53 protein-coding genes and 5 tRNA genes (1 of these 58 cut by a window edge) are annotated in these 57,671 nt (G+C 48.5%); 16 read left to right on the top strand and 42 right to left on the bottom strand.

What is annotated here, in order from left to right; translation table 11 throughout:
• Positions 1-58: 58 nt before the first annotated feature.
• Positions 59-1,354, bottom strand: coding sequence for a tyrosine--tRNA ligase (gene tyrS, locus HH196_RS07605; RefSeq protein ID WP_169451542.1), 1,296 nt, complete (start codon positions 1,352-1,354; stop codon positions 59-61).
• 292 nt (positions 1,355-1,646) lie between these two features.
• On the opposite strand from tyrS, the gene HH196_RS07610 reads away from it, so the two are divergent.
• Both HH196_RS07610 and HH196_RS07615 read left to right on the top strand, forming a co-directional pair.
• Positions 1,647-2,975 carry an OapA family protein gene (locus tag HH196_RS07610; RefSeq protein WP_169451543.1) on the top strand — a complete coding sequence of 443 codons (1,329 nt, stop codon included), beginning with the start codon at positions 1,647-1,649 and terminating at the stop codon, positions 2,973-2,975.
• On the top strand, positions 2,975-4,072 hold the full coding sequence (locus tag HH196_RS07615; RefSeq protein ID WP_169451544.1) for an anhydro-N-acetylmuramic acid kinase: 1,098 nt from the start codon (positions 2,975-2,977) through the stop codon (positions 4,070-4,072). The genes HH196_RS07610 and HH196_RS07615 overlap by 1 nt, the downstream gene beginning before the upstream one ends.
• 48 nt (positions 4,073-4,120) lie before the next feature.
• Here HH196_RS07615 and HH196_RS07620 read toward each other — a convergent pair whose 3' ends face one another.
• From HH196_RS07620 to argC, 3 genes are all read right to left on the bottom strand, one after another.
• Positions 4,121-5,182, bottom strand: coding sequence for a tartrate dehydrogenase (locus HH196_RS07620; RefSeq protein ID WP_169451545.1), 1,062 nt, complete (start codon positions 5,180-5,182; stop codon positions 4,121-4,123).
• A gap of 101 nt (positions 5,183-5,283) precedes the next feature.
• Complete coding sequence (gene erpA, locus HH196_RS07625) at positions 5,284-5,604, bottom strand: iron-sulfur cluster insertion protein ErpA (protein WP_169452347.1); 321 nt, start codon at positions 5,602-5,604, stop codon at positions 5,284-5,286.
• 108 nt (positions 5,605-5,712) lie between these two features.
• Positions 5,713-6,747 carry an N-acetyl-gamma-glutamyl-phosphate reductase gene (gene argC / locus HH196_RS07630; protein WP_169451546.1) on the bottom strand — a complete coding sequence of 345 codons (1,035 nt, stop codon included), beginning with the start codon at positions 6,745-6,747 and terminating at the stop codon, positions 5,713-5,715.
• 173 nt (positions 6,748-6,920) lie between these two features.
• Here argC and hemL point away from each other — a divergent pair, with 173 nt between their 5' ends.
• Entirely contained in the window at positions 6,921-8,207 is a 1,287-nt protein-coding gene (gene hemL / locus HH196_RS07635; RefSeq protein WP_169451547.1) for a glutamate-1-semialdehyde 2,1-aminomutase, read from the top strand.
• A 1-nt stretch (position 8,208) separates the two neighbouring features.
• Positions 8,209-8,793, top strand: a complete 585-nt coding sequence (locus HH196_RS07640) for a hypothetical protein (protein ID WP_169451548.1) — start codon at positions 8,209-8,211, stop codon at positions 8,791-8,793.
• Between the two features lie 414 nt (positions 8,794-9,207).
• On the opposite strand, the gene HH196_RS07645 is transcribed toward HH196_RS07640, so the two are convergent.
• Both HH196_RS07645 and mrcB read right to left on the bottom strand, forming a co-directional pair.
• Entirely contained in the window at positions 9,208-9,807 is a 600-nt protein-coding gene (locus HH196_RS07645; RefSeq protein WP_169451549.1) for a tetratricopeptide repeat protein, read from the bottom strand.
• 45 nt (positions 9,808-9,852) lie between these two features.
• The gene (gene mrcB / locus HH196_RS07650; RefSeq protein ID WP_169451550.1) at positions 9,853-12,189 is read right to left on the bottom strand and encodes a penicillin-binding protein 1B; all 2,337 of its coding nucleotides are present in this window, start codon (positions 12,187-12,189) and stop codon (positions 9,853-9,855) included.
• A gap of 47 nt (positions 12,190-12,236) precedes the next feature.
• Here mrcB and HH196_RS07655 point away from each other — a divergent pair, with 47 nt between their 5' ends.
• Complete coding sequence (locus HH196_RS07655; protein WP_169451551.1) at positions 12,237-13,781, top strand: bifunctional aminoglycoside phosphotransferase/ATP-binding protein; 1,545 nt, start codon at positions 12,237-12,239, stop codon at positions 13,779-13,781.
• Here HH196_RS07655 and HH196_RS07660 read toward each other — a convergent pair.
• Together HH196_RS07660 and HH196_RS07665 are read right to left on the bottom strand one after the other, a co-directional pair.
• A complete protein-coding gene (locus HH196_RS07660; protein ID WP_169451552.1) occupies positions 13,745-14,503 on the bottom strand; it encodes an ATP-binding cassette domain-containing protein in 759 nt (252 codons plus the stop codon). The genes HH196_RS07655 and HH196_RS07660 overlap by 37 nt on opposite strands.
• Positions 14,496-15,488 (bottom strand): iron ABC transporter permease, encoded by a 993-nt coding sequence (locus HH196_RS07665; protein WP_169451553.1) that lies wholly within the window; start codon positions 15,486-15,488, stop codon positions 14,496-14,498. The genes HH196_RS07660 and HH196_RS07665 overlap by 8 nt, the downstream gene beginning before the upstream one ends.
• Positions 15,489-15,553: 65 nt before the next feature.
• Between HH196_RS07665 and HH196_RS07670 the strand changes: the two genes are divergently transcribed.
• Positions 15,554-15,892, top strand: a complete 339-nt coding sequence (locus HH196_RS07670; RefSeq protein WP_169451554.1) for a Rieske (2Fe-2S) protein — start codon at positions 15,554-15,556, stop codon at positions 15,890-15,892.
• Here HH196_RS07670 and HH196_RS07675 read toward each other — a convergent pair.
• On the bottom strand, positions 15,889-17,052 hold the full coding sequence (locus HH196_RS07675; protein ID WP_169451555.1) for an aminotransferase class I/II-fold pyridoxal phosphate-dependent enzyme: 1,164 nt from the start codon (positions 17,050-17,052) through the stop codon (positions 15,889-15,891). The genes HH196_RS07670 and HH196_RS07675 overlap by 4 nt on opposite strands.
• A 224-nt stretch (positions 17,053-17,276) precedes the next feature.
• Here HH196_RS07675 and dksA point away from each other — a divergent pair, with 224 nt between their 5' ends.
• The 6 genes from dksA (at position 17,277) to panC (ending at position 22,621) form a co-directional block, all read left to right on the top strand.
• Positions 17,277-17,708 (top strand): RNA polymerase-binding protein DksA, encoded by a 432-nt coding sequence (gene dksA, locus HH196_RS07680; RefSeq protein ID WP_169451556.1) that lies wholly within the window; start codon positions 17,277-17,279, stop codon positions 17,706-17,708.
• Positions 17,709-17,781: 73 nt separating this feature from the next.
• The gene (gene gluQRS / locus HH196_RS07685; protein ID WP_169451557.1) at positions 17,782-18,654 is read left to right on the top strand and encodes a tRNA glutamyl-Q(34) synthetase GluQRS; all 873 of its coding nucleotides are present in this window, start codon (positions 17,782-17,784) and stop codon (positions 18,652-18,654) included.
• 354 nt (positions 18,655-19,008) lie between these two features.
• Positions 19,009-20,448: a polynucleotide adenylyltransferase PcnB gene (gene pcnB / locus HH196_RS07690; protein WP_169451558.1), complete on the top strand. Its 1,440-nt coding sequence runs from the start codon at positions 19,009-19,011 to the stop codon at positions 20,446-20,448.
• Positions 20,448-20,927, top strand: coding sequence for a 2-amino-4-hydroxy-6-hydroxymethyldihydropteridine diphosphokinase (folK, locus tag HH196_RS07695; RefSeq protein ID WP_169451559.1), 480 nt, complete (start codon positions 20,448-20,450; stop codon positions 20,925-20,927). The genes pcnB and folK overlap by 1 nt, the downstream gene beginning before the upstream one ends.
• A gap of 47 nt (positions 20,928-20,974) precedes the next feature.
• Positions 20,975-21,769: a 3-methyl-2-oxobutanoate hydroxymethyltransferase gene (panB, locus tag HH196_RS07700; RefSeq protein WP_169451560.1), complete on the top strand. Its 795-nt coding sequence runs from the start codon at positions 20,975-20,977 to the stop codon at positions 21,767-21,769.
• 3 nt (positions 21,770-21,772) lie between these two features.
• Complete coding sequence (panC, locus tag HH196_RS07705) at positions 21,773-22,621, top strand: pantoate--beta-alanine ligase (RefSeq protein ID WP_169451561.1); 849 nt, start codon at positions 21,773-21,775, stop codon at positions 22,619-22,621.
• Between the two features lie 70 nt (positions 22,622-22,691).
• Here the strand turns inward: panC and HH196_RS07710 are convergent, their stop codons facing one another.
• Positions 22,692-23,525, bottom strand: coding sequence for a 6-carboxytetrahydropterin synthase (locus HH196_RS07710; protein WP_169451562.1), 834 nt, complete (start codon positions 23,523-23,525; stop codon positions 22,692-22,694).
• 162 nt (positions 23,526-23,687) lie between these two features.
• Between HH196_RS07710 and rsuA the strand changes: the two genes are divergently transcribed.
• From rsuA to HH196_RS07725, 3 genes are all read left to right on the top strand, one after another.
• Positions 23,688-24,386 (top strand): 16S rRNA pseudouridine(516) synthase RsuA, encoded by a 699-nt coding sequence (rsuA, locus tag HH196_RS07715; protein WP_169451563.1) that lies wholly within the window; start codon positions 23,688-23,690, stop codon positions 24,384-24,386.
• A complete protein-coding gene (locus tag HH196_RS07720) occupies positions 24,379-25,413 on the top strand; it encodes a methyltransferase (RefSeq protein WP_169451564.1) in 1,035 nt (344 codons plus the stop codon). The genes rsuA and HH196_RS07720 overlap by 8 nt, the downstream gene beginning before the upstream one ends.
• 99 nt (positions 25,414-25,512) lie before the next feature.
• Positions 25,513-26,100 (top strand): YciC family protein, encoded by a 588-nt coding sequence (locus tag HH196_RS07725; RefSeq protein ID WP_169451565.1) that lies wholly within the window; start codon positions 25,513-25,515, stop codon positions 26,098-26,100.
• A gap of 128 nt (positions 26,101-26,228) precedes the next feature.
• On the opposite strand, the gene fusA is transcribed toward HH196_RS07725, so the two are convergent.
• The 25 genes from fusA to HH196_RS07850 form a co-directional block, all read right to left on the bottom strand.
• Positions 26,229-28,319, bottom strand: a complete 2,091-nt coding sequence (gene fusA / locus HH196_RS07730; RefSeq protein ID WP_169451566.1) for an elongation factor G — start codon at positions 28,317-28,319, stop codon at positions 26,229-26,231.
• Positions 28,320-28,429: 110 nt separating this feature from the next.
• Positions 28,430-28,900 (bottom strand): 30S ribosomal protein S7, encoded by a 471-nt coding sequence (rpsG, locus tag HH196_RS07735; protein WP_169451567.1) that lies wholly within the window; start codon positions 28,898-28,900, stop codon positions 28,430-28,432.
• A 148-nt stretch (positions 28,901-29,048) separates the two neighbouring features.
• Positions 29,049-29,423 (bottom strand): 30S ribosomal protein S12, encoded by a 375-nt coding sequence (rpsL, locus tag HH196_RS07740; protein ID WP_169451568.1) that lies wholly within the window; start codon positions 29,421-29,423, stop codon positions 29,049-29,051.
• A 109-nt stretch (positions 29,424-29,532) separates the two neighbouring features.
• Positions 29,533-33,759, bottom strand: a complete 4,227-nt coding sequence (rpoC, locus tag HH196_RS07745; RefSeq protein ID WP_169451569.1) for a DNA-directed RNA polymerase subunit beta' — start codon at positions 33,757-33,759, stop codon at positions 29,533-29,535.
• A gap of 67 nt (positions 33,760-33,826) precedes the next feature.
• Positions 33,827-37,927 (bottom strand): DNA-directed RNA polymerase subunit beta, encoded by a 4,101-nt coding sequence (gene rpoB, locus HH196_RS07750; RefSeq protein ID WP_169451570.1) that lies wholly within the window; start codon positions 37,925-37,927, stop codon positions 33,827-33,829.
• A gap of 176 nt (positions 37,928-38,103) precedes the next feature.
• The gene (rplL, locus tag HH196_RS07755) at positions 38,104-38,478 is read right to left on the bottom strand and encodes a 50S ribosomal protein L7/L12 (protein WP_169451571.1); all 375 of its coding nucleotides are present in this window, start codon (positions 38,476-38,478) and stop codon (positions 38,104-38,106) included.
• A 44-nt stretch (positions 38,479-38,522) separates the two neighbouring features.
• Positions 38,523-39,017, bottom strand: a complete 495-nt coding sequence (gene rplJ, locus HH196_RS07760; RefSeq protein WP_169451572.1) for a 50S ribosomal protein L10 — start codon at positions 39,015-39,017, stop codon at positions 38,523-38,525.
• 226 nt (positions 39,018-39,243) lie between these two features.
• Positions 39,244-39,939 (bottom strand): 50S ribosomal protein L1, encoded by a 696-nt coding sequence (rplA, locus tag HH196_RS07765; protein ID WP_169451573.1) that lies wholly within the window; start codon positions 39,937-39,939, stop codon positions 39,244-39,246.
• Positions 39,939-40,373, bottom strand: a complete 435-nt coding sequence (gene rplK, locus HH196_RS07770) for a 50S ribosomal protein L11 (protein ID WP_169451574.1) — start codon at positions 40,371-40,373, stop codon at positions 39,939-39,941. The genes rplA and rplK overlap by 1 nt, the downstream gene beginning before the upstream one ends.
• Before the next feature lie 98 nt (positions 40,374-40,471).
• On the bottom strand, positions 40,472-41,014 hold the full coding sequence (gene nusG, locus HH196_RS07775; protein WP_169451575.1) for a transcription termination/antitermination protein NusG: 543 nt from the start codon (positions 41,012-41,014) through the stop codon (positions 40,472-40,474).
• Between the two features lie 9 nt (positions 41,015-41,023).
• Entirely contained in the window at positions 41,024-41,392 is a 369-nt protein-coding gene (secE, locus tag HH196_RS07780; protein ID WP_169451576.1) for a preprotein translocase subunit SecE, read from the bottom strand.
• Between the two features lie 63 nt (positions 41,393-41,455).
• Positions 41,456-41,531: transfer RNA gene (locus HH196_RS07785), tRNA-Trp, on the bottom strand.
• A 163-nt stretch (positions 41,532-41,694) separates the two neighbouring features.
• Positions 41,695-41,769: transfer RNA gene (locus tag HH196_RS07790), tRNA-Thr, on the bottom strand.
• Positions 41,770-41,781: 12 nt separating this feature from the next.
• A tRNA-Gly gene (locus HH196_RS07795) sits at positions 41,782-41,856 on the bottom strand.
• Between the two features lie 20 nt (positions 41,857-41,876).
• A tRNA-Tyr gene (locus HH196_RS07800) sits at positions 41,877-41,960 on the bottom strand.
• A gap of 17 nt (positions 41,961-41,977) precedes the next feature.
• Positions 41,978-42,053 (bottom strand) — tRNA-Thr (locus tag HH196_RS07805).
• Positions 42,054-42,076: 23 nt separating this feature from the next.
• On the bottom strand, positions 42,077-42,721 hold the full coding sequence (locus HH196_RS07810) for a hypothetical protein (protein ID WP_169451577.1): 645 nt from the start codon (positions 42,719-42,721) through the stop codon (positions 42,077-42,079).
• Positions 42,722-43,444 (bottom strand): type III pantothenate kinase, encoded by a 723-nt coding sequence (locus HH196_RS07815; RefSeq protein ID WP_169451578.1) that lies wholly within the window; start codon positions 43,442-43,444, stop codon positions 42,722-42,724. It abuts the gene before it with no gap.
• Positions 43,434-44,399 (bottom strand): bifunctional biotin--[acetyl-CoA-carboxylase] ligase/biotin operon repressor BirA, encoded by a 966-nt coding sequence (gene birA, locus HH196_RS07820; protein WP_169451579.1) that lies wholly within the window; start codon positions 44,397-44,399, stop codon positions 43,434-43,436. The genes HH196_RS07815 and birA overlap by 11 nt, the downstream gene beginning before the upstream one ends.
• 10 nt (positions 44,400-44,409) lie before the next feature.
• A complete protein-coding gene (locus HH196_RS07825; RefSeq protein WP_169451580.1) occupies positions 44,410-44,916 on the bottom strand; it encodes a dihydrofolate reductase in 507 nt (168 codons plus the stop codon).
• 33 nt (positions 44,917-44,949) lie between these two features.
• Entirely contained in the window at positions 44,950-45,801 is an 852-nt protein-coding gene (locus HH196_RS07830) for a thymidylate synthase (RefSeq protein WP_169451581.1), read from the bottom strand.
• Positions 45,802-45,818: 17 nt separating this feature from the next.
• Positions 45,819-46,595, bottom strand: a complete 777-nt coding sequence (gene lgt / locus HH196_RS07835) for a prolipoprotein diacylglyceryl transferase (protein ID WP_169452348.1) — start codon at positions 46,593-46,595, stop codon at positions 45,819-45,821.
• Positions 46,595-47,401, bottom strand: a complete 807-nt coding sequence (locus HH196_RS07840) for a sulfite exporter TauE/SafE family protein (protein WP_169451582.1) — start codon at positions 47,399-47,401, stop codon at positions 46,595-46,597. Before HH196_RS07840 ends, lgt begins: the two co-directional genes overlap by 1 nt.
• A 3-nt stretch (positions 47,402-47,404) precedes the next feature.
• Complete coding sequence (gene ptsP, locus HH196_RS07845) at positions 47,405-49,699, bottom strand: phosphoenolpyruvate--protein phosphotransferase (RefSeq protein ID WP_169452349.1); 2,295 nt, start codon at positions 49,697-49,699, stop codon at positions 47,405-47,407.
• Positions 49,700-49,733: 34 nt separating this feature from the next.
• Positions 49,734-50,219 carry an RNA pyrophosphohydrolase gene (locus HH196_RS07850; protein ID WP_169451583.1) on the bottom strand — a complete coding sequence of 162 codons (486 nt, stop codon included), beginning with the start codon at positions 50,217-50,219 and terminating at the stop codon, positions 49,734-49,736.
• Between the two features lie 148 nt (positions 50,220-50,367).
• On the opposite strand from HH196_RS07850, the gene HH196_RS07855 reads away from it, so the two are divergent.
• Entirely contained in the window at positions 50,368-51,027 is a 660-nt protein-coding gene (locus tag HH196_RS07855) for an HAD family phosphatase (protein ID WP_169451584.1), read from the top strand.
• Here the strand turns inward: HH196_RS07855 and HH196_RS07860 are convergent.
• The 7 genes from HH196_RS07860 to pepP form a co-directional block, all read right to left on the bottom strand.
• Positions 51,024-51,440, bottom strand: coding sequence for a CBS domain-containing protein (locus HH196_RS07860; protein WP_211160766.1), 417 nt, complete (start codon positions 51,438-51,440; stop codon positions 51,024-51,026). The genes HH196_RS07855 and HH196_RS07860 overlap by 4 nt on opposite strands.
• 114 nt (positions 51,441-51,554) lie before the next feature.
• Positions 51,555-52,751, bottom strand: a complete 1,197-nt coding sequence (locus HH196_RS07865; protein WP_169451585.1) for a class I SAM-dependent rRNA methyltransferase — start codon at positions 52,749-52,751, stop codon at positions 51,555-51,557.
• An 81-nt stretch (positions 52,752-52,832) separates the two neighbouring features.
• A complete protein-coding gene (gene gcvH, locus HH196_RS07870; RefSeq protein ID WP_169451586.1) occupies positions 52,833-53,222 on the bottom strand; it encodes a glycine cleavage system protein GcvH in 390 nt (129 codons plus the stop codon).
• A gap of 20 nt (positions 53,223-53,242) precedes the next feature.
• The gene (gene gcvT, locus HH196_RS07875; RefSeq protein WP_169451587.1) at positions 53,243-54,346 is read right to left on the bottom strand and encodes a glycine cleavage system aminomethyltransferase GcvT; all 1,104 of its coding nucleotides are present in this window, start codon (positions 54,344-54,346) and stop codon (positions 53,243-53,245) included.
• Between the two features lie 109 nt (positions 54,347-54,455).
• A complete protein-coding gene (locus HH196_RS07880; RefSeq protein ID WP_169451588.1) occupies positions 54,456-55,730 on the bottom strand; it encodes a UbiH/UbiF/VisC/COQ6 family ubiquinone biosynthesis hydroxylase in 1,275 nt (424 codons plus the stop codon).
• Positions 55,723-56,994 carry a 2-octaprenyl-6-methoxyphenyl hydroxylase gene (gene ubiH, locus HH196_RS07885; RefSeq protein WP_169451589.1) on the bottom strand — a complete coding sequence of 424 codons (1,272 nt, stop codon included), beginning with the start codon at positions 56,992-56,994 and terminating at the stop codon, positions 55,723-55,725. Before ubiH ends, HH196_RS07880 begins: the two co-directional genes overlap by 8 nt.
• Positions 56,987-57,671, bottom strand: the 3' portion of a protein-coding gene (gene pepP, locus HH196_RS07890) for a Xaa-Pro aminopeptidase (protein ID WP_169451590.1). The gene runs 629 nt beyond the window's last position; only the last 685 of its 1,314 coding nucleotides appear in the window; the start codon falls outside the window, past its right edge; the stop codon is at positions 56,987-56,989. Before pepP ends, ubiH begins: the two co-directional genes overlap by 8 nt.

A 57,671-nucleotide genomic window follows, 5' to 3' on the forward strand; every position in this document is an offset into this window, starting at 1 on the left:
AAAGAGCCGTTTTTGCTCACTTTGTGATCAAAAACGGCTCATAAAATGGGAAACAATATTAACGGTAGAAAAGATGATGTTTCTTCTTACCAACTTTAACTAAGAAGAACTTACCGTATAGGCCTTTATCAGTAGCGAAGATGTCGTTGCCAGCCATATTATCATCTAGACCACATTCACGTTCGTTCACAATAACCGCATTACGCTGAAGCGCATCTTTTATCTGCTTACCAGATGGAGCCATCTCGGCATCTACTAGCAGAGTGGTTAATGGTGTTGCAGAAAGATCCGCTGGAACTTCAGACGAAGGCAATCCATCTAGCTTCAATTGCTCAAGATCATTTTCACTTAGCGATGAGATATCACCAGAGAATAGTGACTCAGTAATGCGCTGTGCTGCTTGGAGAGCTTCCTCGCCATGAATAAGGCGCGTCATCTCTTCTGCAAGAATACGTTGTGCCTGTGGACGACCCTGTGCCGCTTTATCTTCTGCTTCGATTTCGTCGATTCGTGCCACATTAATAAAGGTGAAGTAGCGAAGGAACTTATATACATCTGCATCAGCGGTTGCCAACCAGAACTGATAGAAGGCATAAGGCGATGTCTTGGTTGCATCCAACCAAATCGTACCCGACTCGGTTTTACCAAACTTAGTACCATCAGACTTAGTCACCAACGGCAACGTGATGCCAAATACCTGGTTACCATTCATACGACGTGACAGATCGATACCACCCGTAATGTTACCCCATTGATCTGAACCGCCGATCTGTAGAGTACAACCGTGCGATTTATTCAACTGCTGGAAGTCATATGACTGCAGAATCATGTAAGTGAACTCTGTAAACGAGATACCAGAACCTTCACGATCGATTCGCTGCTTAACAGACTCTTTTGCAATCATCTGATTAACAGAGAAGTGCTTACCTACATCGCGAAGGAAGGTTAAAACATCAACACCGCGAGTCCAATCAAGGTTGTTTACTACTTCAGCACTATTAGATGCATCGTTGAAATCGATAAAACGGCTAACCTGGGCCTTAAGCTTTTCTACCCAACCAGCAACTGTTGAGTCGTCGTTCAATTTGCGCTCTTGCGCTTTGAAGCTTGGATCGCCGATAAGACCTGTTGCACCACCCACAAGTGCAAGCGGTTTATGTCCGTATTGCTGAAATCTACGGAGAGTTAGAAGCGGCACCAAAGAGCCAATGTGTAGACTGTCCGCGGTAGGGTCAAATCCACAATAGAGCGTCACTGAGTTATTCTCAAGGTGCTTAACCAGCTCCTCTTCACTACTCATTTGCGAAATCAAACCACGCGCCTGAAGCTCTGCTATTAAGTTCTTTTCTGCCATTTCTCAAATCCGATCAGTCAATTGACTCTATTAAAGGAGGCGAATTCTACAGTCTGCCCCAGCGTTAGACAAACCAGGTTTTGCATCCAATTTTAGCGACTAATTGAAGAATCCTAGCAAAATAACCCCTAATTACGGTTATTTTTTAGAAAGTATCGGAATATTCCGGGAACTTTTATACAATTGAGTGTCTAAGAAGATGTATACGTTCTTTTAGGACGGGCTTTTACACGAGTTAATTACCGAATAGGTTTTAGGATTGGCCAAACATATTTTTAAAAAAGCTAAGCGCATGCCCAAGGCTCACCTTGCTGTAGCTGGGACTTTGTCTTTTTTGGCCGTCATATTAAGCATACTTCCTTCAAGTGATGTTGAAGCGACTCGACAATTTCAAGAAGCATCCTCAACTACTATTGATCTACCTCCAATTTCAGCTAACGACAACAGTACGGCACAAACTGAGTCAGGTTCACCAGTAACATCAGCTGAACCCGTTGTACCTGAAGTAGTATGGCAAGAATTTACTGTTAAAAGCGGCGACTCGCTTAGCACAATTTTTAACCGAGCAGGACTCACCTCTAAAGATGTTCATGAAGTTGCACAGGCGGATAAGAAGAGTCGTGTGTTTCGTTCATTAAGAGTTGGTCAGAAGATCCAACTTGATATTGATGAGCTTGGTCTTAACCAAATGCGCATCATTGTTAACAAATTAGAAGCCTATGAATTCAGCCGCAATGGTGACGGCTACAGAGCTGAAAAGGTGATACGCACTCCCGATGTTAAACAGCGCTTCGTCAGCGGCGAGATCACCAACTCTCTATTCTTGGCTGCGAAAAAAGCGGGACTATCTGATCAAACCACAATGGAACTAGCCGACATCTTTGGCTGGGACATAGATTTCGCACTCGATATCCGCGCTGGCGACCAATTCCGCGTGCTATTTGAAGAGAAGTTTCTTGATGGCAAGAAAATTGGATACGGCGACATTCTTGCGGCCGAGTTCACTAATAATGGTGACACTTTTGCTGCAGTTCGTTACGAGGATTCAGACGGCGTGGTGAACTACTTCACTCCTGACGGTCACAGCATGCGCAAAGCTTTTCTGAGATCACCGGTGGACTTCCGCCGAATTAGCTCTGGGTTCCAGAAAGAGCGCTACCACCCTGTGCTTGGTGTTAAGCGCCCACACCGCGGCACTGACTATGCAGCGGCGACCGGCACTCCAATTAAAGCAGCTGGTGATGGCAAGGTTATTTGGCTTGGCACCAAGGGTGGTTACGGTAAAACGATCATCCTGCAACATGGTAACAACATCACAACGCTTTACGGCCACATGAGCAAGTACAACTCTAAACTCAAAAATGGCGCACGAGTAAAACAGGGTCAGACTATCGGCTACGTTGGTAAAACTGGTACAGCAACAGGTCCACACTTGCATTATGAATTTCGTGTAGCAGGTGTTCACAAGAATCCTCTAACGGTCAAACTACCCACTGCCGAGCCAATCGCCAAAAAAGAGCGCAGCAACTTTAGCAAAATCTCTAACGCTCTAGTGGCCTCTCTTCAGCAGAAAGCGATTGAGCAAATTGCAGGCGACTTCAACTCAGAAAACGAAGGCTAATGAGCAATCTCTACCTTGGCCTAATGTCTGGTACCAGTCTGGATGGCCTCGATATCGCACTTTGTCAGTTCGAACCCACATTCAAACTTATTGCGACTAGTGGATATGAGATTGACCTATCACTTCGTGATCGTATTACAGCCTTCTCTGGCGTTAATTCCATAGTGATTGATGAGCTTATGCAGCTTGAGCGCGACCTAGGACTGTTTGCTGCAGATTGTGTAAACAAGTTTCTAAACGAGCATCAGATCGACAGAAGCACTATCAGTGTTATCGGATATCACGGCCAAACTATCAGACATCGACCTGATCTCCTTTGCACAAAGCAGATTGGGGATCCATCCATTCTCGCTGAAATGTGCGGCATTGATGTTGTAGCTGACTTCAGACGTCGTGACATGGCAGCCGGAGGACAGGGCGCCCCCCTAGTACCCGCATTCCACCACTATTTAACTCAAAACCTTGAGAGACCTTTCGCCTTGCTCAACCTTGGCGGAATCGCCAACCTCTCAATTTTTGAAAGCTGCGGCGAGGTAAAAGGGTTTGATACTGGCCCTGCCAATACTCTGTTAGACCAGTGGCACGAGAAACACCGTAATGGCCGATATGACCCTGATGGTGCTTGGGCCGCAAGCGGTGTGATCAATCACTCCTTGTTGGAGCAGATGTTAAGCGAGCCCTATTTTGGACTCCGAGCCCCGAAAAGCACCGGACGCGAACTATTCAATTTAGAATGGCTAACACAACAACTCATTCACCATCAAAACCTTAATGCTGCCGACATACAGGCTACCTTGCTTGAACTAACAGCGACATCAGTTGCAAATGGACTCATGGTTGAGTCTGGCGAAACAGTCAAACAACTCATTGTAAGCGGGGGTGGTGCCAAAAACAGCCAACTAATGGCCCGACTAAAGGCACACCTTCCTTACACAGAAGTTATTGCTAGTGATGAACTAGGGTGGCCTTCGCAAGCTATGGAAGCTTCGGCATTTGCTTGGCTTGCATTTAGGTTTAGTGAACGACTAAGCGGAAATTTACCGGCAGTAACAGGAGCTAGGGGCGAGCGCATTCTGGGCGCACTCTACCCTCACTAAAACGTTTTTAGTTAGCTGCTTTTGACAGGTCAAGTTACAGGCCTAGGATTAGATCGCCTCTGAAATCGCATCTCCAACCTGAAGAGTGGTAGCCTTACCACCCATATCTGGCGTACGAGGACCTGTCTCCAACACCATCTCAATTGTGCGCATTAGATGATCAGCCGCTTCGTTTTCACCCAGATGATCTAACATCATGACACCACTCCAGATCATACCCACTGGATTGGCGATACCGAGACCGTAGATATCGGGAGCCGAACCATGGACTGGCTCAAAAAGCGAGGGGAAGTTTCGCTCAGGATTGATATTTGCAGAGGGTGCAATACCAATAGTGCCGGTACATGCAGGACCTAAGTCAGAAAGGATATCGCCAAACAAGTTAGATGCGACTACCACATCAAAACGCTGCGGATTCATGACAAACTGTGCCGTCAGAATATCGATATGGTATTTGTCGGTGGTTACCTCAGGATAGGCTTTAGCCATCTCTTCAACACGCTGGTCCCACCAAGGCATCGATATCGCAATGCCATTTGATTTGGTTGCAGAGGTGACATGTTTGCGTTCACGCGTCATCGCCAGGTCGAAAGCGTACTTCAAAATACGATCCGTTCCCTTCCGGGTGAAGACACTCTCCTGTAATACCGTCTCGTGATCCGTGCCCTCGGCAATAATGCCACCCACAGCAGAATACTCACCTTCAGAGTTCTCACGAACCACATAAAAATCGATATCACCCACCTTACGGTTAGCCAAAGGCGATGGAACACCCGGCATCAATTTTACCGGTCGTAGGCAGACATACTGATCAAATTGGCGACGGAACTGGATGAGAGAGTCCCATAGAGAGATGTGATCAGGCACTGTCGCAGGCCAGCCAACAGCACCAAAATAGATCGCATCAAAGTCACCTAGAATCTCTTTCCAGTTATCAGGCATCATCTTGCCATGCTCTAGATAGTAGTCACAGGATGCGAAATCAAAGTGCTGCCACTGCAGTTCAAAGTTAAATCTTTTCGCCACCACATCAAGAGATTTTATACCCTCCGGCATCACCTCTTTACCGATGCCATCACCTGCTAACACTGCAATACGATAACTTTTCATAGAGACTCCTAATTTCTAGGCCATAATTTAGAACAACAAACCACAAACAAAAAAGCGCGATACCGTTACCCACAATATCGCGCTTCTCATCAAACAGAATATCAGATAGAAAAAGAGGAACCACAGCCACAGGTTGTCGTGGCATTCGGGTTATTTATCGAGAATTTCGAACCCTGCAGACCTTCACTGTAATCTACCTCTGAACCCACTAGGTACTGAAAGCTCATTGGGTCTACCACCATCGTTACGCCATCATTCACAATGACCGTATCATCATCAGCAACTGCTTCATCAAAGGTGAAGCCGTAAGAAAAACCTGCACAACCACCGCCAGTAATAAAGACGCGTAGCTTAAGGTTTTCGTTCTGCTCCTCCTCAATTAACGAACGCACTTTGTTCGCAGCTGAGTCGGTAAAGATCATTGATGCATCAGAAGACACGCAACAACTCCTAGTAAGTGAATGAATGGTCGAATTCTCACAAACCCGAGCAATTTAGTCAAGAATTACTCTATCTGACATAGAGCCAGATTACGGCATCAATGCGACACTTTTCAGACCGGCATTCTCTTCGAGGCCGAACATAATGTTCATAACCTGAATCGCCTGTCCTGATGCACCTTTCACCAGGTTATCGATTACAGACAATACAACAACAGTATCGTCATTCTGTGGACGGTGAACACTGATACGACAGAAGTTAGACCCTTTGACACTGCGAGTTTCAGGGTGCGAACCTGCAGGCATCACATCAACAAAAGGCTCATTTGCAAAACGTTTTTCAAATAGCTCCTGCAGGCCTGAGTCGACTGGATCTTTAAGCGTTGCGTAAAGCGTTGCGTGAATGCCGCGAATCATCGGAGTTAGATGTGGCACAAAAGTTAAGCCAACCGGCTTGCCCGCAGCACGAGTCAAACCCTGACGAATCTCTGGAAGATGACGATGCCCTGGCACACCATAAGCCTTAAAGCTTTCACTTGATTCACAAAGCAGACTGCCGACACTCGCACCACGACCAGCACCTGAAACACCCGACTTACAGTCAGCAATTAGGCGACGCGTATCAACAAGCCCCGCTTCCAAAAGTGGCAAAAAGCCCAACTGAGTTGCCGTTGGGTAACAGCCTGCACATGCAATTAACTGCGCATCTTTAATTTCAGCACGGTTAACCTCTGGCAAACCGTACACAGCCTTCTCAACCAGATCTGGGCAGGTGTGCTCAAGCTTGTACCACTTCTCCCAAAGCGGAACATCTTTGATACGGAAATCAGCGCCTAGGTCGATAATTCGCACACCGCGCTCAACAAGAGCAGGCGCCATCGACATCGCAACACCATGAGGCGTAGCAAAGAAGACCACGTCACACTGAGCGAGGCGATCTACATCCGGCACTGTAAACTCAAGATCGTAGTGGCCACGAAGATTTGGGAACATGTCAGCAACGGGCATACCCTCTTCTGAACGTGAGGTAATAACTTCCACTGATACTTCAGGATGATTTGCGAGAAGACGCAACAGTTCAACACCTGTGTATCCGGTTCCACCAACGATTCCGACTTTAATCACAATATTCTCCATACTCGCAACATTAGCCACACTCGCCATACTCGCCGAGTCTTATAAATTCAGGTGCTGTATAATACTGCACAGATAATTCCAACTCCACTTTCGATGATGGGCTAGCACCAAATTCGTCACTGTGGATAATGGTGCAAAATTTTTAGTTTCGAGGTTACCGAATGTCTAAGTCAGAACAGCTGTTTGCAGAAGCACAAAAACACATCCCAGGTGGCGTGAACTCACCCGTTCGTGCATTTAAAGGCGTGGGTGGCACACCTGTGTTTGTGAAACGTGCCAAGGGTGCATACATCTGGGACGAAGATGATAAACAGTACACTGACTATGTTGGCTCTTGGGGCCCAATGCTATTCGGCCACAACTATGCACCTGTGATCGATGCAGTCCGTGAGGGATTAGAATTCGGCCTATCATTTGGCGCACCAACAGCTATCGAAACAGAGATGGCCAATATGATCTGTGACATGGTTCCATCTATGGACCTTGTCCGCATGGTGAGCTCAGGTACAGAAGCGACGATGAGTGCTATACGTCTGGCTCGAGGCTACACCGGTCGCGACAAGATTGTTAAGTTCGAAGGTTGCTATCACGGCCATTCAGATTCGCTGCTAGTTAAAGCGGGTTCAGGGGCGTTGACCCTTGGCGAACCCAACTCACCGGGTGTACCTGCTGCACTTGCAGAGCACACGATTACACTTCAATACAACGATATCGAAAATGTAAAAGCTGCATTTGCTGAGGTGGGCAACGAAGTTGCCTGTATCATCGTTGAGCCAGTAGCAGGCAACATGAACTGCATTCCGCCAGTCGAGGGTTTCCTCGAAGGGCTTCGCGAAGTGTGTGACCAGTACGGCACTGTGCTTATCTTTGATGAGGTCATGACAGGTTTTCGTGTCGCTCGCGGCGGCGCACAAGAGCTCTATAACGTGAACGCTGACCTGGTCACTCTGGGCAAAATCATCAGTGGTGGCATGCCAGTTGGTGCTTTCGGCGGCAAACGCGAAATCATGGAGCAGATAGCTCCTCTTGGTCCTGTCTACCAAGCAGGCACACTCTCGGGTAACCCACTCGCAATGCGCGCTGGTCTAGCCATGCTAAATGCGATGAAACGTGAAGGTCTCTATGAAGAGCTGAGTGCCAAAACAGAGTACCTCACTGAAGGAATGCGCGCAGTTGCAGCAAAACATGGAATTGCACTCAGCACCGTTTCAGTAGGCGGCATGTTCGGCATCTTCTTTACCGATAAAGAGCGCGTAACAAGCTTTGCAGAAGCAACAACCTGCGATCTAGAGGCGTTCAAAAAGTTCTTCCACTTGATGCTGGACGAGGGGGTATACCTTGCACCATCTGCTTATGAAGCCGGCTTTGTATCGGCGGCACACACAGAAGCAGACCTTGATAACACCATTGCTGCAGCAGAGCGCGTTTTCGCGAAGCTAGTCGCTTAAGATGCTTACGACACTGAGTCTCGTCGGTTTAATGCTCGCTTCTTTAGCGAGCATTTTGCTGCTTTTTCGAGGCACTAAAGAGAGTATCGACAGCAGCGCCGAAATTAAGGTTGCTCGCCTCTCGATTCTCTCATTTATCCTTGCTGTGATTGGTGAGTTCACTCTGACCAGCAACTCAATGGACAGCGATACACTTGCTCGAATGCTCAGTAACCTCGCGCTATACGCAGGCGCCCCCTTGCTGGTAAGCAGCATTTTGGCAAAAGCACTAGATCGCAGCTTTAAAATGCAGACCTGGGGTCGATACCTTCTAGCAATCATCGCCCTGTTCGAACTTTGCCGCCGCATGGAGATAGGTGAGAACTATGGGTATGCGCTTGGAATGATCCTTGTCATCGCCCTATTTTCTGCTGGATTGGCCACCAAAACCAAACCTATGCGTCTCCCCCTCAGCCTTAGCGCAATCACACTAGGCCTAGCATTTGCTGGCTATCTAATGCAGACAGAACAGTCTGTCGTTTATATCTGTTTGATGGTGGCTGTTTGGTTTGGAGCCAGTGCTTTAAAGAACATTCCATCACGCTAAAAACAATTGTGTTCGATACTTTTTGTATCAGCAAAAAGTATCCAAAAACTGACCACGCTCCTTCGGCCTGCGGCACACTGTGCTCGCTCTCAGTCGGACATGGACACCTGGCGCGTAATTCGAAATCGATACTTGCAAAGACAAATCTACAGAGTGCCAATATCCCCCTTCGGATGAGAGTGAGCACGGAGTGGTTTTCCGGTTAAAAGTTAATTCCAGCGCTGACAGGACGTCAGCGATGAGCAGCGGAGACAGGATGTCGACTCTGTGAAGAATGGAATTGACTTCAGGAAAAGCGCTTCGCGCGCAACGTGCCGAAGGCCGAAGTAGCGGGGGTGCCCCTTTTGGTTACTTTTCGGACAAGCGAAAAGTAACAATGTCCCGCTTCTGCGGGATATTGCTTTGAAAAAAAACTTACCTAGAGGCTTCCGCTCTAGCCTGCGCTGCGCCAGCAGCATCACCGTTCATCTCACGAATTTTGGCGAGCTCTTTCCACATTAGGCGCTGGTAATCTGGGAGACCCGCTGATACTGCAACTCCACGAAGTGCAACCTGCTCTGCTTGGAGATAGTTAAGCTGTCGACGCTTAATGGAGGCGAGGTGGAGGTAAACCTGAGGATCGCGCGGAGCGATTCTAAGTGCACGTTCAACTTGGGTTTCTGCTGAAGCCAAATCACCACGGTTAGCCGCTTGCTGTGCATCAGCGAGCAGCGCAACCACAGCAGAGTTTGCTTGTTGATTGATAGGTAGCTGCTCTTTTGCTTGTGACCGAACAGGTGCTTCTCGCTGAATGGACGACTTTTGAGTAGGTGCAAAACTTGGCGCATCGTAAATAGGTGCTACTTTCACACCTGTTGCAGGTTCAACCGGAACGACTGCACCCGGCTGATTTAAACCCGAGCGCGGGGTAACGTCTCGCTCTTCTACTGGGGTAACAAAAGCACCGGGACCTGAACATCCGGCCAACAGTGCAGCGCCTGCGATAACGGATAAGAGTTTATGTTGCACAACCATCTTACTAACCTAAATCAAATTACAGGAGAGCTTACTGTTTTCCAGCTATTTGAACCAGCGTTTAAACCAATCAAGTGCGGAACCGGACTTGCCACCAGAGACTTTGCGTCCATCACAAGTCGTTTTGACAGTCGGCTCAGTCCCCACAATAAACGGAATGGATCGAGCACCTGAACAATCTGGGTCCGTAAGTGTATTTCGCTCTGCATTCACCCAGTGGTACTCAACATTTCGTGGTTTAAGTGCATAGTATGGCTCGGACTTCTCATGCTCCATCAGATCGGTCCATACTTTCAACGCACCACCTGAACCGGTAAATGGCAAAGGCTTATTATCATCGCGCCCGACCCAAACAATCGCTAGACGGTTACCTGTAAATCCAGCGAACCAACTGTCACGTTGATTATCTGAAGTACCTGTTTTACCCGCGACATTTAAATCACCCGGCAGTCTTTGATAAAGGGAACGAGCTGTACCCTCGCGCGCGACAGCCTGCATAGCATAGTGAATAAGATGGACGGTTTCCGGGGCCACAACCTGCTCCAGATTAAACGGGTAGCGGGAAAGTTCATCGCCATAAGCATCAGTCACCCGTCGAATAGCGCGCAGCGGCATTCTAAACCCATTAGCTGCAATCGTTTGATAGATCTGCGCCACTTCAATTGGGGATAGATTCAACGAGCCTAACAATAGTGATGGATAGGGATTGATACTCTCTTCGACACCGAGTCGCTTAAGCATATCAATTACGGGCTCCAACCCAATCGCTAGACCAAGATTGGCCGAAGATAGGTTGTACGATCGGGAAAGCGCTTCATAGAGAGGAACACTCCCCATCGCTTTACCATCAAAGTTTTCTGGTTTCCAAATAGAACCATCCGGCTGCTGCATCTGAATAGGTGAATCATCAAGCTGTGACGTGAGGGTATACCCCTTCTCAAGTGCAGCTAAGAAGGTTGCAGGTTTCACTAATGACCCTATAGGTCGTTTAGCATCAAGAGCACGATTGAAACCATCAAAGCGGGCATTCTTATCACCCACTACAGCCAGCAACTCCCCTGTTTGAGGGTCTGTTACAATGGTTGCACCTTGGAGGGGCGCTACTTTTTTACCAAAGCGTTTTTCAAGAGCACTCAACTGTGTTGCAAGCGCTTTTGCAGAGTGCTGCTGAACCAGTGGATCGAGCGCGGTAAAGATACGTATCCCTTCTGAGTTGAGATCCTCTTCTCGATACTCTTGACGTAATTGCCGCTTCACCACATCTAAATAGGCAGGGTACGCACCTTTAAGACGACTCCCTTTCTTAATTACATCCAATGGCTGCTGAAGTGCACGTAGATAGGCAGACTCATTTATAAAATTCTGATCGCGCAACAGTTTTAACACTAGATCGCGACGCTCAAGCGAACGCTCTGGATGACGTCGAGGATCGTAGTAGCTCGGCCCCTTCACCAACCCTGTTAGCAGAGCGATTTGGTGAAGTTCGAGCTCATTTGCCGGAATCCCAAAGTAGAAAAGACTGCCCTGTCCAAAACCATGAATCGCACGAGCACCATCTTGCCCCAGATAAACCTCGTTAAGATAGGCCTCCAGAATCTCATCCTTCTCGTAGTGCATATCTAGCAGGAGGGCCATGGGGAGCTCGAGCAATTTACGGCTCAGAGTGCGCTCAGAGGTAAGGTAGAAGTTTTTAATCAGCTGCTGTGTTAGCGTACTGCCACCCTGAACAAACCGCCCGGCGCGAAGGTTGACCCACATAGCACGTGCGATACCCTTCAGAGAGATACCAAAGTGATCATAAAAGTCGCGATCTTCAACAGCGACAAGTGCTTTAGGAAGGAGCTGCGGCACATCCTCTATACGCACCAGCTCACGATCTTCGTTATCACCCGGGTATATACCGCCGATTAAAACGGGTTCAAGTCTAGCAAGTGCTAGGGCCCTTCCTTGGGAGTCGGATACTCGCGACAGAGTGCCATTATCTATACGCAGGGAGATCTTTTGCGACTGCTCTCTCCCGTCAGGAAAATCAAAGCCACGGGTGTAGATATCAATCTGGTTATTACTTAATCGCGCGGTACCGGGCCGGCTGCTTTGGCTTCCAACCTTGTAACCCAAACCTTGAAGCTCAACCTCAATGGCCGTGCGGTCCAATTTCACACCAGGATAGAGTTCCAGTGGACGTGCATATACCTTGGCCGGCAATGCCCAGCGCTTACCCTCAAATTTTTCTCGCACCTGTGCATCGAGGTAGATAAGACCAACCCCGGCAACGACAACACCCACTAATGAGAGCTTTAAAACGAAAATAAGTAGTCCGCGCAGCCAAGTTCGCTCTTTTTTCCGCTTAGATTTGGCTACACCGTTTCTCTTTTGTGTCATCTTCTCAGTATAATCTGCGACCCGAACCAATTAAGTTTAGACGAGTTATGGAATCCACGCTGGTTAACAATCTACTGAACAAAGCTTGCTACCCTCATGAGGTAGATGAGTTTGCGGTAATTGAAACGCATATCGCGTGGTTAATTAAGACCGGCGAGTATGTCTACAAAATTAAAAAGCCGGTCAACTTTGGATTTCTAGATTTTACTACACTTGAGCAGCGGAAGTACTTTTGTGAAGAAGAACTTCGTCTAAATCAGCGTCTTTCTGCCAATACCTATCTAGAAGTAGTCACTATTGGGGGCACTGAAGAGGCGCCAGCCTTTGAAGATACCGATGAACCTATTGAGTACGCAGTTAAAATGCGTCAGTTTGAATCTGGGCTTCTTCTCTCTGAACTTCTAGCTGAGAATCGCTTTGAACCTCACTGGATCGACCAACTTGCTGACCAAATAGCACGGTTTCACCAACGAGCGCCGATTGTTGCACCCGATAGCCAATGGGGTGAGCCGAGTAGCATCCAGACCATCTCAGAGGATAATTACCGCGATATCAATCGCGAACTGATCCCGAAAGAGGATACATTGGAGCTAGATAGACTCTGGCAACACATCAAAGATCGCTATCAGGTATTAGAGCCTCTGATGCGTCGCCGTAAAATGGATGGCTCAATCCGTGAATGCCACGGTGACCTGCACCTCGGTAACATCACGCTTGATGAAGAGCGACTGCTCGTATTCGACTGTATTGAATTTAACCTTGAGTTTCGCTGGATCGACAAGATGTCAGATCTGGGTTTTCTGTTGATGGATTTGGAAGCAAACGGGCACCCGCGCTGGGCAAACCGCTGTCTCAACAAATACATGGAGATTACCGGCGATTACGAAGGACTCATCTTACTCCCGTACTACAAGGCACACCGCGCCATGGTAAGGGCCAAGGTTGCTATGTTGGGTGAGAAACCAAATCTTGCTGAGTTTCAGCACTACCTTAAGCTGACCGCTCGCTATGCTGCAGCACCAAACCCAATGTTGCTGATGATGCAGGGTGTCAGCGGCACTGGTAAATCCTATCTTTCTGGTCGTCTTGCAGAGCTGATTAGCGGTGTTCGTGTACGCTCCAGCGCAGAGCGCCAAAAGATCTACCGCAGCGCATCGAAAAAAGGGGAAGTTCTGGATCGCTACGGTGCTGACATGAACATGCGAACCTTCCTTGAGATGAAACGGGTTTCACACATCCTTCTAGAGGCAGGGCAATCACTGATTCTAGATGCGGCTTATATCCGCCAACGCTCGCGTCGCCAGTTCATGCAGCTAGCAGAAGAGATGGGATGCCCCTTCCGAATTATCGCCTGTGACGCACCAGAAACAGTCATCGCAGAACGTATCGAAGCGCGCGCTTTGACCCGTGAAGATCCGAGCGATGCGACCATTGAGGTGATGAAGCAGCAGAAGAAGATTGCTGAACCGCTCAGTGAGCAAGAGGAGACTCTCGCCTTCCATATCGATACAAGCCTGCCGGATGCACCCGTAAAAGTTGTGCAATACCTTATTGATCAGGGACTTGTACCACCCACAGTGAACTGCGGATAACCCTGCTCCGTTTGACTGGTGACACGCACATCAATCTGGTAGATTTTATGTAGAGCATCCTCGCTAAGAATGTCGTGATCCCCTTCAGCAACCACCTCTCCCTCAGTAATTAACAGAAAGTGATCGCCGTACTGCGAAGCGATATTGGGATCATGCAGAATGATGCAGAGCGTGTGCCCCTCTTCCGTCAAACCCCTTAAGAAATTCATCGTCTTCACCTGATGGCGTAAATCCAGTGCTGTTAGTGGTTCATCAAGCAGAATGACGCCTGGAATTAACGGACGCTGCATTAACACTCTAGCCAGCTGGATTCGCTGACTTTCACCGCCCGATAGCGTGGTGTATTTACGTTGGAGCAGATGTGTAATTCCCAACGCGTCAGAAATAGCCTCAACTCGTTCAGCAATTTGCTGCTCTGTTAGATTGAGCGGATCTGCACCCATTCGAATCACATCTTCGGCTGGAAACTCAAAATCGAGACGCTGTCGCTGTCCCAAGACTGACAATTTAACAGCACGATCTTGATAAGAGAGCTCAGAAAGCGGCGCACCATCCAGAAAAACCTCAGTGCCCGGTAGGTCGATCTCACCCGACAACACCCCCACTAAGGTCGATTTTCCTGCACCATTAGAGCCAAGCACCATAGTAATTTTACCCAGCGGCAACTCTAATGAGGGGATATTTAGACGGTCAGGAACCTGAATATTAAATGCCTTAAGCATGTCCGGCACCTCGGTAACGAAGATGAATTAAAAACAGAAAGAATGGACCTCCAGCAAGCGCGGTAAGAATACCCACCGGCAACTCAGCCGGGGCAAGCAAGACCCTAGAAAGGCCGTCAGCAATGACTAATAGCAGAGCTCCAACTAACGCACTTTCAGGCAAAACCTTGCGATTATCAGGTCCAGTCCAAGTTCTCACCAGATGCGGAACCATCAGACCAACAAAACCTATCAAACCAGCAAATGCGACCACCACTGCAACCCCAAGACTGGCAAGTAGTATGAGTTGCCAGCGCATCGCATTGACATCAATACCAAGATGACGGGCCTCACAGTCGCCTAATAACCATATATTGAGCTTCTGAGCACGACCCAAAAGCATCAACAACAAAAGCAGGGTAACCACAGCTAAAAGAGTGATCTGCCACCAGGTCGTTTGGCCAAACTGCCCCATTAACCAGAAGGTCGATTCACGCAGCGCACGATCATCAGCAAAATATTTTAGAGCGCCTATCCATGCGATAGCGATCGCATTAACCGCCATCCCGACCAATAGCACACCGGTCATTGCGACACCCTGATAACGGTTTGCTAGTTGCAAAATAAGTAGCGTAGCTAGCAGACCGCCGACAAAACTCGCTAGTGGCACTAGGTATTGAATTAAACCAAACGAAAGACCGAATAGGCTTACACCCAACACAAGAAATGTCACTGCACCAAAGGCAGAACCGGCCGATACACCAACTAGACTCGGGTCAGCCAAAGGGTTACGAAACAGCGACTGAGCAACAGCACCCGTTAATGCCAGAAGCAGCCCACTGAACAACGCTTGCAGAGTACGTGGTGCGCGTAGATCCCAAAATAGCTGATTCGAGAGAGAGCCTGTATCGAGTAGTTCACGCCACTGCAACTCGACCGGCCCGAGAGTCAAATTCCATATTGAAGCAATCAATAACAATAAAAGAAGGATAAATAGTCGTATCATCTGAACAAGACCTCAGCGTTAAGCTGTCGTAGACTTGACCCAAAAGAGCCAACTGAGACCTGTACATGATTCTGAATAATGGTGGAAGCACTCCGGTCTGTAATGAGAGTGACATTCCTATGAATAGTAGTCGCGGCTTCGATATCGGCGAGCATGCAGTCGTGATTATCAGAAACAGTGCCGGAATCTTTGCCTACCGCAACAGCTGCCCGCATCGCGGCATTCGACTCGAGTGGCAACCAGACACCTTTCTTGATGTAGAAAAACAATTTATCCAGTGCGCCACCCACGGCGCGCTCTTTACCATTGAAGAGGGCGAATGCGTTGCTGGCCCCTGCCCAGGAGAGAAACTGGAGCAGATTGAACTGGAGATTAAAGAGGGTGTGGTTCACTTGACACTCTAACGTTTAACAAAGGCAGCAATTCGAGCAAGCGCTTCGCTGATATTCTGTTGTGTATTTGTGTAGGCAAAGCGAACGAATTTATTGGCGTTATGGGTACCAAAATCAGCGCCCGGCGTGGCGACCACTCCAGCTTCATTCAATAGCTCCCAACACCAGGCAAAACTGTCATCCGTGAACTTAGAGGCATCCGCATAAATATAGAAGGCGCCCTCGGGAGTAAGCGGAATATTAAAACCGATCTCTAAAAGCCCTTGAAGCATCAAATCACGACGCGCCTGTAACTCCAACTTGCGAGTTTCGAATAGCGCCAAAGCGTCTGGCTCAAATGCCCGCAATGCGGCATATTGCGAGAGCGTTGGTGGCGATATGTATAGGTTCTGTGCGATCTTCTCCATCTCAGCTACCGCCGCCTCACTTGCAACCACCCAACCAAGTCGCCATCCAGTCATCCCAAAATATTTCGAGAAAGAGTTCAGCACGATAGCGTTAGGATCGATGCTGATAGCAGTTGGCGTCATGCCACCGTAGGTAAGTCCGTGGTAGATCTCATCAACCACGAGGGTACCGCCCCTCTGCTGCACAACTTTAGCAATACGAGCAAGTTCACGCGGATCAATTACGGCACCCGTTGGATTGGCCGGCGATGCGATTAAGGCACCTGCCGTGTTCTCATCCCAATACTTTTCAACTAGGGCTGCACTCAATTGATAGTTTTGTTCATGATCGACAGGAATCGATTTTGAGCTCGCCTCAACGACACGTAAAAATTGACGATTACAAGGGTAGCCAGGATCGGCCATTAATAGATGCTTATCGCGCTCAACAACTAGTGCAGAGGCGAGCATCAAACCAGCCGAGGCGCCAGCAGTGACCAAAACTTGTTCTGGCTTAATTTGATGTCCATATCGATATGCATGAAAGGCTGCAATCTTTTCACGCAGCGGCATGATACCGGCTGCTGGGGTGTAACTTAGAGGCGTGGTATCAAGTAGACGTTTAGCCTCTTCAATAACCTGCGGGGCAGCCCCAAAATCGGGTTCCCCTGCTCCTAAATGAAGAATGGATCGACCAGAGTCAGCCAACACCTGAGCGTGTTTCAGGAGGTCCATAACTTTGAAGGATTCAATCGCCTCTGCACGGCGGCTCCACTGCTGACTCATCTAGGATTCTCATTAAATATCAATAAATAGTGGTGCATAGTATAGCCTTAGTCGCAGGCCTGAACTATCCGCAGAAAATCCAACTAGACACTACCCACGTATTGGTACTAGCCTTGGAGCTAGGGTTCTGGTAACTTCTCCCGCTTCATTGCGTTACCAAGTACTTTAATAAATTTTGGTTAACGAATAATTGATTAACCAATTTGAGATGTGAGGCAGTCATTATGCCAACAAATAGTGGACAATCTTTTTCTCATTTCGAGCCTTACCAAGCGAAGGATTCGGAAGAGTACATGAACGATGCGCAGCGTGATCACTTCCGTGCGATTCTAAATCAGTGGAAGGTAGAGCTGATGGAAGAGGTCGATATGACCATCAACCATCTAAAAGAGGAAGCAACTAACTTTGCTGACCCTACTGACCGCGCAAGCCAGGAAGAGGAGTTCAGCCTAGAACTTCGTACCCGCGACCGTGAGCGCAAACTGATTCGCAAAATCGACAAGGCACTTGAAGCTCTTGAAGAGGACGACTTCGGATACTGCGAAGCCTGTGGCGTAGAGATAGGCATCCGCCGCCTTGAAGCTCGCCCAACGGCTACACTCTGCATCGACTGCAAAACTCTTGCTGAGATAAAAGAGAAACAGACCGGTCATTAATAGATAGAGCGCGACTTCGGTCGCGCTTTTTCGTTATAGCCCTCGAAAAGCCAGAATATATTCAACGCTGTTTATGCAATATCGCGGCCGCTTTGCACCATCTCCCACAGGTCCTCTTCATCAAGGCTCACTCCTTACAGCACTCGCTAGCTACCTTGATGCCAAACATCATGGGGGCAAATGGTTAGTTCGAATCGAAGATTTGGACAGACCACGGTGCGACTACGCCCACGAACACTCCATTCTGACAACACTTGAAGCCTATGGTCTCGAGTGGGATGAAACCGTGCTACGCCAAAGCGATCAACCCGAGCGATACGAAGAGATATATCAGGGACTCCTCAATAGAAAAGAGGCCTACTTATGTGACTGCAGTAGAGCTGATCTGAAAAATCGCGGTGCGCTCAATCACTACGACAGATTTTGTCTGAACAAACAGAATGTTTCACAGCCAGCGGCTATACGATTCAAGGTTACTCAAACTTCACCTTTTGAAGATCGACTTTTGGGACAGCAAGCGATTTCATCTGGTGGCGTCAGTGACTTTATACTGTTACGCCGCGACGGCTTCATCGCCTATCAATTGGCTGTCGTTGTGGATGATTACGATCAAAATATAAATCAGATAGTACGGGGCAGTGACCTGCTATTGGAGACTGAGAAGCAGCGGGCACTTCAACTAACACTCAACTACCCAATGCTTGAGTATGCGCATCTCCCGTTAGTTCTTGCAGAAGATGGCCAAAAACTGAGTAAACAGACCTTTGCAACAGCTATCAAGAGAGACGCTAAAAGCATCTACGAAAACTTAATGCTTGCACTTCAGCGCTTAGGCCAACTGACTGAAGAGCCCGAAACACCTGACGATCCAGTCAACTTATTAGACTACGCAACCAAGCGCTGGGATATATCTAAAGTACCAAAAGTGATAAAAACCACCACTTAGATTAGACCTTGGTATAAAAGTGTAAATTTTTTTCACTTTTAGGTTGAACAGAGCTCATGAGTTGCCTATATTCCGTCCCACAACAACAACAAATCACCAAACGGTTGCTCGAATAAAAATAAAAATGGGCAGAACGAGGTGAAGTAAAGCTCCTAACAAAAATAAAAAAGGGAGCCCTGTCGACCGCGAAGACTGTTTCAACAAGGGACAATAAAAATAAAAACCACATTGGAACAGCTTCGCGGCCGAACCCCCCAAACATCTCCTAAAGCTCAAATTGAAATCAAATTACTCAAACCGTCTCTCTGCTGATAGAATGCGCCTTTCAGTGAAATTGGAACTGCGTAAAATCGCATGACTTCTCAGATAATTCTATTTCTACTTGGCGTAAGTGCCATTGCCGGACTCTATGTCGTACTGCGCCCAAAGCGAAGCGCTAACTCTGATCAAACGGGCATCACTACAGTAAAGTCTAATGATGACCTGAACCGTCTTCTCAACGAAGGTGAACGTCGCGTTATTCCTGAGTCGATCCACAAAATTCCACGACACGCGCTTGATGATAATGCGATGCGTGTGGTCTACCGACTTCTTGATAATGGCTACGAAGGCTACCTGGTAGGTGGTTGTGTGCGCGACCTACTTGCAGGCACAGAACCAAAAGATTTCGATGTTGTGACATCAGCAACGCCAGAACAGACTGAGCCTCTTTTTAATAATGCTCGCTTGATTGGCCGCCGCTTTAAAATTGTCCATGTACGTTTTGGCCGTGAAATCATTGAAGTGGCAACCTTCCGCGCATCTCATGACAGTGATGCCAATTCAGGAGACCAGGGCAAGCAAGCTGCTTCAGGCATGTTAATGCGTGATAATGTTTATGGCTCGTTAGAAGATGACGCATTGCGCCGCGACTTCACTATCAATGCCCTCTATTACAATGTCAGTGATAATGCTGTTTACGACTTTGCGAATGGCTATCCAGACCTCCTAGCAAAACAGATTCGTATCATTGGTGACGCAGAGTCCCGATACCGTGAAGATCCTGTACGCATGCTGCGTGCAGCTCGCTTTGCTGCAAAGCTTGGCTTTGAGATTGAGAAAGAGACGGCAGAGCCGATACGCCGCATGGGCAGCCTCATTGCTAAGGTCTCATCTGCTCGTATGTTTGACGAAGTTCTTAAGCTTCTTCAAACCGGTTATGGAGAAGCCTGCCTGCGCCAACTCCTTCGCTTTGATCTACTGCGATTCTTACTGCCAGCCAATGATCGTATGCTCGGTTCAGACACCTACCCTGTCGATGCGCTGACCAACAATGCGCTACGAAATACCGACCGTCGCTTAAGCCAAGGCAAAAGTGTTAACCCCGCTTTCCTTTTTGCGGCAATGCTCTGGTATCCACTGGTTGAACGCATGGAGAAGCTAAAAGACCGTCGCGATCTTCCACCTCTACAACGCCTGCACGAAGCGGCTAATCAGGTGCTTGCTGAGCAGGTAAAAGCCACAGCGATTCCACGTAGACACTCGACTACCATTCGTGAAATCTGGGAACTGCAACACCGATTGCTGCGCCAAGATCATGCTGAGCGTCTAATCGAGCACCCACGTTTCAGAGCGGGCTACGACCTACTCGTTCTGCGTGAGGAGAGCGGCGAAGATTTGAACGGCATCAGCCGCTGGTGGACTGACTATCAGAATGCCAATCCTGATACTCGACCTAAGCCTGAGCGCACTCCACGACGCAAAGGACCACCACGCAAACGCCGAAGCAATAGAGCACCTCGAGATAACAGCTAATGGCTATCTGCTACATTGGGCTTGGCAGCAACTTAGAAGATCCGCGCCAGCAGGTAAGCGATGCTCTCAAAGAGCTGCAAGAGATTAGCAATACAGAACTGCTCTCTCACTCGCTGCTTTACCGCTCTGATCCAGTTGGCCCTCCCGGCCAACCTGACTACATTAATGCAGTCGCAAAAATTAATACCTCACTAGAACCAGAGGAGCTTCTCGATGCGCTGCAAGCGATTGAGCAAGCGCATCAGCGCGTTCGTATAGAGCACTGGGGACCTAGAACCCTGGATCTTGATCTACTGCTATACGCTAACGACGAGATCGATACTGAACGACTCAAAGTTCCACACCCATTCATGACAGAGCGCAGCTTTGTTCTCTACCCACTAGCTGAGATCGAACCTAATCTAGTGCTACCAAAGGGTGATCACCTAAGCGATATTTTGGTGCAATGCCCTATGGGCACACTTGAGCCAATCGCATAAAATAGAAGACTCAACAGAGCACTCAATAAACCGAAGAGAGTATTTGGATGAAAGCTGTAACCCTGCACGACCTATCTGCAAAAAAACGTGCCGGTGAAAAGTTCGCCGTACTAACTGCTTATGACTCAACCTTCGCCCATGTCGCAAGTAGCGCCGGTGTAGAAGTTTTATTGGTTGGAGACTCTCTCGGCATGGTCCTTCAAGGGGAGAACAGCACACTACCTGTTACCGTTGAGGATATGGCATACCACACCCGTGCTGTTGCTAAAGGGAATCAAGGCGCGCTCATCATGAGTGACCTACCCTTCATGAGCTACGCAACACTTGAGCAAGCACTAGAGTCGTCAGCTGCGATTATGCGTGCAGGTGCACACATGGTGAAGCTTGAGGGTGGAATGTGGTTAGCCGACACGATTAAGGCACTTTCACAACAAGGCGTTCCTGTATGTGCACACCTAGGCCTAACCCCCCAGTCGGTTAATAAACTTGGGGGTTACAAAGTTCAGGGACGTGATAACCATGCAGCGACTCAGATGCTCGAAGATGCAAAACGTCTTGAAGAGGCTGGCGCAGATATCCTGTTACTTGAGTGTGTACCGACACTACTAGCCGCTGAGATCACCAAGAACTCTAACGTCCCTGTAATCGGTATAGGTGCTGGCCACCACACTGATGCTCAGGTATTGGTTATGCACGATATGCTGGGCATTACTCCTGGGCGTACTGCCAAGTTTGTGAAGAATTTCATGGCGGAGGCTACCTCTATACAAGGTGCCATTGAAAAGTACGTTGCTGACGTAAAATCTGCCACATTCCCAGACGCTGACCACAGTTTCGAATAGATCATGAAGACAGTTACTACTATTACGGAGCTGCGTGCAGCAGTCTCTGAAGCTCGCACTGCGGGCAAAAAAGTGGGTTTTGTACCAACCATGGGCAACCTACATCAGGGCCACCTCAATCTCTTAATTAAGGCCCGTGAGATCTCAGACTTTGTTGTCTCTTCGATTTTTGTAAACCCGCTTCAGTTTAATAACAAAGATGATCTAGAGCGCTACCCGCGTACATTGGCCGAAGACCAAGCTAGTCTTGAGGCGTTTGGTTGTGATCTTCTATTTGCACCTGCAGAAGCAGAGGTCTACCCAAACGGACGCGAGTCGCAGACCTTCGTAGAGGTACCTGAGATATCATATATGTACTGTGGCGCTAGCCGTCCAGGGCATTTCCGAGGTGTCAGCACAATCGTTAACAAGCTCTTTAATCTGGTACAACCAGATCTAGCTGTGTTCGGGCGCAAGGACTTTCAACAACTACATGTTATTCGGCGCATGGTTGATGACCTCTCGATGCCAGTCGAGATTATTGGCGTTGAAACCGCACGAGCTGATTCAGGCTTAGCCCTAAGCTCGCGTAATGGTTATCTAACAACCGAAGAGCTTGCAGCGGCACCAACTCTGTATGCGCAGTTGTGCAATATGCGTGATCAAATTCAGGCGGGCTCTAAGGAGTTTGCGGTGATGATTGTGAAGGCTAACGAGGCACTTGAGGCAGCAGGCTTTAAACGAGATTACATTCACATCGTAAACCGTAACACTCTACAGCCAGCAGCAGATGGAGATTCAGAGCTCGTTATTCTCGCAGCTGCCTACTTAGGCCATGCTCGATTGATCGATAATCTTGAGTTTGACCGCTAGCAGCTTAACTGCGATCAGCTAATTCACCCGCTGTTTAAAATAGGGCGAAAAGTCTCGTACAAGCTTCAAATTAGCTTCTAACGAGCGCGCCCTTACCTATCCCTTCAAAACCACGCACCTCAATTTGATGCCCCTGCAGCGCTGCAGATATCTGGTTTGCTAGGTGTTCGGTAATCAGCTCAACGGTAGAGTCCGTCGCAATCATGTAAACCTTGGATGTCGGGAGTTTCAACTCAAAATCCCCCTGAGGTGCCGTGTAGGCGAAGTGAGAGATGCCCTCATCTTCTGAAACCAGATGTGATTGGGTACCTATGTAGATGTCACAAAAGTTTGTTGCCCACTGAGCCTCAAGATTTTTATGGCGCTGTCCATCCACCAGAATTTGAATACGTGAACGGTGGCCATGCGCTATGCGCTGACAGTTACCATCGTGCTTCTGCAATCCATGAGAGTAATGGTAGTAAGCATCCTCTATCACCTCAGGATAGAGTGTCAGATGAATACCTGATACATCTGGAAAGAGCGCTGCCAATTCACCTTCACACCAGCGAGCAACCTGCTCTGGCTCAATTGCCGTGAGAGGCAGAATTTCAAATGCTTGGTGTGGCCCTGAACAGAAAAAGGGTTCGCCCGAAGGGTAACGCCACTTAACAGCTGTTTTAGAACTGTTCACATCAAGTGATAGATTTGGGGTGTTGTGTGCAATAACTAAAGAGTGATCCAGCGTCGCATCAAACCACTGTTTAACGCGTTTTTTGACCACACCAAAGTCACAGATCATCCCCTCATCATTCAGTGTGCCATCTAGCTCAAGTCTAACCGCCCATGATTCACCCACAAGACCGCGTTCTGCATCGAGATAAGAGAAATCAACATGGGTTAAATCATCAACAAAAAGCTTCACAGCACACCTCAATTTTGGAATTGGCGTATTTTATCCTAACCCAAAGTCGGTGAATACTCGGAAGCTGACTCTTGCTCCGCTATACTAGGCCCAAATGTACTTTTGGCTCTGCAACACCCTTTGCGTAGCAACTGAATTTAATCCCGGAAAAATGAGTCCCCAATGCGTCTTGATAAGTATCTTGCCCAAGCAACCGGCTATTCTCGTAAAGATGTGAAGCGCATGCTTCACTCAGAAGAGGTTAGCGTGAATGGCGAGATTGAGCGCAATGCTGCACGGCATGTATCCGATGAAGATGAGGTGGTGCTCGACGGTTATCAAATCGATACCCCGCGCGATCGTTTCATCATGCTCAATAAGCCTGAGGGCTATGTCTGCTCACACGACGAGGGGTCACATCCATCGGTGCTAGGATTAGTCGACATACCACGCCCAGAGAATCTAACGATTGCAGGGCGTTTGGATGTGGATACGACCGGTCTCGTTCTTATGAGCGATGATGGCCAATGGTGCCACCGCATCACCTCACCCCGCCATAAGTTAGGCAAAGTCTATGAAGCCACCCTAGCTGACCCTATTGATGAGAGCTATATAAAAGCCTTTGAGAAAGGGATTCAGCTTAATGGTGAGAAGGGACTTACCAAACCTGCAGAGCTTGAAATATTAGATAGTCACCTCGCTCGCGTCGTTCTCTTTGAGGGACGTTACCATCAGGTTAAACGTATGTTTGCCGCCCTTGGCAACCGCGTTGATGAACTCCATAGACTCTCTATCGGCCCTATTGAACTTGATGAGATGTTAAACCCTGGAGAGTGGCGCGAACTGAGCGACGAGGAAGTAGCGAGCATTCTCAATGGCTAACTACGAATCCCTTATCAACCAGCAGATTAACCAAAACAGAGCGGGACTGCTTGTTGTTGATGAGAACCTCAACCCTGCACTTATAAATAGCTGTGATGGCTGGCATGCTCTCACGAACCGCTTTGACCAACACAATGATCTGTTAAGCCGCGGGTGGTCCTGCACATTTTCCGACTTTGTATGGCCGGGATCATTTAAGGCTGAGGTGCTGGTCTGTCGCATCTCCAAAGAGAAGGCGGTTGTAAACCATATCCTCAATCTTGCGGCTGAACAGCTAAAACCTGGCAGTAAAGTCATTCTACTGGGTGATAAATCAGAAGGGATTAAGAGCTACGCCAAAAATGGTCAAAAGCGACTTGGTGGTATTAGAGAAGAAGAGAAAATTGGCGGTGATAGTTGGAAAATAGAGTTATCAGTAGGCTCTGTTATTGGCGAGCCACTTGATGATCAAAAGTACCCTGAGCTTCGAGAGATCGAAAATGTAGGTAAGTACACACTATTCTCAAAGCCTGGTGTTTACGGCTGGAAAAAGATCGACAAGGGGAGCCAACAGCTCATTGAGCGACTTCCACAAATGCTAGAAGCTACACTTCCGCTGGGTGATATTCGTATCTTAGACCTTGGGTGCGGCTCCGGCTATCTAACAGTTGCCAGCTGCGGTCCTACCACACACGGAGTTGCGACTGATAATAACGCTGCAGCTGTGATGGCAACGTGCCACACTATTGAACAAGCTGGCCTGAATATTGAGACAGTTGTGAGTAATGCTGGCGAAGAGCTTGAGTCAGGGTTTGATGTAATTCTCTGCAACCCCCCTTTTCACAGCGGCTTTGGCATCGATTACGACCTGACTGACCGTTTCTCAAAACAGGCTGCCAGATTGCTAACAAATGACGGTATCGCATGCTTTGTGGTCAATCAGCATGTACCATTAAAGCGAATTGCTTCAGCCTATTTTCACGTCGTTGAACTAGATTTAGACAGCAATAATTTCTGCACATACAAATTGCAAAAACCTAAGCGTTAAGGACCTATGGCTAACAACTATCTCCAACAATCGATCTTCTTTTTCAAAAGCAATCTGAGTGCCCTGATTAGCATACAGCTTCCGTTTATAGTGCTACTGATGTTTCTTCAGACTAGTAGCACTATCGGCATGGCCGATGGCCAAGATATGCAGAAGCAGTTGATGATGCTGACCTTCTTAGATCTGCTGTTTGTACCGATCTATCTAGCCGCAACGCTTTTCTACATGCAGGCAGTGATTGATGGCCGCACACTCACTCCAATGCAATCTTGGCTCATGGGCGTGCGCTGCTGGTTCCGACTTTTTGCAACCTTCTTCCTCTCTGCGATAGCTACAGCATTAGGATTGATGCTGATGATTATTCCAGGAATCTATGTTGGTGTTCGCCTCGCCCTAGCTAACGCTATCTGCGTGCTTGAGAACAAAGGTCCGATGGATGCCATGAAAGAGAGCTGGAGCGCAACCGACGGCATGTTCTGGACGCTATTTAAGGGGTTAGCCCTTATCTACGGCGGACTTTTTGTTGTCGAAGTGATCCTATCACCCCTTGTTGAACCAGGCTCGCTGATATCAATGCTGATCTCAGTTGTGCTCGACTTCTTCAACGTACTCGGCGTTATCTTCTCCTACCGCGTATACCGCGCTTGGCGGGATAAAGAGCCCGTAAGGGATGAGGCGGTTCTTTAAACCTGCGTGAAAACTCTAGCAGCGTAATTGTAAAGCTGGGTCAGACCAAAGGTCAGACCCGCTGCGCTTTAATACTTCAGGCATAAAAAAACCGCCTTACGGCGGTTTTGATCGTTAGGTTGATTTGCTTAGTAGTTAAGCATTCCATCCAATACATGTTTCGGTGCTTCAGCGTAGTTGTCGAACTCCATTGAGTAGGTCGCACGACCCTGTGACGCTGAGCGAAGATCGGTCGCGTAGCCGAACATCTCACCTAGCGGTACGCTTGCACGGATGATCTTACCTGAAGGGGTATCTTCCATGCCTTGGACTAGGCCACGACGGCGGTTAAGGTCACCCATCACATCACCCATGTAATCTTCAGGAGTTACCACCTCAACTTTCATCATCGGCTCAAGCAGACAAGGGTTGGCATCAACGGCAAACTTCTTGAGTGCCTGCGACGCAGCGATCTTGAACGCCATTTCGTTTGAGTCGACTTCATGGAAAGAACCATCGTATAGACGCGCCTTCAAGCCAATCAACGGATAGCCAACAAGGACACCGTTACGCATCTGCTCTGAGATACCTTTTTCAATAGCTGGAATGTACTCTTTTGGAATCACACCACCAGCAATCTCATTGATAAACTCTAGACCTTCATCATCACTCGGAGAGAACTCAATCACTACGTGACCGTACTGACCACGACCACCCGACTGGCGCGCAAATTTGTGGTTTGCAACAACAGAGCTACGAATCTTCTCGCGGTAAGCCACCTGAGGTTTACCGATGTTAGCCTCAACCTTGAACTCACGCTTCATACGATCGACGATGATATCTAGGTGAAGCTCACCCATACCGGAGATGATTGTCTGGCCAGTCTCTTGGTCAGTCTCAACGCGGAAGGATGGGTCCTCCTGTGCCAGTTTACCTAGCGCTATACCCATCTTCTCTTGGTCAGCTTGTGACTTAGGCTCAACAGCAACAGAGATTACCGGCTCAGGGAACTCCATGCGCTCAAGAATAATCTTCTTATCGCCATCACAAAGAGTGTCACCTGTCGTTACATCCTTGATACCGATCAGAGCCGCGATATCGCCTGCGCGAACCTCTTTGATCTCTTCTCGGTTGTTCGCGTGCATCTGCACCATTCGGCCGATACGCTCTTTCTTCTGTTTAACAGAGTTATAGACACTATCACCCGTTTTCAAGACGCCTGAGTAGACACGAACGAACGTCAAGGTACCAACGAATGGGTCGGTAGCGATCTTGAATGCCAGGGCAGCAAACGGCTCTTCATCGTCTGCATGACGCTCTGCAACCGTCTCATCTTTGTCATCAAGGGTACCCTCGATCGCTTTGACTTCTACTGGCGAGGGTAGGTACTCAACAACCGCATCCAGTACCGCCTGGACACCTTTGTTCTTGAATGCAGAACCTGCAAGCATTAGAACGATTTCGTTATTTAGCGTGCGCTGACGAAGACCTGCTTTGATCTCCTCGATGGAGAGTTCACCCTCTTCAAGGTACTTATCCATCAACTCTTCGTTGGCCTCTGCAGCGGCTTCGATCATCTCTTCACGAAGCTCTTCTGCACGTGCCTGTAGATCTGCAGGAATATCTTCAAGGTTGTAGGTCATACCCTGATCTTCTTCGTTCCACATGATCGCTTTCATCTGGATAAGATCAACAACACCTTTAAAGGTATCTTCCGCACCGATTGGGATGTTGATAGGAACAGGAGTCGCGCCTAGACGCTTCTTCAACTGATCAACAACCATATAGTAATCTGCACCCGCACGGTCCATCTTGTTTACAAAGACCATACGTGGAACTTCATATTTGTTCGCCTGACGCCAAACCGTTTCGGTCTGCGGCTGAACACCTGAAGAGGCACACAACACCACAACAGCACCATCAAGTACGCGCAGTGAACGCTCAACTTCGATAGTGAAGTCTACGTGTCCCGGTGTATCGATGATGTTTACACGGTGCTCTTCAAACTGCTGACTCATACCTTTCCAGAAACAGGTCGTTGCAGCTGAGGTGATGGTAATACCACGCTCCTGCTCCTGCTCCATCCAGTCCATCGTCGCAGCACCGTCATGCACTTCACCAATTTTGTGTGACAGGCCAGTGTAGAAAAGAACGCGTTCGGTGGTAGTTGTCTTACCCGCATCAACGTGTGCACAGATACCGATGTTACGGTAGCGAGTAATTGGGGTAGTACGAGCCATTTTGTTAACTCCTAAAAGTAAAAAGCCCTCGCTATAAAACGAAGGCCTTGCCCGCTATTGCTGAGCGCTTTATTGAGGTGATGACCGAAGTCACCACCCAATTAAAGAGCTTAGAAGCGGAAGTGTGCGAATGCTTTGTTAGCTTCAGCCATGCGGTGAACGTCTTCACGTTTCTTAACCGCAGCGCCGCGACCTTCTGCTGCGTCTAGTAGCTCACCAGCTAGACGTAGAGACATGTCTTTCTCACCACGTTTACGCGATGCGTCAACCAGCCAACGCATTGCAAGTGCCATACGGCGTGATGGGCGTACTTCCACAGGTACCTGGTAAGTAGCACCACCAACGCGGCGAGACTTAACTTCGACCATAGGCTGAACAGTTTCAAGCGCTTTATCAAACAGTTCTAGTGGATCTGCTTTAGTACGCTCTTCAACTTTAGCTAGTGCACCGTAAACGATGCTCTCAGCAACAGATTTTTTACCGCTAACCATCAAGTGGTTGATGAATTTAGCCAGTGTTTTATTTCCGAATTTAGGATCCGGTAGAATTTCGCGCTTTGCAGCGACGCGTCTTCTAGGCATGGATAAGTCCTCAAATATTTCGTTTAAAAGGTCTTCAGGTTACTCAGGCAATTAAGCCTGCCCTTACTCTTATCGTCTCGGTCTAGCTACTAGCGCGGACAGGGTCCGTTTTAACAGCTTCGCCGACTCTCAGTGAGAGTTGACGAACTTAAGACTTAGGACGCTTAGCACCGTACTTAGAGCGAGCCTGTTTACGGTCGTTAACGCCCGCACAGTCAAGCGCACCACGTACAGTGTGGTAACGTACACCAGGTAGGTCTTTAACACGACCACCACGGATAAGTACTACCGAGTGCTCCTGTAGGTTGTGACCTTCACCACCGATGTATGAAGAAACTTCAAAGCCGTTCGTTAGACGAACACGGCAAACTTTACGAAGAGCCGAGTTAGGCTTCTTCGGAGTCGTTGTGTAAACGCGGGTACATACGCCACGACGCTGTGGACAAGCTTCTAACGCACGAACGTCAGTCTTCTCTACAACGCGTTTACGTGGCTTGCGTACCAGCTGGTTGATTGTTGCCATTAAGCAAACTCCACGTTAGTTAAACACATAAAAGCTAGAGCGGAATGCCCTAGCTTTCAATGGGGGCGAAATTTTAATCAATTTCACCCCTATTCGTCAATCCTCGAACTTATTCGAAGTCTTCAGCTGAAGCATTTAGTGCTTCAGTCAAAGCTGCTTGTACATCTTCTGCACTCACAGTGACGTTAGATTCTGCACCCATCATACGCTTGCGCTTGCGCTCGCTGTGGTATGCAAGACCTGTACCGGCTGGGATCAAACGACCCACAACCACGTTCTCTTTCAGACCGCGCAAGATATCTTTCTTACCAGTCACAGCACCTTCAGTTAGGACACGAGTAGTCTCCTGGAACGAAGCTGCAGAGATGAACGATTCTGTAGCAAGTGATGCTTTAGTGATACCAAGCAGAATGCGTTCAAACTTAGCTGGAGACTTACCTTCAGCAACAAGTTTCTCATTCGCTTCAACCACTGCAGCGTACTCAGCCTGCTCACCCTGAATGAATTCAGAGTCACCGCCATCAAGAATTTCTACTTTACGTAGCATCTGACGAACGATTACTTCGATGTGCTTATCGTTGATACCTACACCCTGGAGGCGGTATACGTCCTGAATCTCAGAAACAATGTAGTTTGCAAGATCAGTTACACCTAGGACACGTAGGATATCGTGTGCACTTGAAGGACCATCCGAGATCACCTCACCCTTCTCAACCGTTTCACCTTCGAATACGTTGAGTGAGCGCCACTTCTGGATCATGATCTCAAATGGATCTGAACCGTCGTGTGGAGTGATAACGATACGACGCTTACCTTTGGTCTCTTTACCGAAGGTTACAGTACCTGAAATCTCAGCAAGAACAGCCGCTTCTTTTGGCTTACGTGCTTCGAATAGGTCGGCAACGCGTGGAAGACCACCGGTGATATCCTTGTTGACTGTACCTTCCTGCGGTAGACGCGCTAGGACGTCACCGATGCCTACATCAGCACCATCAGCAAGGTTTAGGATAGCGTTAGCTGGAAGCATGTATTGCGCAGGCATTTCAGTACCTTCATGCATTACATCCTTACCTTTCGCATCAACAAGTTTGATCATTGGACGAATATCTTTACCCGCTTGTGGGCGATCTTTCGGATCCAAGATCTCAATAGTTGTAAGACCAGTTAGCTCATCAGTCTGACGCTTAGCAGTAATACCATCTTCAAGACCAACAAACTCGATACGACCTGCCACCTCAGTCACGATTGGGTGAGTGTGTGGGTCCCAGTTTGCAATGATTGCGCCCGCTTCAACGTTTGCGCCATCTTTAGTCTTGATTACAGCACCGTAAGGAACCTTGTAACGCTCGCGCTCACGACCGTGCTCATCGGTAACACCGATCTCACCAGAACGTGAAGTAGCGATTAGGTTGCCATCTGCACGAGTAACAAATTTTAGGTTGTGAAGACGAATTTCACCGCCGTTCTTAACCTGAATATTATCAACAGCTGCAGCTCGAGATGCCGCACCACCGATGTGGAATGTACGCATGGTTAGCTGTGTACCAGGCTCACCGATCGACTGAGCAGCGATAACACCGACAGCTTCACCGATGTTAACCTTATGACCACGACCTAGGTCACGACCGTAACAGCTAGAACAGATACCGTGGCGTGATTCACACGCGATAGCTGTACGAACAACGATCTGGTCGATAGAGCTGTAGGTTTCGTCATTTTCTAGACGAGCAACCCAAGTCTCATCCATCAGCGTACCGGCTTCGATAAGTGTATCTTTGCCTTCAGCATCAAGAACGTCTTGTGCAACCACACGACCCAATACACGCTCACCTAGGTTAACAACAACGTCGCCACCCTCGATAAGAGCCTGCATTGTCAGACCTTGATCAGTACCACAATCCTGCTCAGTTATTACTACGTCCTGCGCAACGTCTACTAGACGACGAGTTAGGTAACCAGAGTTTGCAGTTTTAAGTGCGGTATCCGCTAGACCCTTACGAGCACCGTGAGTCGAGATAAAGTACTGAAGTACGTTTAGACCTTCACGGAAGTTCGCAGTGATCGGCGTTTCGATGATCGAGCCATCCGGCTTAGCCATCAGACCACGCATACCAGCTAGCTGACGAATCTGAGCCGCACTACCACGGGCACCAGAGTCGGCCATCATGTATACCGAGTTGAACGATTCCTGTTCAACTTCCTGACCTTCAGCGTTAACCACTGTGTCAGATTTAAGGTTGTCCATCATCTTCTTAGCAAGCAATTCGTTTGCACGAGACCAGATGTCGACAACCTTGTTGTATTTCTCACCCTGAGTTACAAGACCGTCAGCGAACTGGCGCTCGATCTCTTTAACTTCAGTATCTGCTTCAGCAACGATCTGAACTTTCTCATCTGGGATAACGAAGTCGTTAACACCGATAGATGCACCAGAAAGCGCAGCCTGACGGAAGCCCATGTACATTAGCTGGTCAGCGAAGATTACAGTGTCTTTAAGACCACAACGACGGTACGCTTCGTTTAGAAGACGTGAAATCGCTTTCTTCTTCATCGCCTGGTTGATCAGTTCAAAAGGAAGACCTTTTGGCACGATATCAAACAGCATCGCACGACCAACAGTGGTCTCAACGATTGCAGTGCGAGACTCTTCGTTACCTTCGATGTCACGGATTGTTTCGTGAATACGAACCTTAATGCGCGCCTGCAGGTGAACCTGTTTAGCACCGTACGCACGCTGAACCTCTTTGATATCTGCAAATGCCATGCCTTCGCCCTGCGCATTGATGCGCTCACGAGTCATGTAGTACAGACCCAATACCACGTCCTGTGAAGGAACGATGATAGGTTCACCGTTTGATGGTGAAAGAATGTTGTTCGTAGACATCATCAGAGCACGAGCTTCAAGCTGCGCTTCGATAGTCAACGGAACGTGAACCGCCATCTGGTCACCGTCGAAGTCGGCGTTGTACGCAGCACACACTAGTGGGTGTAGCTGGATCGCTTTACCTTCGATAAGTACAGGTTCGAAAGCCTGAATACCAAGACGGTGAAGTGTTGGTGCACGGTTTAGAAGTACTGGATGCTCACGGATAACCTCATCAAGGATATCCCATACAAGCGGCTCTTCACGCTCAACCATCTTCTTAGCTGCTTTAATCGTAGTTGCGTAACCACGTAGCTCTAGCTTAGAGAAGATGAATGGCTTGAACAGCTCAAGAGCCATCTTCTTAGGAAGACCACACTGGTGAAGACGCAGTGATGGACCTACCACGATTACAGAACGGCCAGAGTAGTCAACACGCTTACCTAGAAGGTTCTGACGGAAACGACCCTGCTTACCTTTGATCATGTCAGCAAGCGACTTAAGTGGACGCTTGTTCGAGCCAGTGATCGCACGACCGCGACGACCGTTATCTAGAAGCGCATCAACTGATTCTTGAAGCATACGTTTTTCGTTACGTACGATGATATCAGGCGCGCTAAGGTCTAGAAGACGTTTCAAACGGTTGTTACGGTTAATTACGCGGCGGTACAGATCGTTAAGATCAGATGTCGCGAAACGGCCACCATCAAGTGGTACAAGTGGACGAAGATCTGGTGGAAGAACAGGAAGAACCTTCATGATCATCCACTGTGGATCGTTGCCAGACTTGTAGAACGCTTCTAGCAGTTTAAGACGCTTAGAAAGCTTCTTAAGCTTAGTCTCAGAGTTAGTCGCTGGAATCTCTTCACGAATCGTTGAGATCTCGTGTTCTAGATCCAAAGAACCTAGAAGACCACCGATCGCTTCAGCACCCATACGGGCATCGAAGTCATCGCCAAACTCTTCAAGCGCTTCAAAGTACTGCTCGTCGTTTAGAAGCTGACCGCGCTGAAGCGTAGTCATGCCTTCATCGATTACGACGAATGATTCAAAGTAAAGTACGCGCTCGATATCACGAAGAGTCATATCTAGCATCAAACCGATACGGCTTGGTAGCGACTTAAGGAACCAGATGTGTGCTACAGGTGATGCAAGCTCGATGTGACCCATGCGCTCACGACGCACTTTAGTCATCGTCACTTCAACGCCACACTTCTCACAGATAACACCGCGATGCTTCATGCGCTTGTACTTACCACATAGACATTCGTAATCCTTTACAGGACCGAAGATCTTGGCACAGAACAGGCCATCACGCTCTGGCTTAAATGTACGGTAGTTGATTGTCTCAGGCTTCTTAACTTCACCGAATGACCATGAACGAATCATTTCCGGTGACGCAAGTGAGATACGAATTGAATCGAATTCATCACTCTGAGTCTGAGTTTTCAACAAATTAAGTAAATCTTTCATTGTCTATAGCTCCTCGGGGGAGAAGGGGCTACATCCAGAGGATGCAGCCCGATGTTCAAATGGGCTCTTACTCGTTCTCTAGCTCGATATCGATACCGAGAGAACGGATCTCTTTGATCAGCACGTTAAATGATTCAGGCATGCCTGGATCCATGCTGTGGTCGCCATCGACGATGTTCTTATACATCTTCGTACGACCATTCACGTCATCGGATTTGACAGTGAGCATCTCTTGTAGCGTGTAGGCTGCGCCGTACGCCTGAAGTGCCCATACCTCCATCTCACCGAAGCGCTGACCACCGAACTGCGCTTTACCACCCAGCGGCTGCTGAGTAACAAGGCTGTAAGAGCCGGTCGAACGTGCGTGCATCTTGTCATCAACCAAGTGGTTAAGTTTCAGCATGTACATGTAACCAACGGTTACCTTACGGTCGAACTGATCACCAGTACGGCCATCAAATAGGGTCACCTGACCACTATCGTCCATGTCTGCAAGACGCAACAGCGCTTTGATTTCAGATTCTTTAGCACCATCAAATACTGGTGTAGCTAGTGGCACACCGCCTTTGAGGTTTTCTGCAAGTGTTAGAACTTCGTCATCGCTTAGCGACTTGATAGTCTCTTTACGCGCACACGCTAGACCGCTGTGATCTGCGTTGTATACCGCTTCAAGGAACTCACGAACTTCTTTAACTTTTTCAGCCTTCTTACGCTCTACTTCAAGCATAGCGTTGATCTTACGACCTAGGCCTTTAGCTGCAGCACCCATGTGAGTCTCTAGGATCTGACCTACGTTCATACGAGACGGTACACCCAGTGGGTTTAGAACCACATCTACTGGTTCGCCGTTCTCATCGTAAGGCATATCTTCAACTGGCATGATTACAGAGATAACACCCTTGTTACCGTGACGGCCTGCCATCTTGTCACCAGGCTGTACGCGACGCTTAGTAGCAACGTAAACCTTAACAATCTTCAGTACGCCAGGTGCTAGGTCATCACCTGTCTGCAGTTTAGATTTCTTATCTTCGAAACGCTTATCAAGCTGCTCACGACGCTCTTCAAGCTGCTTCTTAGCTGCTTCAAGCATCTCTGCTGCAGCAGAGTCAGATACGCGAATCTTGAACCACTCATCGTGTGCAAGGCCAGATAGGAATTCAGAGGTAATCTCTTCACCCTTCTTAAGACCAGCACCACCGTCAGCTTTGATACCAACAAGTGCACGCGCTAGACGCTCGAATGTAGCTGTCTCAACGATACGGAACTCATCGTTAAGGTCTTTACGGATCGACGCAAGCTCATCTGCTTCAATTGCAAGTGCACGCTCGTCTTTCTCAACGCCGTCACGAGTGAATACCTGTACATCGATAACTTTACCGATCGTACCTGTCTTAACGCGTAGCGAAGTATCTTTAACGTCAGACGCTTTCTCTCCGAAGATAGCACGTAGTAGCTTCTCTTCTGGTGTAAGCTGAGTTTCACCCTTAGGTGTCACTTTACCAACTAGAATGTCACCAGGACCTACTTCTGCACCAATGTGCACGATGCCTGACTCATCTAGCTTAGCTAGTGCTGACTCACCAACGTTTGGAATATCCGCAGTAATCTCTTCAGAACCCAACTTAGTATCACGAGATACACAAGTTAGCTCTTGGATATGGATAGTCGTGAAACGGTCTTCCTGAACCACACGCTCAGAGATAAGGATCGAGTCCTCGAAGTTGAAGCCGTTCCAAGGCATGAACGCGATGCGCATGTTTTGACCAAGCGCTAGCTCACCTAGGTCTACAGATGGACCATCGGCAAGGATATCACCACGAGCCACACTCTCACCTAGCGTTACGATTGCACGCTGGTTGATACATGTATTCTGGTTCGAGCGAACATACTTAGTCAGGTTGTAGATATCTACACCCGCATCACCCGCTGTAATTTCATCATCGTGTACACGAACCACAACACGGCTCGCGTCAACTGATTCGATTACACCACCACGCTTAGCAACCACACACACGCCTGAGTCGGTCGCAACGTTACGCTCGATACCAGTACCTACGAGTGGCTTATCCGCACGTAGAGTTGGTACAGCCTGACGCTGCATGTTCGAACCCATCAATGCACGGTTCGCGTCATCATGCTCTAGGAACGGAATCAATGCCGCTGCTACAGACACAACCTGGCGAGGAGAGACGTCCATGTACTGAACGCGCTCTTTTGGCATAACGGTTGTTTCGTTCATATGACGAACAGTAACAAGTTCGTCAGTAAGCTGGTTCTTAGCATCCACTGTTGCAGATGCCTGTGCGATAACGAAGTTAGACTCTTCAATCGCTGATAGGTAATCAATATCGTCAGTCACTTTGTTGTCGACTACACGACGGTATGGAGTCTCAAGGAAACCATAGTCGTTAGTACGCGCAAATACTGCCAACGAGTTGATAAGACCGATGTTTGGACCTTCCGGTGTTTCGATAGGACATACACGACCGTAGTGAGTTGGATGTACGTCACGTACTTCGAAACCTGCACGCTCACGCGTTAGACCACCTGGGCCAAGCGCAGAGACACGACGCTTGTGCGTGATCTCTGAAAGCGGGTTGTTCTGGTCCATGAACTGTGAAAGCTGAGACGAACCAAAGAACTCTTTGACCGCAGCAGCAACTGGCTTAGCGTTGATCAGATCCTGTGGCATTAGGTTGTCAGATTCAGCCATGCTTAGGCGCTCACGCACAGCACGCTCAACACGAACAAGACCTACGCGGAACTGGTTCTCAGCCATTTCGCCAACAGAACGGATACGACGGTTACCTAGGTGGTCGATGTCATCGACAACGCCTTTACCGTTACGGATTTCGATCAGTGTCTTAAGTACGTCAAGGATATCCTCTTTAGATAGGATACCTGCGCCAACCTCTTCTTCACGACCAAGGCGACGGTTGAACTTCATACGGCCTACCGCAGAAAGATCGTAGCGTTCTTCAGAGAAGAATAGGTTTTCGAATAGTGATTCAGCAGACTCTTTAGTTGGTGGCTCACCAGGACGCATCATACGGTAGATCTCTACCAACGCTTCCAACTGGTTGCGAGTAGGGTCAATACGTAGTGTGTCTGATACGAACGAACCACAATCTAGCTCGTTAGTGTAAAGAGTATCAATACGAGTGATACCAGCTTTAATAAGCTTAGCTACCGACTCTTCTGTCAGTTCAGTGTTACATGGAAGTAGCACTTCACCGGTAGCCGGATCAACGATATCAACTGCAGTTGACTTGCCTGCTAGGTACTCAAGTGGGGTCTCTAGCTGAGTCATGCCATCTTTTTGCATCTGACGAATGTGACGAGGAGTGATACGACGACCCGCTTCGACAATCACTTCACCTTTAGGGCCAGTGATTTCAAATGTCATTGTTTCGCCGCGAAGACGCTCTGGAATCAGATCCATCTGCACTTTATCGCCAGCCAGGTTCCAACCTGTAGTCTCGAAGAACATCCCAAGGATCTCTTCAGCCTGGTAGCCAAGTGCGCGCAATAGGATAGTTGCAGGCAGTTTACGGCGACGGTCGATACGCACGAATAGCGAATCTTTTGGATCAAACTCAAAGTCCAACCATGAACCACGGTATGGAATGATGCGAGCCGAATATAGCAGCTTGCCAGATGAGTGTGTTTTACCCTTGTCGTGGTCGAAGAATACACCAGGTGAACGGTGGAGCTGCGATACGATAACGCGCTCAGTACCGTTGATTACAAAGGTACCATTCTCAGTCATGAGCGGAATTTCGCCCATGTAGACTTCTTGCTCTTTAATGTCTTTAACCGCTTTCGTAGACGAATCGCGATCGTAGATCACTAGACGCACTTTAACGCGCAGAGGCGCTGCGTAAGTGATACCACGCTGCTGACACTCTTTAACGTCGAATACCGGTTCACCTAAACGGTAACCTGCGTATTCCAGCGCAGCGTTTCCAGAGTAAGAAACGATTGGGAATACAGAATTGAATGCAGCGTGCAAACCTTCTTCGGTGCGACCTTCAGAAGTTTGGTCTGCCTCTAGAAACTTACGGTAAGAATCCAGTTGAATTGCGAGCAGGTAAGGAATGTCCATTACCTGACCGAGCTTACTGAAATCCTTACGGATGCGTTTCTTCTCAGTGTATGAATAAGCCATCAGTGTTCCCCAGCATGTGCATCTAGGTTGAGAAACCAAAACCCGCATAAAAACGGGTCAATACGTTCCGTTAAAAATCCATCTATTTATAACGGAAAAAGGCCGGTGGCATTTTTGCCACCAGCCATACGCTTACAATGCAGCGTTAAGCTGCTTGTCGCGCAGAGAGCTCAAGATTACTTAAGCTCGACAGTTGCGCCAGCTTCTTCAAGTTCTTTCTTGAGAGCTTCTGCGTCGTCTTTAGAAGCGCCTTCTTTGATTGTTGAAGGAGCACCGTCAACCATCTCTTTCGCTTCTTTAAGACCAAGGCCAGTCGCAGCACGAACAACCTTGATAACGTTAACTTTCTTCTCGCCAGCAGCAGTAAGAACAACGTCGAAGTCGCTCTTCTCTTCAGCAGCGCCACCAGCGTCGCCGCCAGCTGGGCCAGCAACTACTGCAGCAGCAGCAGAAACGCCGAATTTCTCTTCCATTGCAGAAACTAGTTCAACAACGTCCATTACTGACATTTCAGCAATTGCATTTAGGATATCGTCTTTAGACAGAGACATGATTAATTCCTTTAAAAAATCTTAAACTGTAAATCAAGCCGCTATTAAGCTGCCTGACCTTCTTTCTGAACGCGTACCGCATCGAGAGTACGTACAAGCTTGCCAGCAGCTGCTTCTTTCATGCAGCTCATTAGCTTCGCTAGTGCTTCTTCGTATGTCGGTAGGCTTGCTAACATAGCGATGTCAACGACATTGCCTTCGAAGGCAGCTGTTTTCAGCTCAAACTTCGCATTGTTTTTCGCAAAATCCTTAAGGATACGGGCGCCCGCACCTGGGTGTTCTTGCGAGAAAGCAATGATAGTTGGACCTACGAAAGAGTCCGCTAGACATTCAAAAGCTGTGCCCTCTACTGCACGACGTGCTAGCGTGTTACGTACGACTTTAAGCCATACACCCGCTTCACGTGCCTGCTTACGCAGTGCAGTCATATCGCCTACTTCAACGCCACGGGAATCCGCAACGACAGCAGACAATGCAGAGTTAGCAGCTTCCTGAACTTCAGCGACGATCGCTTTTTTCTGTTCAAGTCCTATTGCCACAATTTACTCCTGGTTGTCTTTCGACATATTTACCAACCACCCCGCTTACGCGAGGCATGAGTACGGTGGAATTAGATTCAATATGAATCTCACCGTCTGCGCAGGCTGGTTGGCCCATTAAGATAACTTTGACCGGTTCACACCGAGTTATCACCTGCGGTCTTTGACGGCCTTCTTCTCTGTCAGACAGAGGGCGAAGACCCTCAAAAAACCATTACCTAATTGATTAAGCGTCTAGAGAAGCCTGATCAACTAGAAGACCTGGACCCATAGTGGTCGACAAGGTCACTTTCTTAACGTACACGCCTTTAGCTGATGCAGGCTTAAGTTTCTTAAGGTCTGCAAGAAGCGCTGATACGTTTTCTTGAATCTGTTTTGGTTCGAATGAAACCTTACCAACAGACGCATGGATGATACCGTTCTTATCAGTACGGAAACGTACCTGACCAGACTTAGCGTTTTTAACAGCGCCAGCAACGTCAGGAGTTACAGTACCAACTTTAGGGTTTGGCATCAGACCGCGTGGACCTAGGACAGTACCTAGAGCACCAACAACGCGCATTGCGTCTGGGCTAGCGATCACTACGTCGAAGTCTAGGTTGCCAGCCTTGATAGACTCAGCAAGATCTTCGAAACCTACGATGTCAGCACCAGCTTCTTTTGCTTTCTCAGCGTTATCGCCCTGAGCAAAAACTGCTACACGTACATCTTTACCTGTACCGTTAGGAAGTACAGTTGAGCCACGAACAACCTGGTCAGATTTACGTGGATCAACGCCAAGGTTGATTGCAACGTCTACTGATTCAGCGAACTTGACTGCAGAAACATCTTTAAGTACCTGAGTAGCTTCTTCAGCAGAGTAAACTTTACCTACTACAACTTTCTCAGCAATCGCCTTCTGGCGCTTAGTTAGCTTAGCCATTACTCATCACCCTCAACGATCAAGCCCATACGACGAGCAGAGCCCGCGATTGTACGAACAGCCGCATCCATATCAGATGCAGTTAGGTCTGGCATCTTAACAGTTGCAATCTCTTCTAGCTGAGCGCGAGTAACAGTACCCACTTTCTCAGTGTTTGGACGAGATGAACCGCTCTTAAGACCAACAGCTTTCTTAAGAAGAATAGACGCTGGAGGAGTCTTAGTGATGAAAGTAAAGCTGCGATCCGCGTAAACAGTGATCACAACAGGGATTGGCATGCCAGGCTCCATCGACTGAGTCTGTGCGTTGAACGCTTTACAGAACTCCATGATGTTAACGCCTTTCTGACCTAGTGCAGGACCTACTGGCGGACTTGGGTTCGCCTGACCTGCTTTAACCTGCAACTTAATGTAGGCATCGATTTTCTTAGCCATTGAGCTACTCCTTTGGGTTCAAACGCCTTTCGGCTCCCCTTTACACAACAAAAACCGAGCAACCAAAAAGCTGCTCAGCCCTTATAAAATCTTGGCAATTAAGCCTTTTCGACCTGACGGAATTCCAATTCAACTGGTGTTGAACGACCGAAGATCAATACTGCAACTTTGAGGCGAGACTTCTCGTAATCAACCTCTTCAACAACGCCATTGAAGTCAGCAAATGGACCATCGTTAACACGAACCATTTCACCCGCTTCAAACATTGTTTTAGGACGCGGCTTATCAACACCACTCTCAACACGCTGCAGAATCTGCTCAGCTTCACGCTCAGTAATTGGTGCAGGCTTATCCGCAGTACCACCGATAAAACCTAAAACACGCGGCGTACTTTTAACAAGGTGCCAAGTCTCATCGTTCATAACCATGTTCACAAGAACATAACCTGGGTAGAACTTACGCTCAGACTTACGCTTTTTACCGTCACGGATCTCTACAACTTCTTCGGTAGGAACAAGAATGTCACCAAAGAGACTCTCCATGCCGTTACGCTCTACCGCCTCGTTTAGGCCCGCCATTACGCGCTTCTCGTAACCAGAGTATGCGTGTACTACGTACCAGCGTTTCTTCTCAGTGCTCATATAAACCTCTTAACCGATAAAGCCAGACACTACCCAACCGAGCAGCGAATCCAAGCCCCACAGAAGCAGACCCACGATCAAAACTGCAACCACAACGATCAATGTAGTCTGCAGCGTCTCTTGACGCGTTGGCCACACAACCTTGCGGATCTCGTTCTTAGCTTCTTTAAACAAACGGAAGAACGCCTTACCCTTTGCCGTCTGCAATGCAAGAAAACCAGCTACAACTGCTAAAGCAAGAAGAGCAAGAACTCGATAAAGGAGAGACTCGGTTGCGTAGATTGAATTACCAACTACACCCACAGCCACGATCGCAATGACCACAAGCCACTTCAAGCCATCCAATTTTGATACGTCGTTAGACACTTTTGAGTTCACGTAAAGCCTCTGCCTTTTCAAACACTTAAGCTTGTTTTATGCGTTATACCACCTTTAAAAAGGTGGCAGGGTAGGAGGGACTCGAACCCCCAACCTGCGGTTTTGGAGACCGCTGCTCTGCCAATTGAGCCACTACCCTATACAACAAGGGACGCGCATTATACCCGCCTAAAACTCCAAATTCAATATAAAAATCCAGGGATTTTAGTGAGTTGCAATGCGGTTAATGAATAATCTCGAACCCTACCAACCACAAATACCAGACATAAAAAAAGGCAGACAATCTATCTACCTTACTATCATGGAGCTCATGGGCGGATTTGAACCGCCGACCTCACCCTTACCAAGGGTGTGCTCTACCCCTGAGCTACATGAGCGATAATCGATATTGGAGCGGGTAGCGGGAATCGAACCCGCCTCTTCAGCTTGGAAGGCTGAGGTAATAGCCACTATACCATACCCGCCGAGAAGGAGCTGATCGAGATGGTGGTGGGAGATGGATTCGAACCATCGAAGCTTTCGCGTCGGATTTACAATCCGATCCCTTTGGCCACTCGGGAACCCCACCACGGACTTCCTGCTGAATGGTGCCGGCACCAAGAGTCGAACTCGGGACCTACTGATTACAAGTCAGTTGCTCTACCAACTGAGCTATACCGGCTCAGCAACGAAGTGGGGCGTATCTTACTGATCGAGTTTGCCTGATGCAACCCCTTCACAGTGATTTTTTTCAATTTCTGCAAATGGCCAGCGTTTAGCAACCAATTTGAGAATTTTTTGATCAATTTCAAAGCCTTGAAGGTAGCTAAAATCGACCTGATAGGTTGGAACCTGTGAATAAGCAGGCTTAAACCGTAGACGCGATTTTAGCTCAGCTGGAAATTCTTTTGCAAAGGTTTCTGAGGCCAATTCGTCAGAAAATTGCCCAAATACCAGTGCACCATCACGCGACTCTGGCAACCAGCCCAGTTTTGCTAGCTCATCTAGCAGAGTTATACGTGATGCAGAGTCAGCAGGCAGCGGCATTTCAACTCGCAACCCAACCTGCATTGGCGGTGATTGTCTCTGGATTACATCTTCAATTAGCGCTTCATCTAAAAATGACGCTAGGGATTCAGCCTCATATTCGGTTTCTAATTTCACAAACGAGGCGCACTCTCTTGGTCGAAGGCTCGGTCTCTCAGATTCCGATAACTCAGAGATAAGCTTCTGACCTGCAGGACGTATGTCAGGCTGACGGATCGCATCTGCAAATCTATACTGCTGTGCATACCAGAGGAACAACAGCGAGTTAACTAATAGCGTCAGCAACAGAACCCAGCGCAACATCTATACGACACCCCGCTTTGCAAACTGAAGCCCATCCATAACAATCTCTTCGACAGTTGCCACCAGTTTTGTATCGCCAAGCCGCTCTTGGAGGCGCCAAGCATCACCACCAGCAAGCAGTATCTGGGCATCGACATCAAAATTATCTCGCAACTGTTTAAGCGACATAGCTAGCCCATCAAACACAAACCCTGCTCCCGCTGCCACACAGGAAGCGGTATCATTGCCACCAAACTGATTATCCGATTCAACCTGCGCAAACCTAACCTTAGCAGTCTGCCCAAGCAGTGCACTCTGCTGCATAGAGAACCCAGGAAGGATATAACCCCCGACATGAACCCCATCTCTAGAGAGAAGATCGACCGTTACCGCACTCCCTGCATCAACAACAACCACTGGGGCCTGAGTTCTATGTCGAGCTGCGAGAAGCGCCAACCAGCGATCCACCCCCATACGAACTGGCTCTTTATATAGACAGGTCACACCGCCCGCGTTTTCAGTCACCTCAGCAAACTCAGCACGCACACCATAGGTATCAAAAATCTTATCCGCCAATTGAGCATTGGCTTCAGAACTGGCAACAGATCCAACCCAGACCTCTGAAATAGATAGTACCGGCAGCTCGAGCTTCTCTAAATATTCTCTGCCGCGCTGCGTGACTGCCTTACCATCAACAATGCGCCACTTAACAAAGGTATTTCCAAAGTCTACTTCAAGACGCATTCGAAACACCTCTGAGTGACACTTCACCACCTTGGAAAATCTGCTCACCACTATCAGTCAGCAACCGAAGTGCTCCGCTCGCATCGACTCCACTGCAAGTACCTAGAATCTCTCTATCACCGATGAGCAACTTAACCACTTCATTCTGATATGCGTTCGCAGCCTGCCAGCGATCAACCATCGGGGTGAAACCGTTGAGTTCAAATTCAGACAGCATTTCGATTAATTGAGTTACGACAGCAGACAATACATTAGTACGACTCACACCTTTAGCCCGAAGCCCTGAGAGATCCGCCCAAGGCTGATCGATAGCCGATGCACTATCAAGAGGCATATTAACGTTCAATCCAATACCGATCACCGCAGCACAGTCACCAGATAGATCTCCACCAATCTCTATGAGAATTCCCGCAAGCTTGCGACCATCCAGCAGAATATCATTTGGCCACTTCAGTGACACGCCCTCAACACCAAGGGACCTTAGGGCATCGTGCACGGCTAAACCAACAGCCAAACTCAACCCTTCCAGCGCGGCAACACCGCCTGAGAATGGCCAACCTAATGAGAAGTAGAGATTTGCCGCATAGGGACTTACCCAAGCCCGTCCCCGTCTTCCCTTTCCACCTGTTTGGTATTCAGAAACCACCAAAGGGTATTTAACGCCTTCGGCAATTAAGCGCTGCACATCCCGATTTGTCGATTCGGTTGTGCTCAAAAGAGTTGGCGATAAATTAGAAGATGCAAAGTGCTCATTAAGAGTCTGCGCATCAAGAAGATCCAATCCGCCTGGGATACGATAGCCACGCCCACGAATCGAGTTAATCTGAATTCCCAAATCAGCGAGGCTTTTCATGTGCTTCCAGATCGCTGCTCGAGTCACTCCACAGCACTTAGCGAGATCACTTCCACTATGGAACTGACCATCAGCCAAGAGCGTGAGTAACGTCTGATTCAAGGAATCACCCCTATTTGCGGTCGTACACAACAAAGGCGTAGGGGTAACGATTTGGCTGATCTCCCGCTGGATATGAATCCCGAGCTATCTCCTGCCACTTGCTATAGTCGATTTCCGGAAAGTGAGCATCACCCTCAGGCTCCCCATCGACTTGAGTGATATACATACGATCAACCAATCCAAGTGATTGTGCATAGATCTGAGCACCGCCCATCACAATCGCCTCTTCACCACCCTCGATCAGCAACTGCGCTTCAGCCATTTCAACTGCAGCCTCTAGGCTATTCACAATACGAACACCTTCTGCACTCCAATTGGCATCACGAGTAATTACGATATTAGTGCGCCCTGGTAACGGTCTACCAATCGACTCATAGGTTTTACGACCCATAATGACCGGCTTACCCATCGTCACCTGCTTAAAGTAGCGAAGATCTTCTGGCAGATACCAAGGCAATTTATTGTCATTACCAATGACTCGATTTTTACCCTGAGCAACAATCAATGCCAACTTCATACAAACTCCTATCGCCAACGACTACTTACTAAACTACACCGAGAATGGGTATTGAATTGCATCGTGATACTGATAACCGGCAACCTCAAAATCGTCCGTGGTTACCCAAGTCTCTAAATCTTCGAGAGACTTAATATCTGGATTAATTTTCAACTGCGGGCTCGGGAAAGGCTCACGCTTTAGCTGCACATCTCGCATCAACTCGACCTGATCCTCATAGATGTGCGCGTTGACAATCTTATGGTAGGCCTTAGCTGGCTTATTGCCTGTAATCTGCGCCATCAATGCCAATAACACATAGACCTGCACCTGATTAAAGTTAAGCCCAAGCGGGACATCACAGCTGCGCTGGTAAGAGGTCAAAAAGAGCTGATCACCCAACAACGAAAAGGTGTGTGTATGCATACATGGACGCAGGCAACCTAGGTGAAACTCGCCAGGGTTATAGAAGGTTAAGATCTCACCTCGGTCATCCACACCCCGCGAAAGGTTGTTTACAATCTTCTTCAGCTGATCGACAACAGTTCCATCAGATGAAGTCCAATTACGTCCCTGCACACCATAGACGCGCCCCATATCATCCTCGCCTTTGCGAGCAGGATTATCCAGCCAGGCATCGTTCTCATTGGCATTGGCATTCCAGGTATTACACCCTATCGCCCTGAACTGAGCAGCACTGTCATACCCCCTGAGGTAACCGAGCAGCTCAGCGATTGCGGCTTTGTAGAAGCTCTTGCGGGTTGTAACAAGCGGAAATTGATTATTGCCCACGTCATACTCGAGGTTTGCATCAACAACCGTCAGACACCCCTTTCCGGTTCGCTCATTACCTATCCAAACTCCCTCATCAATGATTCGCTGACAGAGTTCTAAATACTGTTTCATAACAACGCCTTAATTGTTTAGACGCGCTGCTTTGCGCGCATCATCAACCAAATCCCGATCAATACCATAGGCAAAGAGAGCAACTGACCTAAGGTAAAGATGTTAAAACTGATAAAGCCCAAATGTGCATCAGGCTCCCTAAAGAATTCTACACTGATACGGGCCAAGCCGTAGCCAGTTAAAAACAAGCCGCTCACCACTCCCGCCGCTCTTGGTTTAGCTGAATAGAACCAAACCACAGCAAAGAGCACAACCCCTTCTAGGAAGGCCTCATACAGTTGAGACGGGTGCCGCGCCAAGGCATCTTGCGCACGTGGGAAAATAACACCCCAGCTCTGATCTGTCGCACGACCCCATAATTCACCGCCAATGAAGTTTCCTACGCGACCCGCAGCCAAACCTAACGGCACAAGAGGTGCTACAAAGTCACCAATCTCAAGTAGCGTCTTCTGCTCTTTACGCGCAAACCAAAAGAGGACAGCAACCACACCGAGCAGACCACCATGAAACGACATTCCCCCTTCCCAAACATAGAAGAGCCACAATGGATTATCTAAAAAGAGGTCGAAATGGTAGAAGAGCACATAACCCATGCGCCCACCGAGGATCACACCCAGCGCACCGTAGAAGATCAAATCTGAAAGTGACTGCTCACTCCAGAGCGCCGAACGGCGAGCGCGATATGTTCCCAACGTGTATGCCGAGGCAAACGCCACCAGATACATCAGGCCATACCAATGTACTTGCAGTGGGCCTACTGAAATAGCAATTGGATCAATAGCGTGGGTCCAGATCACAACAACCCCAAATTAATCAGAAGAAATCGAGAACCGATAAAGACTAGGAATAGCGCAAAGATCTTTTTCAAGTGTGCCTGTGGCAAGGTGTGCGCCAGTTTGGCACCTACCTTCGCAAACTGTGAACTTGCCAACGCAATACCGACGAATGCAGGTAGGTAGATATAGCCAAGGCTGTACTCAGGCATTCCCTGCGCATCCTGCCCGGCCCATATATAAGCTGCCGCACTAAACAGAGCTATCGGTAGACCAATGGCAGCAGAGGTTCCCACCGCCTGACGCATCTCTGCACCACGCACCGTAAGATACGGAACACTCAGGGTGCCGCCACCAATACCAAATATCGATGAAGCCCCACCAATGATTGAACCCGCGGCAATCAGCTCTGGTTTTTCCGGTGGATTCATACCTCGTTTGGGCTTCAAATCAAATGCCATCTGCACAGCGACGGTGCAGGCAAAAATACCGAAGATAAGTTGTAGATTCTCGCCGGTTAACTGATCAGCAATCCAGACACCCACCATCGCCCCCATCGCAACGCCAATGGCGATATAGAAGAAGTAATCAAAGCGCACTGCACCACGCTTATTGTGAGCAATCACTGAACTGATTGAGGTGATTACTATAGTGGCAAGCGATGTAGCCACAGCAGAGTGGGTGACTACCGCTTCTGGCATACCCTGTGCAGTAAAACTAAAGATGAGAACCGGTACGATCAACAGACCGCCCCCAATACCAAAAAGGCCGGCTACTACGCCGGCCACAGAACCGAGTACCAAATAGATAATCAGGCTTTCTATCATGAATTAAGCTCCAGGGATGACCGGGCGGGTTAATTGATTTAGACCAGCAGTCTGCAAAGTTTCACGTAATAGCGTGTGAATCTGATCTACTTCTGACATACGCAGCACTCGACTCAAAAGCACTTGAGAGTCTGCATAGCTGACACTTCGCAACGCCAGCTTAACTTTTGGCAGGTTAGTTGAGTTCATCGAAAGCACATCGTAACCCATTGCCATCAACAGCAAAGCACCACCAGGGTCGCCTGCCATCTCGCCACAAATGGATACCTGCTTACCCGCTTTATGCGCCTCCTGCGCAATCACATTCAATGCTTGCAGCACGGATGGATGATAGGAGACGTAGAGATCAGCCACACGCGGGTTGTTTCGATCAACAGCCAACAGATACTGCGTCAAATCATTGGAGCCAACGGAGAAGAAGTCGACCTGGGTGGCAAATCGAGAGATCAGATAGATCGCGGCTGGAACCTCAATCATCACACCAATCGCTGGACGTTTAATATCAAGCCCCTCTTCAAGCAACTCATTAAACGCCTGATCAATCTGCTTTAGTGCTGTTTCAACTTCATGAGTACTAGTCACCATCGGCAACATGATACGAAGGTTATTCAACCCTTCAGAGGCTCGAAGCATGGCTCGAATTTGCACCAGGAATATCTCAGGGTGATCCAAGGTAACTCGAATACCGCGCCAACCAAGGAAGGGGTTCTCCTCCTCTATTGGGAAATAGGGCAACGCCTTATCACCACCGATATCTAGAGTACGCATGGTCACAGGACGCGGTGCAAATAGCTCCAATTGTCGACGATAAGTCTCGGTCTGCTCCTGTTCAGAAGGAAAGAAGTCACGAATCATGAACGGGATTTCGGTTCGGTAAAGCCCAATGCCTTCAGCACCGCGCTTAAGCGCACGCTCAACATCTGCCGTCAGACCGGTATTCACCCAAAGCGGCATAACATGGCTATCGAGCGTAATCGCTGAGAGGTCGCGCAGCTGATCTAGATTGGCAGCAATTGCACGCTCTTCGGTAATGATCGAGCGGTAAGCTTTGAGCAGATCTGGCGTTGGGTCTATGTAGATACGACCTGAATAGCCATCAACAATCACCTGCCGACCATCAATACGCGTATAGGGAAGATCAACGACACCCATAAGCGTAGGAATGCCCATAGAGCGCGCCAAAATAGCCGCATGCGATGAACCGGAGCCCGACACGGAAATTAAACCAACAAGCTTATCTTCAGGCACCATACCAAGCATGGCAGGGGATAGATCATCCGCTACAAGCACCGTATTTTCTGGATACTCCTGCTGACGATCCTCATCACCCGACTGTAGAGAAGTCAGTATACGGCGGCCTAAATCTCTAACATCCGTTGCACGCTCACGGAAGTAAGGATCGTCCATAGCAGAGAATTCACGCACATGACCGAGAATGACATCTCTGAGTGCACCTTGCGCCCAACTACCTGCCGCAATTCGATCTCGAATTTCTGATGGAATCGCATTGTCATCCAACATCCGAAGGTAGACTTCAAAGAGCGCCTGCTCTTCAGTACGCAGTCGGGTCGCCAAGTTATCAGCAATCTGCTGAATATCTTCACGCACACGAACCAGCGCACTAGTGAAGATCTCCAACTCATTCTCAATATTTGCCGCTTCTTTATCAGGAACCGACTTCAAATCCGCAGGCAGAGTCGCTACATGAATTGTACCAATCGCAACACCTGCTGAACCGGATATACCCTCAAAGCGTTTAGCATTCGACTCTCGTTTTTCGACAGGCTTACTAGCTGAGACGATATCAACTATCGAACCTGTCGCCTCAGCATGCGCAATCACACCTGCTAACTGAGCTGAAAGTGTGACCATAAAGGCCTCTTCCGACTCATCAAAACGACGCACGTCACGCTGCTGTACAACCAATACGCCCTGCACCTGACGCTGATGAATAATAGGCACACCTAAAAAGGCGTGATAACGCTCTTCACCAGTTGATTGTAGGTAGACGAATGCGGGGTGAAGAAATGCATCTTCAAGGTTGATGGGCTCAGCACGCGTGCCGACCAAACCGACGATACCCTCGGTAGGTGATAGCGACACTTTGCCAACCGCATCTTTATTTAGACCTTCGGTAGCTCGAAGTACATAGCGATTTGCGACTCTATCAATGAGATAAATAGAGCACACTTCGGTAGACATGGTCTCACGAATGCGCGCAACCGTAAGGGCGAGAACCGACTCTAGGTCAGACTCACCACCTACTTCTTGCACTATCTGCCGCAAACGCGCCAGCATACTCATGAGACACTCCTTAGTTGGCTAGTGACACCTAACCTTTAATCACGCTTGCAAGTCGGGGCGAGAGTTCACGCATCGCTTTACGGTAAACCTCTCGTTTAAATGACACTACCTGCCCTACGGGATACCAGTAGCTCACCCATCGCCAACCATCAAATTCCGGCGTATCGCAGCAATCGATCTTTACAGCGCTGTCGTGACTAAGCATACGTAGCATGAACCACTTCTGCTTTTGCCCAATACAGATTGGGAACTGGTGGCGACGAATCATCCGTTTCGGTAGACGGTAGCGAAGCCAACCACGGGTTACACCCATTATCTCGACATCATTTGGAGTAAGACCGATCTCCTCTTGTAACTCACGATACATGGCTTGTTCGGCTGTTTCATCTGCATTGATTCCACCTTGCGGAAATTGCCATGCATCTTGCCCACAGCGACGAGCCCACAGAACCTGACCCAGCGAGTTGACCAGAATGATACCTACATTCGGTCGAAACCCATCTGAATCGATCACTTTGTTATCCTTAAATTTAAATCTTTGTATGAACCTATTGTTCCACAGACGCGGTCGAACTCAAAGCAACCTTTTTATGTGGAACACTTGTCAGCAAGCGACTCGCTCCGTATCCTCGGCCCACATAGTGCACAAGCAGGATACGAACATGCAGCCTTTGGCAATTTTTGACCTCGACAACACACTTTTGAATGGCGATTCAGACCACGCTTGGGGTGAATTCTTATGCCGTAAAGGTGTCGTTGATGCAGAAGAGTATCGCAAAGCTAACGACTACTTTTACGAGCAGTACAAAAGCGGCAGCATGAATATCTTCGAATTCCTAGAGTTCGCGCTACGCCCACTGGCCGCCAATAGCAATGAAACACTTGCTCAATGGCATGCAGAGTTCATGCGAGATGTTATTCAACCGATGATGTTACCCAAGGCCGCTGCTCTTCTTCAGAAACACCGTGATGCGGGTGAGCACCTGATGATCATTACCGCGACCAACCGCTTTGTGACAGGTCCAATCGCGGAGCAGCTAGGGGTAGATACCATCATCGCAACCGACCCAGAAATGGTGAACGGCAATTACACTGGCAAGGTTGCCGGTACGCCCTGTTTCCAGGCGGGCAAGGTGGAGCGCCTTAACACATGGTTAGCTGAAAATGGTGCGACCCTTGAGGGCAGCAGTTTTTATAGCGATTCGATCAACGACCTACCGCTACTAGAAAAGGTTGACTACCCAGTAGCAGTCAACCCAGATGAAAAACTCACCGCGGAGGCAATCCGTCGCGGCTGGCCAATTTTGGATCTAAGAGCTTAAACCAACGCTTTAGAGTGAGTCAGAGCATCGCGTAGCGCACGCATAACATGCTTACGACTCACCACACCCAGATATTTACCACCCTCTACAACCGGATAGATCTTAGGCTTACCGCCCTCCATCCGCTCGGCCAAATTTAGTGCGGTCTCTTTAGGTGAGGCCGTAAGTGCTTGGCGGAACATCACATCACCAACCTGAACGCGTTCATCAACATAGTAACTACTTGAGATGAGATAGCGCAGACAGTCATGTTCAGATAAGAATCCCACCACAACATTCTCATCATTCACTACTGGTAACCCTGGGTAGCGTGATTCAACCAGATGTGACACCGCCTGAGTTAAACCCATACCCGCTTTAAGAGGTACCACTGATGCGTCCATCACATCGGCTACAAATTTTTGATCAAACATTCCACTCTCCTTGATCCCTGTGTCAGTTTCAGTGTGGCAGAATAGTGATAAGTTTGCGTAATCAAAAGTAATAAAAAAGGGAGATCATTGATCTCCCTTCTAGTTTTTAGCTAATTACTCGTTAGCTAACAGGCGCATAAAGTAGGCCTTGAGGTATTCCGTCTCAGGAATTGCAGGATGTATTGGGTGATCTGCACCCTGATATCCCTGAGCAAAAATCTGACCCTGACGATCCAATTCACGGCTATTAGTTCTTAGAATATCAACCAAGCTATTGGTCTCAAGATGCATCGAACAAGATGCAGAGACCAGCACACCACCCCTCTTCAGAAGTCGCATCGCAAAGTTATTGATACGCGAGTAGGCACGTTCACCGTTGCGGATATCCTTTTTTCGCATAATAAAGGCTGGCGGATCAACAATCACAACATCGAAGCGCTCTTTATCGGCAACCAATGCCTTACACAAATCAAAGGCATCACCCTGCATTGCACGCAAGCGAGGAAGTGCATTCTGCAGCTTCGCATTCTCTACAGCGATCTCAAGTGCGCCAGCAGAGGCGTCCACACAAGCCACTTCAGATGCTCCCGCAGCTAGAGCTTGCGCACCCCAACCACCGACATAACTGAAGAGATCAAGAACCTTCTTATCCTTAACCATTCCCATCATGCGGGCACGGTTTTCACGGTGATCGTAGAACCAACCTGTCTTCTGTCCGGTTAACAGTGGAGCTACCAGATTTACACCGTTTTCACGAAGTGGCGAAACATCACCAATTTGGCCCTGAATTACCTCTACGTAGGCTTCAAGCCCTTCGTTCTCACGGAACTTACCGTCGTTGCGCAGCACAATCGCCTGCGGCTGGAACACCTTGTTCAGCGCATCGATTACATGATGCTGAACCTTCTCCATGCCCGCCGTTGAGATCTGAATAACGAAGATATCGAAGAAGCGATCAATCACGAGACCTGGCAAACCATCTGAATCCCCATAAACAAGACGGTAACAAGGATCAGTAAAGTTCATCTCACGCAGGGATAGCGCGATATTCAAACGGTGAATAATCAGGGATTTATCGAGCGCCTGATTTTCATCGCGGCTGAAAATACGACCGCAGATAAGGGTATTGGGATTGATAATGGCACTACCACGTGGACGCCCTTGAGCATCAACAACACGCACCTGTTCTCCCACTTCAAAATCTTTAAGTGGCGACTGTTTATTATCTACCTCATTACTGTAGATCCAGACGTGACCACCACGCAGGCGACGATCTGCTCCCTGTTGGAGAACGAGCGTTTTAGTTTCCATTACACAACACCAAAAATAAAAAGACCCCGCAGGGCAATGCACAATTGTACATAGCCCTGCGGGGTTATGACTACAGAACGATTACTCTTCTTCGCAAGCTTCGAGGTATTCGTCTGCACTCAACAGATCTTCAAGCTCGCTTGGGTCGCTAAGCTTAATTTTAAAGAACCAGCCATCACCGTATGGATCGCTGTTTACAGTCTCTGGCATATCAGCAAGATCTTCGTTGATCTCAACGATAGTACCGCTCAGTGGCGAGTAGATATCTGATGCAGCTTTAACTGACTCAACAACACCTGCGTCATCACCCGCTGACACTTCAGAATCAACATCTGGAAGTTCAACAAATACCACATCACCAAGAGCCTCTTGTGCATGATCCGTGATACCGATAGTTACAACACCATCGCCTTCATCGCGAATCCACTCGTGACTACTTACGTACTTCAGTTCACTTGGAGCGTTACTCATAGCTATTCACCCGATAAAAGTTATGCAAAAACTTGCTTACCATTGCGAACAAACGGTGGGCGTACAACACGTACATCAACCTCTTTGCCACGCATCTCTACTTTTGCGACATCTTTAGTCGCAGCCGGTACACGCGCAAGCGCTACCGAAAAACCTAGTGTTGGAGAGAAGGTACCACTAGTGATCTCACCTTCGCCAGCACCATCAACAATAACTCGCTGATGGCCACGCAGAACACCACGAGCCTCAAGAACCAAACCCACCAACTTAGAGTGATCACCCGCAGCTTTTTGAGCTTCCAGTGCAGTGCGACCGACAAAGTCACGATCAGCGGGCTCAAAAGCCACAGACCAGGTAATACCAGACTCAAGCGGTGAAACCTCTTCAGTCATGTCACTACCATACAAATTCATACCCGCTTCAAGTCGCAGCGTATCACGCGCACCCAAACCACAAGGTGCAACTCCCGCATCCGCTAGCGCTACCCAGAAATCCGCAACCTGCTCTTCTGGAACCATAATCTCAAGACCATCTTCACCGGTGTAGCCAGTACGAGCAATAAACCAACCCTCAGACTCAACACCTTGGAAAACAGCAAGCTCATCAATCATCGCTTTGCGAGAAGCCCCAAGCACTTCACCCGATTTTGCGATCGCTTCAGGACCCTGGATAGCAACCATTGCTAATTCCGGCTGTTCAGTGAGTGACACATCAAAGCCCACCGCCTGATGTGCCATCCAAGCCAAATCTTTCTCGCGTGTCGCACAATTAACAACCAAGCGGTACCACTCATTAGATGAGCCCGGCTCTGTCATAAGGTAGATGATGAGGTCATCAAGAATTCCACCCTTCTCGTTCAACATCGCGGTGTAGAGAGCTTTACCCTTCATCTGCAGACGTGCAACATCATTCGCAACAAGATGGCGAAGGTAACTACGTGCTTGCTGGCCTGATACATCAACAATCGTCATGTGGGACACATCAAACATACCTGATGCCTGACGAACCTTATTGTGCTCTTCCAATTGCGAGCCGTAATGCAGCGGCATATCCCAGCCACCGAAATCAACTAGCTTTCCGCCCATCGCTTGATGCTGCGCATAGAGTGGGGTCTTGTGTCCCATCAGTAATACCTATCTGTCTTACAAGTCATTCGACTTTAAAAGGGGAAAGCGATTTTAAACGAATATCGCACCAGATCAATCTTTGACCAATATACTTTATTTAAAGGGGCTATGCGTCTTTGGCAGAACGTCGCATTCTAGTGGGAAGTTGACCGGAAAGACCCATCGCTTGCGCCATCACGTGCTGCTTCACTGGATCTACGCTATTAAATAGCCGCATGCCAGCTCCACGAGCCCACTCAATGATCGCGGGTTGCGGCGTAAAGAGTCGTCTAAACCCTTCCATTACCGCACTCATTCGAACATTTTCTAACTTACGTGTTCGCTCATATCGTCGCAGCACATCAAGCGAACCTATGGTTTCACGGCGCGTCATCGCCTCTGCAAGCACATCGGCAAGCGCAGCTGAATCGAGAAAACCAAGATTGACCCCCTGCCCCGCTAACGGATGAATCGTGTGCGCAGCGTCACCCACTAAAACTCCTGCCTCTGCCACATAGTGCTGGGCATGACGCTGACGAAGCGGAACCACTTGCACATTAGCAGCAGCAACAATCCTGCCTGGTCCCTGTCGAGAACCAAAACTAATCGCTTGGCAGAAGCTCTCTTCATCCATCTCTTGCAGAGACTTAGCGTGTGCAGGCGAAGTAGACCATACCAGCGACACCTTGCGCCGCGCCTCATCCGCAAGTGGCAGAAGCGCTAATGGCCCATCTTCAGTAAAACGCTGCCAACAACAGTGTTGATGCTCAGCGTCCATCTCAAGGGTGGCCACCACTGCGTGGTGACCGTAGTCCCACTCATGCGTACCCAAACCAAGCTGTTTACGGGTTGTAGAGTTGGCACCGTCGGCACCAACCAGAAGTCTAACAGTGAGCTGATCACCATCGTCTAAAAAGAGATGTCTAGAACCATTAACCACAGGATCGACCGCGCGAATGCGCGACGCAAAGTTCAACTGGATATTGCTATTGAGAAGTGCCGCCTTAAGCAAAGCAAGGACAATTAGACGATTCTCGACGATATATCCCAACTGCGCTTCGTGCATATCAAATGCGTCGAATTCAACCTCGCCACGTGTTTCACCATCCCAGACATACATCTTCTGATAAGGCTCGATTCGCCAATCAACCAAATATTGCCAAGCATCTATTGATTTCAAAAGCTCTACAGAAGCGAGTGTTAAGGCACTCACTCTGGACTCAAACTCACCCTGAAGCACCTGCTCAACCTGCTTATCCAGCGCCTTAAGATCGAGACCAAATTGATCTAATACCTCAACCTTAAGCCCTAGCTCGGCAAGTTGCAGTGCAGTTGCGATACCGGTCATCCCTGCGCCAGCAATCGCAACATCCACTTCACGCTGTTTCGCTAAATTAGTCATCGATAGTCAACCTAACCGCAGGGGTATCCAAACCCATTGCCGCTCGGGCCAGTAGTGTCCGACCGGCCGGAACCATATCTAGAGTTTGTAGCGCCAAAGCACGCCCTACTCTCAACAGCGGATTGGATGAGCTAAATGTAGCAAGTGCGAGCTCACCAAAACCGATGGTGCGCTGCTGATCCTTTTGACGCTGTGAAACAAAACCTTGTAGTGAAGCCAACTCTCCCAAAGGCAGATTCTGTTGTTTGCGCTGCAGTATCAACTCAGCCAATTCGCAGACACCTCGCAAGGCTAAATTAAATCCCTGACCCGCTATTGGGTGCAGTGAGTGGGCAGCATTACCTAATACAACCAAACCCGCACGCACCTGCTCATCTGCGAGTACTAAATTAAGCGGGTAACTGTATCGCTCACCGACACTGACTAAACGCCCAGCTCGATGACCAAAAGCTTGCTGTAGCTCACTTAAAAATTGTTCATCAGGCATATTCATGCGCGACTCAACAAGATCATCGGTTTGCGTCCAAACCAAACCCATACGATGGGTAGCGCCTATAGCCTCAATAGGCAGCAGTGCGATTGGGCCTTTTTCCGTAAAGCGTTCATAAGCAACGCCTTGATGATCGCGATCGACTTCAACATTCGCGATCAACGCATGCTGATGATAGGGCTTTGCTCTGTAATCAATCCCCATAGATTGACGAAGTTCAGAACGTCCACCGTCAGCCATGACTACTAAGGGCGCTTTAAGAGTACGCTGCTCGCCACCCTCTTCCGAAATAACAACCGAACGCACGCCATCCGTTAGATCGATAGAGGAGACCGTCGCTGGTGAGAATAACTCAACCTGATCTCGACCATGCAGAACGGCACTCATCAACACCTGACCCAGCCAGTGGTTCTCAACAACATAACCCAGAGCATCGACACTCTCTTGTTCTGCTCGCATAGTCGTCTGACCAAATCGCCCTTGATCCGATACATGAATAGTCTCGATGGGCGTTAGATGTTCACGCAGTAAGGACCAAATCCCCATCTGCTCAAAGGCGGAGCGAGATCCATATGCAAGCGCAGTAGAGCGTGCATCAAAGCTTGGCTGAAACTGTGGATCTGGGTGAGCTTTTAAGGGACTCTGCTCAACCAGTGCCATACGCAAACCCAGCTTTTTCGCAGCCGGTAGCAGAGCAGCAACGAGGCTAGCCCCAACCATGCCGCCGCCACATACGATAAGATCGAAGCTGTTATCGAACTCTCGGTTAGGCATTAGCCATCAACGCCTCAATTTCATCTGGATCTTTAGGAACTGAATCGGTTAGCACTCGGGCACCCGTAGCAGTGACCAACACATCATCTTCAATGCGCACGCCGATACCGCGCCAACGCGCTTCAACACTATGATCATCCGGGGCGATATATAGGCCTGGTTCCACGGTGGTCACCATACCTGGTTCGAGATCTCGCCACTCACCGTTAACGCGGTATGAACCAACATCATGCACATCCATACCCAACCAGTGGCCGATACGATGCATGTAGAAACGCCTAAATGCACCCGAATCAATTAGCGCATCCACATCCCCTGAGAGCAGACCGAGCTCAACCAACCCTTCAGTGAGAATACGCACTGAGGCTTGATGAAGTGCATCCCAATTGAGACCAGGCTTAACCAATTCAATACAGGCGATATTGGCCTTAAGAACAAGCTCATAAATAGCACGCTGTTCAGCAGTGAATTTGCCGTTTGCAGGGAAAGTACGGGTGATATCGCTAGCGTAGTTATCCAGCTCACAACCGGCATCAATTAGAATCAAATCACCGTCGGCAATCGGCTTATCATTTTCGATGTAGTGCAAAATACAGGCGTTAGCGCCAGCCGCGACTATCGGCGTATAAGCCTGATAACGCGCACCGCTCTTCATGCAGTGACTCTGTATAATCGCT

The sequence above is a fragment of the Marinobacterium sp. LSUCC0821 genome, assembly GCF_012848475.1.
In the GTDB taxonomy this organism is placed as follows: Bacteria; Pseudomonadota; Gammaproteobacteria; order Pseudomonadales; family Balneatricaceae; genus Marinobacterium_E.

Bases quoted from the DNA above. Each gene is read 5' to 3' on its own strand.
- HH196_RS07640 (WP_169451548.1), top strand. From the start codon at position 8,209: ATGCTTACGACACTGAGTCTCGTCGGTTTAATGCTCGCTTCTTTAGCG.
- HH196_RS07645 (WP_169451549.1), bottom strand. From the start codon at position 9,807: ATGGTTGTGCAACATAAACTCTTATCCGTTATCGCAGGCGCTGCACTG.
- HH196_RS07825 (WP_169451580.1), bottom strand. From the start codon at position 44,916: ATGAAGTTGGCATTGATTGTTGCTCAGGGTAAAAATCGAGTCATTGGT.
- erpA (WP_169452347.1), bottom strand. From the start codon at position 5,604: ATGATCTTTACCGACTCAGCTGCGAACAAAGTGCGTTCGTTAATTGAG.
- folK (WP_169451559.1), top strand. From the start codon at position 20,448: ATGGCTATCTGCTACATTGGGCTTGGCAGCAACTTAGAAGATCCGCGC.
- rsuA (WP_169451563.1), top strand. From the start codon at position 23,688: ATGCGTCTTGATAAGTATCTTGCCCAAGCAACCGGCTATTCTCGTAAA.
- rplL (WP_169451571.1), bottom strand. From the start codon at position 38,478: ATGTCTCTGTCTAAAGACGATATCCTAAATGCAATTGCTGAAATGTCA.
- HH196_RS07855 (WP_169451584.1), top strand. From the start codon at position 50,368: ATGCAGCCTTTGGCAATTTTTGACCTCGACAACACACTTTTGAATGGC.
- rplA (WP_169451573.1), bottom strand. From the start codon at position 39,939: ATGGCTAAGCTAACTAAGCGCCAGAAGGCGATTGCTGAGAAAGTTGTA.
- rpoB (WP_169451570.1), bottom strand. From the start codon at position 37,927: ATGGCTTATTCATACACTGAGAAGAAACGCATCCGTAAGGATTTCAGT.
- rpoC (WP_169451569.1), bottom strand. From the start codon at position 33,759: ATGAAAGATTTACTTAATTTGTTGAAAACTCAGACTCAGAGTGATGAA.
- HH196_RS07675 (WP_169451555.1), bottom strand. From the start codon at position 17,052: ATGAGTCAGCAGTGGAGCCGCCGTGCAGAGGCGATTGAATCCTTCAAA.
- panC (WP_169451561.1), top strand. From the start codon at position 21,773: ATGAAGACAGTTACTACTATTACGGAGCTGCGTGCAGCAGTCTCTGAA.
- HH196_RS07610 (WP_169451543.1), top strand. From the start codon at position 1,647: ATGCCCAAGGCTCACCTTGCTGTAGCTGGGACTTTGTCTTTTTTGGCC.
- HH196_RS07665 (WP_169451553.1), bottom strand. From the start codon at position 15,488: ATGATACGACTATTTATCCTTCTTTTATTGTTATTGATTGCTTCAATA.
- HH196_RS07860 (WP_211160766.1), bottom strand. From the start codon at position 51,440: ATGTTTGATCAAAAATTTGTAGCCGATGTGATGGACGCATCAGTGGTA.
- panB (WP_169451560.1), top strand. From the start codon at position 20,975: ATGAAAGCTGTAACCCTGCACGACCTATCTGCAAAAAAACGTGCCGGT.
- hemL (WP_169451547.1), top strand. From the start codon at position 6,921: ATGTCTAAGTCAGAACAGCTGTTTGCAGAAGCACAAAAACACATCCCA.
- HH196_RS07670 (WP_169451554.1), top strand. From the start codon at position 15,554: ATGATTCTGAATAATGGTGGAAGCACTCCGGTCTGTAATGAGAGTGAC.
- gcvT (WP_169451587.1), bottom strand. From the start codon at position 54,346: ATGGGACACAAGACCCCACTCTATGCGCAGCATCAAGCGATGGGCGGA.
- HH196_RS07830 (WP_169451581.1), bottom strand. From the start codon at position 45,801: ATGAAACAGTATTTAGAACTCTGTCAGCGAATCATTGATGAGGGAGTT.
- HH196_RS07880 (WP_169451588.1), bottom strand. From the start codon at position 55,730: ATGACTAATTTAGCGAAACAGCGTGAAGTGGATGTTGCGATTGCTGGC.
- HH196_RS07620 (WP_169451545.1), bottom strand. From the start codon at position 5,182: ATGAAAAGTTATCGTATTGCAGTGTTAGCAGGTGATGGCATCGGTAAA.
- HH196_RS07615 (WP_169451544.1), top strand. From the start codon at position 2,975: ATGAGCAATCTCTACCTTGGCCTAATGTCTGGTACCAGTCTGGATGGC.
- ubiH (WP_169451589.1), bottom strand. From the start codon at position 56,994: ATGCCTAACCGAGAGTTCGATAACAGCTTCGATCTTATCGTATGTGGC.
- nusG (WP_169451575.1), bottom strand. From the start codon at position 41,014: ATGAGCACTGAGAAGAAACGCTGGTACGTAGTACACGCATACTCTGGT.
- rpsL (WP_169451568.1), bottom strand. From the start codon at position 29,423: ATGGCAACAATCAACCAGCTGGTACGCAAGCCACGTAAACGCGTTGTA.
- fusA (WP_169451566.1), bottom strand. From the start codon at position 28,319: ATGGCTCGTACTACCCCAATTACTCGCTACCGTAACATCGGTATCTGT.
- gluQRS (WP_169451557.1), top strand. From the start codon at position 17,782: ATGCAATATCGCGGCCGCTTTGCACCATCTCCCACAGGTCCTCTTCAT.
- tyrS (WP_169451542.1), bottom strand. From the start codon at position 1,354: ATGGCAGAAAAGAACTTAATAGCAGAGCTTCAGGCGCGTGGTTTGATT.
- HH196_RS07725 (WP_169451565.1), top strand. From the start codon at position 25,513: ATGTTTCTTCAGACTAGTAGCACTATCGGCATGGCCGATGGCCAAGAT.
- ptsP (WP_169452349.1), bottom strand. From the start codon at position 49,699: ATGCTGGCGCGTTTGCGGCAGATAGTGCAAGAAGTAGGTGGTGAGTCT.
- HH196_RS07655 (WP_169451551.1), top strand. From the start codon at position 12,237: ATGGAATCCACGCTGGTTAACAATCTACTGAACAAAGCTTGCTACCCT.
- pcnB (WP_169451558.1), top strand. From the start codon at position 19,009: ATGACTTCTCAGATAATTCTATTTCTACTTGGCGTAAGTGCCATTGCC.
- rpsG (WP_169451567.1), bottom strand. From the start codon at position 28,900: ATGCCTAGAAGACGCGTCGCTGCAAAGCGCGAAATTCTACCGGATCCT.
- HH196_RS07660 (WP_169451552.1), bottom strand. From the start codon at position 14,503: ATGCTTAAGGCATTTAATATTCAGGTTCCTGACCGTCTAAATATCCCC.
- HH196_RS07810 (WP_169451577.1), bottom strand. From the start codon at position 42,721: ATGTTGCGCTGGGTTCTGTTGCTGACGCTATTAGTTAACTCGCTGTTG.
- HH196_RS07840 (WP_169451582.1), bottom strand. From the start codon at position 47,401: ATGATAGAAAGCCTGATTATCTATTTGGTACTCGGTTCTGTGGCCGGC.
- rplK (WP_169451574.1), bottom strand. From the start codon at position 40,373: ATGGCTAAGAAAATCGATGCCTACATTAAGTTGCAGGTTAAAGCAGGT.
- mrcB (WP_169451550.1), bottom strand. From the start codon at position 12,189: ATGACACAAAAGAGAAACGGTGTAGCCAAATCTAAGCGGAAAAAAGAG.
- dksA (WP_169451556.1), top strand. From the start codon at position 17,277: ATGCCAACAAATAGTGGACAATCTTTTTCTCATTTCGAGCCTTACCAA.
- HH196_RS07865 (WP_169451585.1), bottom strand. From the start codon at position 52,751: ATGGAAACTAAAACGCTCGTTCTCCAACAGGGAGCAGATCGTCGCCTG.
- HH196_RS07815 (WP_169451578.1), bottom strand. From the start codon at position 43,444: ATGCGTCTTGAAGTAGACTTTGGAAATACCTTTGTTAAGTGGCGCATT.
- gcvH (WP_169451586.1), bottom strand. From the start codon at position 53,222: ATGAGTAACGCTCCAAGTGAACTGAAGTACGTAAGTAGTCACGAGTGG.
- HH196_RS07720 (WP_169451564.1), top strand. From the start codon at position 24,379: ATGGCTAACTACGAATCCCTTATCAACCAGCAGATTAACCAAAACAGA.